Here is a 55,579-nt window from a genome sequence, read left to right on the forward strand (position 1 = left end):
TTGGTGGCGGCGCCTTCGCCGCGCGCGGAGATCACGCCGACGGTGAGGGTGTCGCCCTTGGGGAAGACCCAGCCGTAACTGCCCGGCATGGGGCCCCAGTCGATGAGGACCCGTCCCGCCCAGTCCTCCGCGACGGTCGCGGGCACCGGGATCTCGGCCTCCAGGCCCAGGTCGACCTGGTCGAGCTTGACCCCGACGTGCGCTCCTATGCGGCTGGCGCTGCCGTCGGCGCCGACCACGGCGCGGGTGAGGAGGGTCTCGCCGCCCTGGAGCACGACGGCGACGGTCCGCCGGTCGGGCACCTCGGGGCCGTGCTGCTCCACCCGCGCGACGGTGACGCCGGTACGCAGCTCGGCGCCCGCCTTCTGCGCGTGCTCGACGAGCTGCTGGTCGAACTCCGGGCGGTTGATGAGCCCGAAGAGCATCTGCCGGGAGCGGCGGGTGCGGGTGAACTTGCCGTCCAGGGAGAACGTCACCGCGTGCACCCGGTCCCGCAAGGGCAGCTCGAAGCCGGGCGGCAGGGCGTCGCGGGAGGGGCCGATGATGCCGCCGCCACACGTCTTGTAACGGGGCAGTTCGGCTTTCTCCAGCAGCAGCACGCTGCGTCCCGCGACGGCTGCCGCGTAGGCCGCCGAGGCCCCCGCGGGGCCGGCTCCGACCACGACGACGTCCCACACGTAACCGGCGTCGTCCGCTGAGTTCTCGCTGCTCACGTTGGTCTACCGCTCCTGATCCCGCTGTTGGCCGCGCTTTCCCCAGGCATCCTACGGCGGAGGTCCCGGGGGCCCTCCTGTGGGAGGATCACATGCACCCACATCTACAACGTCGCACCCACGAGGAGCGTGCCCATGTCGCCGCATCCGATCGCCGAGACCGTCGCCGCACTGATGCCGAGGGCGAAGGCGGAACTCACCGAACTGGTGGCGTTCAAGTCGGTGGCGGACTTCACGCAGTTCCCGAAGAGCGAGAGCGAGGCCGCCGCGAACTGGGTGGCGGACGCGCTGCGCGCCGAGGGCTTCCAGGACGTCGCGCTGCTCGACACCCCGGACGGGACGCAGTCGGTGTACGGCTTCCTGCCGGGCCCCGAGGGCGCGCCGACCGTCCTGCTGTACGCGCACTACGACGTGCAGCCGCCGCTCGACGAGGCCGCGTGGGCGACCCCGCCGTTCGAGCTGACCGAGCGCGACGGCCGCTGGTACGGGCGGGGCAGCGCCGACTGCAAGGGCGGCGTCATCATGCACCTGGTCGCGCTGCGCGCCCTCAAGGCGAACGGCGGCGTCCCGGTGAGCGTCAAGGTGATCGCGGAGGGTTCGGAGGAGCAGGGCACGGGCGGCCTCGAGCGGTACGCGGAGGCACACCCCGAGCTGCTCACGGCCGACACGATCGTCATCGGTGACGCGGGCAACTTCCGGGTCGGCCTGCCGACGGTGACGTCGACGCTGCGCGGCATGACCCTCGTACGCGTCAGTGTCGAGACTCTTGAGGGGAACCTCCACTCGGGGCAGTTCGGCGGCGCCGCCCCGGACGCGCTCGCGGCGCTGGTGCGCGTCCTCGACTCGCTGCGCGCCGAGGACGGCTCGACGACGGTCGACGGGCTCACGGGCGACGCCGTGTGGGACGGGCTTCAGTACGAAGAGGACGCCTTCCGCAAGGACGCCAAGGTGCTCGACGGTGTGCGGCTGATCGGCGAGGGCACGGTCGCCGACCGGATCTGGGCGCGCCCCGCCGTCACCGTGCTCGGCATCGACTGCCCGCCGGTGGTCGGCGCGACGCCGTCCGTGCAGGCGGCCGCGCGGGCGCTGATCAGCCTGCGGGTGCCGCCGGGCGTGGACGCCGTCGAGGCGACGAGGCTGCTCCGGGCCCACCTGGAGGCGCACACGCCGTGGGGCGCGCGGGTGAGCACGGAGCAGATCGGGCAGGGCCAGCCGTTCCGCGCGGACACCGCCAGCCCGGCGTACGCGGCGATGGCCGAGGCGATGGGCGAGGCCTTCCCCGGCCAGGAGATGCAGTACGCGGGCCACGGCGGCTCGATCCCGCTGTGCAACACCCTCGCGTCGCTCTACCCGAAGGCGGAGATCCTGCTGATCGGCCTGAGCGAGCCCGAGGCGCAGATCCACGCGGTGAACGAGAGCGTGTCGCCCGAGGAGCTGGAGCGCCTCTCGGTCGCCGAGGCGCTCTTCCTCCAGAAGTACGCCGCGAGCTGACGGCACGGGCGGGCGCCCGCGCGGGACGACGGTCAGCCGTCGAGCGGGACGCCCGCCTCCAGGTAGAGGGCGGCGCCGCGCTCGCGTGCGCGCAGGGCCCAGCGCAGCCGTTCGTAGCGCACCGAGGGCAGCAGGTCGGCGGCTTCCTGTTCGGTGACGAAGCGCCAGTCGCGCAGTTCGGGGCCGGGCAGCAGCACGCGGCGGGCCTCGGCGCTGTCGAGTCTGCCGCCGTCGAAGAGGAACCGCATCCCTCCGTAGCCCGGCGGTTTCGGCGGCTCCCAGTCGGCGACCAGCAGGCGCAGTTCGTCGGCGAGCTGGATGCCGGTCTCCTCGGCGACCTCGCGTACGCCCGCGCGGGCGGGGGCCTCGCCGGGTTCGACGACGCCGCCGGGGAACTCCCAGCCGGCCTTGTAGGTCGGGTCGACGAGCAGCACCCGGTCCTGTTCGTCGAAGAGCAGCACCCCTGCGGCGAGGGTCTCCGCGGTGGGTTCCGGCGTCTGCACGATGTCGCAGGCCGGGGCGGACCCCGTGCGCACGGCGTCGGCGAGCAGCTCGGCGGTCCGCCGGGGGGTCAGCGCGGTGGTGTCGACGCGGTGGGCGTCGGCACCGAGCCAGCCTGCTAGGGCCGCGCGGTACGGCTCGATGTGGTCGCACGACCACTGGCGAACGCGCTGGTCGGCGTCGGGCAGGTCCGGCGGTGCCTCGCGGCCGGCTATGCGCTCACGCAGGATCGTTTCGTCAGGGGTGAGCACGATGTGCCGCACGGGGATTCTGCGCGAGGCGAGGCCTCCGAAGATCTCGTCGCGGTACTCCTGGCGCAGCAGCGTCATCGGCACCACGAGGACACCGCCCAGCTCGGCGAGGAGCGCGGCCGCCGTGTCGACGACGAGACGGCGCCAGACCGGCAGGTCCTGGTAGTCGCTCACCTCGGTGAGACGCTTGGGCGGCAGCAGGTGGGGCAGTGCGCCGCCGATGACTTCGGGGTCGAAAAGCGTGCTGTTCGGGATCAGCTCGATCAGTTCCCGTGCGGCACTGGTCTTGCCCGCACCGAACGCGCCGTTGATCCAGACGATCACGGTTCCCCCTCTTCCGTCGGCCCCCTGTGGCTTGCCCGCAACACCCTGCCATGGAAACCAGGCGCTGATGGGTGAGCCGTTCGCGCCACAAACCCCTCTTCCCCGCGCGCCCGTGGAGGCGGCCGTGTGCACGCCGTGGTCACGCAACGCGACGCTTGGGCGAGCGCGTTCCGCCTCCTCGTCTTACGTTGACCGGGTAGGCCCCCGAATCGAGGAGCAGTCATGGGTGACAAAGGCGGCATGGACAAGCTGAAGGGCAAGGCGAAGGAGATGGCCGGCAAGGCCACGGGCGACAAGCGCCGCCAGGCCGAGGGCCGCACGGACCGGACCAAGGGCGAGGCCAAGGGCGCGATGCAGTCCGCCCGCGACAAGGCCCAGGGCATGAAGGACTCGCTGAAGCGGGACGATTCCTGAGGCGTCGTCCTTGTCCTCTCCGGCCTTTGGGGACGCCGTGCCCTCGCCGCCCCCCTGGAGCCCCTGGAGCCCCTGGAGCCCCTGGAGCCCCTGGAGCCCCTGGAGCCCCTCGCGTCCTTCGCGCCCCTCGCTCTGAGCGGGGGGCGCTGCCGTGGTCGGTGCTGCGGCCCGGCTTCCAGGTGTGGAAAAGCCCTCCCGGTGGCGCCGCTTCGCGCATACGATCACCGCTGGCCTCCAGGGGGGAGGCCGTCGCCATGAAGGAGGGGACCATGTCCGGAGTTTCCAGACGCGCTCTGCTGGGTTACTCAGGTTCGGCAGCGGCCGGTGCCGTCATCGCGTCGTCCGGTACGGCGCAGGCCGCCGAGGGCCATACCGCCGAACACCAGGCCGCCGGGGCCGGGGCGGCGGGTGCGGAGCAGGCTGCCGAGGTCGAGTGGCCGATGGGGGGCGAGTTCTCGGGACACAGCAGTCTCGCCGCGGCCGACGCCTCGATGACGGTGAGGTTCAGCCTGGAGATCGAGCACGCGCCGTCCGGCCAGAACATCACGCCGCTGGACATCGCCGACGCGATCAACGAGATGGCCGAGGCGCGCGGCTGGCCTCGGATTCAGTTCCACGGCATGGTGCGGACCCCGCTGAACTGAAGCGCCCCGCCCGGATGACCTGAAGCCCTGATGACCTGACCTGCCCGCGATGCCCCCGCCCCGTACCGAGGGCGGGGGCATCGTGCTGCCCGCTCGCACCGAGCCGTGCCAGTCGCTCGTACGCGGGTCTCCCCGGCCATCAGCCCTTCACGACACGCGACGCTTCGTGACACGCGAGGCCTCATGCCACGCGAGGCTTAACCTTCCGCGAGTACGGAGGAAGGTAACGATGCGTCATATGCCACCCCCCACCATCCGCCGCAGAGTGGTCGGACCGCTCTCCGCTGTCCTGCTGTGCGCCGCAGGACTCACCGCTCCGGTCGCCGCGCGCGACGCCGGGGAGCGGCCCGCCCCCGGGCGTTCCGCCGCCGGGCCCGCCGTGCGGCTTCCCGACGGCTTGGCGCTCACCCCGCCCATGGGGTTCAACAACTGGAACGCCACGCACTGCCGGGCCGAGTTCAACGAGGCGATGGTCAAGGCAATCGCCGACATCTTCGTCGAGAAGGGCCTCAAGGAAGCCGGTTACCAGTACGTCAACCTCGACGACTGCTGGGCGCTCCCGCGGCGCGACGCCAAGGGCAAGCTGGTGCCCGACCCCAAGCGCTTCCCCCATGGGATCAAGGCGGTCGCGGACTACGTCCACGCCAAGGGCCTCAAGTTCGGCATCTACACCAGTGCCGGGACGAAGACCTGCAACGTCGCCGGGTTCCCCGGCGCGCTCGGCCATGAGCGCAGCGACGCGCGGCAGTTCGCTCAGTGGGGCGTGGACTACCTCAAGTACGACAACTGCAACAACCAGGGCGTGGACGCCAAGAAGCGGTACACCGCGATGCGTGACGCGCTGAGGGCCGCCTCCCGGACCACCGGCAGGCCCATCGTCCACAGCATCTGCGAGTGGGGCGAGAACAAGCCGTGGAAGTGGGCCGCGGACGTCGGCCACCTTTGGCGCACCACCGGGGACATCAGCGACAACTGGTCCTCCATGCTCTCGATCATGAAGCGGAACCTGCCGCTCGACGCGTACGCGGGACCGGGGCACTGGAACGACCCGGACATGCTGGAGGTCGGCAACGGCGGCATGACCGGCACCGAGTACCGCACGCACTTCTCGATGTGGTCGATCATGGCCGCGCCGCTGCTCATCGGGTCCGACCTGCGCAAGGCCACCCCGGAGACCTTCGAGATCCTCGGCAACAAGGAGGTCATCGCGGTCGACCAGGACCCGCTGGGCAGGCAGGGCAAGGTCCTCTCGTCCGGGAACGGCCGCTGGGTCGTCGCCAAGGAGATGAAGGACGGCAGCCGCGCCGTCGCCCTCTTCAACGAGACCGGGAGCGCGCGGACCATCTCCACGACGGCGAAGACGGTCGGCCTGCCCGGCGCCACCGCGTACACGCTGCGCGACCTGTGGCGGCACAAGAGCCGCCCATCGGCGGGCAGGATCGCGGCGACCGTCCCCGCGCACGGCACCGTGCTGCTGCGGGTATCGGCCGACGGCAGGCGGGCCGAGCACCCGCCCGCCGTGCGGAACTCGGCCTGAGCGGCGGCGGCGACCTCCACGGGCCGGTAAGCCGCTCACCACCGCGGTCACCAACCTGGGCCGCGTACCGACAGGCACGTGGCGGCTCGGCCGAGGCACCCGGTGGTCGGCGGTCGGCGGTCGGCGGACCAAGGCGACCTCATCGCCCACCGCGCGGTCGCTGCCCCCGGGACGTACGACGTGAAGGTCGCGGCGGCCTACCGCTCCCCCACGGGCACACGGGCCGACTGCGTCCTGCCGCGCACGCCACAGAGTGGGTCCGCCACCGCAACCGGCGCCCCGGAAGACCCCCTCAGCCCCCCACCACCGACCGCAACCCCACCGCCCCGTTCGACGCGGTGGCGCCGCCGAGCGCCGCGGCCGCCGCGCCGACCAGGCCCGCGTCGGTGCCGGTCACCGCGGGTGTCACGGTCAGGTCGCGTACGAAGGAGAGCGTGGCGTAGTTCGCCAGGGCGCGGCGCAGCGGCGTGAAGAGGAGGTCACCCGCCTTCGCCACTCCCCCGCCGATCACCGCGATGTCGATCTCGACGAGGGTGGCCGTGGCGGCGATCCCGGCGGCCAGGGCCTGGGCGGCGCGTTCGAAGGAGGCGACGGCGACGGGGTCCCCGGCGCGGGCGGCGCTCGCGACGGCCGCGGCCGAGGTGTCGCCGTCGGGGCCCGGCAGCCAGCCGTTCTCCACGGCGCGGCGCGCGATGTTCGGGCCGCTCGCCATGCGCTCGACGCAGCCGCGCCCGCCACATGGGCAGGGGTCGCCGTCGAGGTCCACGCTGATGTGACCGATGTGACCCGCGTTGCCCGTGGGGCCGGGGTGGAGCTTGCCTCCGAGGACGAGGCCGCCGCCGACGCCCGTCGAGACGACCATGCACAGCGCGTTGTCGTGGCCGCGGGCCGCGCCCTGCCAGTGCTCGGCCGCGGTCATCGCCACGCCGTCGCCGACCAGTTCGACGGGGAGCCCGCCGGTCACCGCGCGGACCCGCTCCACCAGGGGGTAGCCGCGCCAGCCGGGGACGTTGACCGGGCTGACCGTGCCGGCCGACGCGTCCACCGGACCCGCGCTGCCGATGCCGACGGCGGTGACCCGGCCCCACAGCTCGCCCGCGGTCAGCTCGCCGAGGACCGCCTCCACCGCCCGCATCACCGTGTCGCCGTCCTCACGCGCGGGTGTGGGCCGCTGGGCGCGCAGCAGGATGCGCCCCCGCCCGTCCACCAGGGCGCCGGCGATCTTGGTGCCGCCGATGTCGAGTGCGGCGACGAGGTCCATGTGCATCGGTGTCGGATCTCCTGTGTCAGGGCAGGCCGGAGAGTGCGAAGGTAAGTCTCCCCTGCATCTGACAACGTTGTCCAGGCCCTATGCTCGACGCCACGGCTCCACCGCCCCGCTTCGAGCCCGCCCCACCGAGGCCCCCCTCACCATCCGGACGACAGGACAGGACAGCGCACCGTGGCCGAGACCGCCGCCCGACGACCCGCCAACCGCTACGGCAACCGTCCGACCATGAAGGACGTCGCGGCCCGCGCGGGAGTCGGCCTGAAGACGGTGTCACGGGTCGTGAACGGCGAGCCGGGCGTCACCCCCGACACCGAACGCCGCGTGCAGGAGGCCATCGACGCCCTGGGCTTCCGCCGCAACGACAGCGCGCGCGTCCTGCGCAAGGGCCGCACCGCCAGCATCGGCCTCGTCCTGGAGGATCTCGCGGACCCCTTCTACGGCCCGCTGAGCCGCGCCGTCGAGGAGGTCGCCCGGGCGCACGGCGCGCTGCTGATCAACGGTTCGAGCGCCGAGGACCCGGACCGGGAGCAGGAGTTGGTGCTCGCCCTGTGCGCGCGCCGGGTCGACGGGCTCGTCATCATCCCGGCCGGTGACGACCACCGCTATCTGGAGCCCGAGATCGCCGCCGGGGTCGCGACCGTCTTCGTGGACCGCCCGGCCGGGAAGATCGACGCCGACGTGGTGCTCTCCGACAGCTTCAGCGGCGCCCGGGACGGCGTCGCCCACCTCATCGCGCACGGCCACCGCCGCATCGGGTTCATCGGCGACCAGCCGCGCATCCACACCGCCATAGAGCGGCTGCGCGGCTACCGCGCCGCGATGGAGGACGCCGGCATCCCGGTCGACGAGGCCTGGATGTCGCTGGGCGTCACCGACCCGGGGCGGGTCCGCGCGGCCGCCGAGGCGATGCTCCGCGGCCCCGAGCCGGTCACGGCGGTCTTCGCGGGCAACAACCGCGTGACCGTCACGGTCGTCCGGGTCCTCGCCGCCCTCGACCGGCCCGTGGCCCTGGTGGGCTTCGACGACATCGAGCTGGCGGACCTGCTGGACCCCGGCGTGACCGTCGTCGCGCAGGACGCGGCGCAGCTGGGCAGGACGGCCGCCGAGCGGCTCTTCCGGCAGCTCGACGGCGCGTCCGCGGCTCCGGAGCGGGTCGAGCTGCCGACGCGCCTCATCACGCGCGGGTCGGGCGAACTGCCGCCTGCCGACTGATCGGCCCCCGGCCGCCCTGGGAGCCGCCCTCAGGGCAGGAAGCTCTCGGCGCCAGGGCCCTCAGGGCCAGAAGGCGACCGCGAGGGCGATCAGCGTGCCGAGGGCCACAAGGCCGCCGACGGCACCTGCGACGAGTGCGCCCTTCTGGGCGGCGGGCTTCTGTTCCCGCCAGCCCAGCTCCTCGGTCACCCCCCGGATCAACCGGTGCCCGTCGGCGGAGGAGAAGGAGTGCCGCTCGGAGCCGTCCAGGGAGCGGCTCCACGTGCGGTACCGCGCCCGGCCGGTCTCCACGGTCCTCCGTGTGGTTCCGAACGGTCCGCGCTCGTGGGTGCGGACCACGTCCGTCAGCGTGAACGTCCGCTCGGCCGGCAGCAGCACGACGCGGTAGGTGTGCACGCGGCGCCCGCCCGGCAGCGGGACGTCCACGACGAGGTCGAACCCCCGCTCCGTCCAGCGGTATCGGTAGGGCGTGCCGGTGGTCGCCGCCTCGACGCGGGCGCGCAGTTCGTCGGCGGCGTGCGCGCCGGAGGGTTCGTTCATGGCTTCAGCGGGGTCATGGCTTCAGCAGGTGGGCAGGCCGGGCAGCGGCTTGTCGTTGTCGCCGCCCTTGATGTAGACGTCGCTGACGAAGACGTTGGTGTTGCCGCTGTCGTCGTCCGTCTTCGCCCACCAGACGTTCGTCCACTCGCCGTGCGTCTCGCGGCGGCCCAGGTTCTGCTGGCAGTAGAAGTAGTTCGTGCCCGCGTTGAGGGTGCCCGCCTCGGCGCCGGAGGCGGTGTACGACTTCGCGGTGCGCCACACCGAGCAGTTGTACTTGCCGCCGCCGATGGGGTGGCAGACGGGGTCCTCGGCGGAGCCGCCCCCGCCGCCCGGCCTGCTTCCGCCGGTCGGCTTGGACGTGGGGTCGGGGCGCGAGGCGGGCTCGTCCCGGTCCTTGGCCTTGTCCCGGGTGTCCCCGGCGTCTTCGGCCCCGCCCTTGTCGCGGTCCGTGCCGTCGGTGCCGTCCTTGGCACTGCCCTTGGAGCGCTTCGCGTCCGGTTCGCGGGACTTCCCGGCGTCCTGCCCATCAGGCTTGGGACGCTTCGACTCGCCGCCCAGCGGGCCGCTGCTGCCGTCGTCGTGCGCCGAACCGGAACCGTCTGCCGCGGTGTCCTGCCGTGCCTGGCTGCCGGTGTCGTCCTTGCCGTTCAGGAACGCGACGGTCGCTCCGGTCACCGCGAGCACCACGATCACGCCGACCGCCGCGAGCAACGCCCTGCCTCGGCGCGGGCGTTGCGTCGAGCGCGTCTCCCGGCGAGCCGCGGGCACCGAAACGGCGGACGCTCCCGCGTAGGCCCCGGCCGGCGAGGCCTGGGCGGGATGGGACTGGGCCGGGGACGGCTGGATCGAAGGCTGCTGGACCGGAGACGGCTGGACCGGGGACGCCTGTCCCACGGAAGGCGGCGGTCCGAAGCCCGGGGGTGGCGTGCTCGGGATGCTGCGCTCGGTGCCCGGGCGCGGGCCGAACCCGGCCGCGCCCCCCGGCCCCCGCGGCCCCGCCGGCCCCGTCGCCGCGACGCCGTCGAGCAGCTGCCGTGCCGCGTCCGCGTCGGGGCGCGCCTGTGGGTCCTTGTCCATGAGCTGCCGCAGTACGGGGGTCAGCGGGCCCGAGTGGCGCGGCTCGGGCAGCGGGTCGGCGACGATCGCGGTGAGCGTGGACCACGTCGACGTGCGGCGGAAGGGCGAGGAGCCCTCGACGGCGGCGTACAGCGTGGCGCCGAGCGCCCAGACGTCCGAGGCGGGGCCCGGATCGTGGCCCTGGGCGCGCTCGGGCGCCAAGTAGTCCAGGGAGCCGACCAGTTCGCCGCTGCGGGTGAGGTGGGTGGCCGAGCCGTCGCCGGGGTCTTCCATGGTGGCGATGCCGAAGTCGGTCAGGACGACGCGGCCGCCGCTCTCCAGGAGGATGTTCCCCGGCTTCACGTCGCGGTGCAGCACGCCCACGCGGTGGGCGGCGGCCAGCGCTTCCATGACCTTGGCGCCGATGGCCGCTGCCTCGCGGGGGTCCAGGGTGCCGCGCTCGCGCAGCACGTCGTCGAGGGAGGGGCCGTCGACCAGCTCCATGACGATCAGGGGCCGTCCGTCGACCTCCGCCACGTCGTGCACGGCGACGACTCCGGGATGGCGCACGCGGGCGGCCGCGCGGGCCTCGCGCTGCATCCGCAGGCGCAGATCGGCCAGCTCCGGTCCCGCCATGTCCGTATACGTCCGCAGTTCCTTCACCGCGACCTCGCGGTGCAGCACCTCGTCGACCGCGCGCCATACGACGCCCATGCCGCCGCGGCCGAGCTGCGCCACCACGCGATAGCGCCCGGCGAGGAGCCTGCCCGCCTCGCCCGTCTGTTCCTGATCCCCCGAAGACACCGCTGCCCCGTCCGTGTGACACCACTTCTGTGGCGTACAGACTAAGGGGCGGCGGTGACAGTACGAGCCGGGTGTTACTTGCCCGATCCCGTGAGATCGCCCCGGCGCGGGCCCGCGAAGCCCTGGAGGCGGGCCAGGGTCAGGCCGGTGAGCCGGGTGACCTCGCCCGCGTCGAGGGCGCCGCAGTCCAGGCCGCGCAGGAGGTAGCCGGCGAGGGCCTTGGCGGTGGCGGGCTCGTCGGCCACGCCGCCGCCCTCGTGGTGCCCGGCGTACGCGGCCAGGCGCTTGGCGGCGGCCTCGAAGCCCTCTCGGTAGAAGGCGAAGACGGCGGCGTAGCGCGTGGGGATGTGGCCGGGGTGCATGTCCCAGCCCTGGTAGTAGGCGCGGGCGAGGGCGCGGCGGGTGAGGCCGTAGTGCAGCCGCATGGCGTCGTGGACCTGCTCGGTGGTGCCGACCGGCAGGACGTTGGTGGAACCGTCGGAGACGCGGACTCCGGTGCCGGCGGCGGCGACTTGCATGACGGCCTTGGCGTGGTCGGCGGCCGGGTGGTCGCTGGCCTGGTAGGCGGCGCTCACGTGCAGGCAGGCGCTGTAGTCGAAGGTGCCGTAGTGCAGGCCGGTGGCGCGGCCCTCGGCGGCCTGGATCATGCGGGCGACGGTGGCGGTGCCGTCGGTGGCGAGGATGGCCTGGCTGGTCTCGATCTGGATCTCGAAGCCGATGCGGCCCCGCTCCAGGCCGCGCGCCTTCTCGAACTCCTCCAGGAGGCGCACCATCGCGGTGACCTGCTCGGGGTAGGTCACTTTGGGCAGCGTCAGGACGAGCCCGTCGGGGAGGCCGCCCGCCTCCATGAGGCCGGACAGGAAGACGTCGAGGGTGCGGATGCCGCGGTCGCGTACCGCCTCCTCCATGCACTTCATGCGGATGCCCATGTACGGGGCGGCGGTGCCGTTCTTGTACGCCTCGGCGATCAGGCGGGCCGCGCGGGCGGCGTCCTGGTCCTCGTCGGCGCCCTTGTAGCCGTCCTCGAAGTCGACCCGGAGGTCTTCGACCGGCTCGCGCTCCAGCTTGGCGCGTACGCGCGTGTGGACGGCGTCGGCGAGGTCGTCCGACAGGCCGAGGACGGCGGCGAAGGAGGCGGCGTCCGGGGCGTGTTCGTCGAGCATCGCCAGGGCCTTGTCGCCCCAGGTGCGGATGGTGTCGGCGCCGAACTGCTCACCGGGGACGTAGACGGTGTGGACGGGCTGGCGGGTGCCGGGGTCGCCGGGGTAGCGGCGCTCCAGCTCCGCGTCCACGGGGGCGAGGGAAGCGCTGATGCCCTCGCTGACCGCGCCGGCGAGGCTCGTCGCCACCTTCTCTTGCTGACCCATTCCCGCATCCTCCACACAGTCGGTGCCGCGCCCGGCGTTTCCGCTTCACGGAATCAACAATCCGTATAGCGAAGTTATCCGTGACCTCCGTGCTGGTCAACACCCTCCCGTGTCCTGCATACGTAGCCGACCGCGCGGGTTCACGCGTGTCCCGGGCCCTGACGGCGGCCGATGCCGCCAGTCTGTGGCCCACGTCCGCCCCGCGCCCCCGGTGCCCGGCCGCGCCGACCGAATACAAGGAGCTCGTGTGCCCATCGACTCGCCCTTCACGCGCCGTTCCGTCCTGCGGACCGCGCTCGCCGCCGCCGTGGCGCTCCCCCTGTCCGGCACGGTGCTGTCCGGGGGCCGGGCACAGGCCGCCCCGGGGCCCGAAGCGCGCCTGGAGGTCATGTCGTACAACGTCCGCTTCGCGAGCAACCGACCACCGCACACCTGGCCCGAACGGCGCCCGGCCATGAAGGAGATGCTCCTGCGCGCCCAGCCGCACATCATCGGCACCCAGGAGGGCCTCTACTACCAGTTGCAGGACATCGAGACGGATCTCGGCGCGAACTACGACTGGGTCGGCACGGGCGTCGGGGGCGGCAGCCGCGACGAGTTCATGGCCATCTTCTACGACAACCGCCGGCTGTTCCCGCTCGAGTACGAACACTTCTGGCTGTCGGACACCCCGTACACCATCGCTTCGAACACCTGGGGCGCCAACTCGCCCCGCATGGCCTCCTGGGTGCGCTTCCTCGACCTGGTCACCAACACCCAGCTGTACGTCCTGAACACGCACTTCGACCACGTCAGCCAGAACGCGCGCGAGCGTTCGGCGGCCCTCATGGTCGAGCGCATCGCCCTGATGAACACGACGACGCCGCTCATCGTGACGGGCGACTTCAACGCGACGGCGCACGACAGCTCCGTCTACACCACCATGCTGGGCGCCGGCCTCGTCGACACCTGGGACGTCGCGAAGGAACGCGGCCCGGCGTACGGCACGTTCGGCGGGTACAAGCCGCCCGTCGTGGGCGGCGGCCGCATCGACTGGGTCCTGACGCGGCCCTCGGCGACGGTCCACGCGGCGTCGATGAACACGTTCTCGCTCGGCGGGCAGTACCCGAGCGACCACTGGGCGGTGCAGGCGACGCTGACGCTGTGACGCGGCGAGGCCCCCGCCCCGCTGGCGCGGGGCGAGGGCCTCGGACAGGCACGGCAGGCTCAGCCCTTGCGGGACTTGACCTCTTCGGTGAGGGCCGGGACGACCTCGAAGAGGTCACCGACCACGCCGTAGTCGACCAGCTCGAAGATCGGGGCCTCGGCGTCCTTGTTGATGGCGACGATGGTCTTCGAGGTCTGCATGCCCGCGCGGTGCTGGATCGCGCCGGAGATGCCGGAGGCGATGTACAGCTGCGGGGAGACCGACTTGCCGGTCTGGCCCACCTGGTTGGAGTGCGGGTACCAGCCGGCGTCGACCGCGGCGCGCGAGGCGCCGACGGCGGCACCGAGCGAGTCGGCGAGCGCCTCGATGATCGCGAAGTTCTCGGCGCCGTTGACGCCGCGGCCGCCGGAGACCACGATCGCGGCCTCGGTCAGCTCGGGGCGGCCCGTCGACTCGCGCGGGGTGCGCGAGACGACCTTGGTGCCGGTGGCCTGCTCGGAGAAGGAGACGGACAGCGCCTCGACGGTGCCCGCGGCCGGGGCGGCCTCCACGGCGGCCGAGTTCGGCTTGACCGTGATGACCGGGGTGCCCTGCGTGATGCGGGACTTGGTGGTGTACGAAGCGGCGAACGCGGACTGCGTGGCGACCGGGCCCTCGTCGCCGGCCTCCAGGTCGACGGCGTCCGTGATGATGCCGGACTTGAGCCGGACCGCGAGGCGGGCCGCGATCTCCTTGGCCTCGGCGGAGGAGGGCAGCAGCACGGCGGCCGGGGAGACGGCGTCGTACGCGGCCTGGAGCGCGTCCACCTTCGGTACGACGAGGTAGTCGGCGAACTCGGGGGCGTCGGCGGTGAGGACCTTGACCGCGCCGTGCTCGGCGAGCGCGGCGGCGGTGTCGGCGGCGCCGTTGCCCAGCGCGACGGCGACGGGCTCGCCGATGCGGCGGGCCAGGGTCAGCAGCTCAAGGGTGGGCTTGCGGACGGCGCCGTCCACGTGGTCGACGTAGACGAGAACTTCAGCCATGGGACTTCAATCTCCTGCGGGTGCGAAGAATCTGGGGGCGGTGGGAAAGGTGACCGAAGCTCAGATGAACTTCTGGCCCGCGAGGAACTCCGCGAGCTGCTTGCCGCCCTCGCCCTCGTCCTTGACGATCGTCCCGGCGGTGCGCGCCGGACGCTCGGTGGCGGAGTCGACCTTGGTCCAGGCGCCCGCGAGGCCGACCTCGTCGGCGTCGATGTCCAGGTCGTCCAGCTCCAGGGCCTCCACCGGCTTCTTCTTGGCGGCCATGATGCCCTTGAAGGACGGGTAGCGGGCCTCGCCCGACTGGTCCGTCACGGACACGACGGCCGGCAGGGAGGCCTCCAGCTGCTCCGAGGCGGCGTCGCCGTCCCGGCGGCCCTTGACGGTGCCGTTCTCGACGGAGACCTCGGAGAGCAGCGTGACCTGCGGGACGCCGAGGCGCTCGGCGAGGATCGCCGGGAGCACGCCCATGACGCCATCGGTCGACGCCATGCCGCAGATGACCAGGTCGTAACCGGTCTTCTCGATGGCCTTGGCGAGCACCAGCGAGGTGCCCATGACGTCGCTGCCGTGCAGGTCGTCGTCCTCGACGTGGACGGCCTTGTCGGCGCCCATGGAGAGCGCCTTGCGCAGCGCGTCCTTGGCGTCCTCGGGACCGACGGTGAGCACGGTGATCTCCGCGTCGTCCGCCTCGTCGGCGATCTGGAGCGCCTGCTCGACCGCGTACTCATCCAGCTCCGACAGCAGGCCGTCGACGTCGTCGCGGTCGACGGTCAGGTCATCGGCGAAGTGCCGGTCGCCGGTGGCGTCGGGCACGTACTTCACACAGACAACGATCCTCAAGCTCACGCCGGCTCTCCTACTGCATCGTCTTTACTGGGCTGCTGCCTCGGCTTATGGCTACTGCCTTCTTGCAGGCAGCATAGGCGCCTGAAGCGGCGGATCACGGTCGGGGCGGGCCGCGCTCCGAACGAAATATTACTCATGAGTACACCCAGTTCGTTCCCGCTGAGCAAGCGCTTTGAACTGTGACCTTCCCAACGCCCACCCGTCTCCCGCCACCACCCTGCCAGAGGCGCTGCGCGCCGCCCCAGATTTCCGTAATCACCTGAAGTGCCCGCTCACCGGGAACTCTCAGTCGCGCAGCGCGTTGAAGCGTCCCTGGTGGTAGAGGAGCGGGCGGCCCTCGCCCGCGGGGTCCCCGGTGACCACCTCGGCGATCACCAGGCGGTGGTCGCCCGCGGGCACGCGCGTCACCACGCGGCAGACCAGCCAGGCGAGGGCGCCGTCGAGCACGGGCACCCCCTCGGGCCCCTCGCGCCAGCTGGTGGGCGCCCCGAAGCGGTCGGCGCCGCTGCGCGCGAAGGTGGCGGCGAGTTCCTGCTGGTGCTCGCCGAGTATGTGCACGCCGACGTGCGCGGCCTCGGAGACCGCGGGCCAGCTGGAGGCGCCGGTGCCGATGCCGAACGAGATCATCGGCGGCTCGGCGGAGACCGAGGTGAGCGAGGTGGCGGTGAAGCCGACGGGACGTGAGCCGTGCGCCGCGGTGATCACGGCGACTCCGGCGGCATGCCGCCGGAAGACCGAGCGCAGCAGGTCGGAGGTGGCGGGCGGGTGGGTGCCGAGGGCGGGCGAGGCCGTCATGGAGGGGTCCTTCTGCCGGGTTCCGGTGTTACGAGCCAAGGCGTCGGTGCTCAGCAGTGCGGACAGCGGGCACTGGCGTGGCGGGCGAGGTCCACGTGGACGCGCTCGTACAGAAGGAGGTCCCGAGGCATGGGAGAAGGCTCGCGATAGGTGCCGCGTGCAGTCAAGTCTTTCCGCGGTTGTGCAAGACATGTCACGGGCTCGGATACGGGCGCGCTCCGCGCGCGGGCGGCGGTCGCGAGGCGGTGGCCCGTCACACGGCCTCGCCCAGGGCGGCGATCACATCGGCCTTGCGGGGCTGGCCCGCGGCGCGGCGCACCACGTGGCCCCGTGCGTCCAGGACGAGGACGGTCGGCGTCTTGAGGACGCGCAGTTCCCGTACGAGGTCGAGGTGGTCCTCGGCGTCGATCTCCACGTGGGCCACGCCCGGGACCATCGCGGCCACCTCGGCGAGGACTCTGCGGGTGGCTCGGCAGGGCTGGCAGAAGGCGCTGGAGAACTGCACGAGCGTGGCCCGCTCGCCCAGCCCCTGCCCGATGTCCGTCGCGCCGAGCCTGCGCCCGGTGTCGCGTCCTGGCACGTACGTCTCCCGCCCCTCGCCCTCTTCCACTCGCTCCCCGGTTCAGCGCTCACGTACCCGCGAAACATTTCCGACGTGACGAGAATCTCCCGGATTGAGGGCACCAAGGCTGGTCACTCGTCCGTTCTTGGGGCACGATCTGCGCAACGCCGAAAAACCTACGGCTGCGTAACCTCTCGCCGGGAGCCCCCTCCCCAGCCAGAAACGAAGGGCCCTCGCCACCCATGGCCGAGCTTGTCTACCGTCCCGTCATCGGTGCAGCGAAAACGCTGTTCAAGGCATGGGATCTGAAGATCGACTGCAAGGGCTCGGAGAACATCCCGCGCTCCGGCGGCGCGGTCCTGGTCAGCAACCACATCAGCTACCTGGACTTCATCTTCGACGGCCTCGCCGCCCTGCCCCAGAAGCGCCTGGTGCGCTTCATGGCCAAGGAGTCGGTCTTCCGGCACAAGATCTCCGGGCCGCTGATGCGCGGGATGAAGCACATCCCGGTGGACCGCGCCTCGGGCGAGGCGGCCTACGCGCACGCCCTGGACTCGCTGCGCTCCGGAGAGATCATCGGCGTCTTCCCCGAGGCGACGATCTCGCAGTCCTTCACGCTCAAGACCTTCAAGACGGGCGCCGCGCGGCTGGCCCAGGAGGCCGGGGTGCCGCTCATCCCGATGGCCCTGTGGGGCACGCAGCGGCTGTGGACCAAGGGTCACCCGCGCAATTTCAGGCGCAGCCACCTGCCGATCACGATCCGCGTCGGCGAGCCGATCGAGGCGCCCAAGGACCAGTACGCGGGCGCGATCACCCGGCGGCTGCGCGAGCGCTGCCAGGAGCTGCTGGAGGCCGCGCAGCGTGCCTACCCCGTGCGCCCCAAGGGTCCGGACGACACCTGGTGGATGCCGGCGCACCTCGGTGGGACGGCGCCGACCCCCGCCGAGGTGAAGGCCGCCGAGGCCGCCGAGGCCGGCTGACCGCCTGCCTGACCGTCCGCACGCCTAGCGCGGCGCGTGGACGGTGATCCGCGCGCCGGGGCTGAACTTCTCCAGGAGTTCGGCCAGTTCCGTGCCCGCGGCCTCGAGCCCGGCGTCCGGGCCCATGCCCTCCAGCAGGAAGATCGCGTTCACCGACTCCTCGGTGAGGCGGGTGCGCGGTCCCTGGCGCCAGTTCCAGCGGCGGCAGGTGACGCCCTCGTCGTCGCACCACACGACCTCGCCCGCGTCGGGGTGCTCGACGACACGCTCGCCCGCCGATGCGGTCACGAACTCCTCGGTCCCGGTGGCCCGCACCAGGCGCATCCCGCCCTTGATCAGGTCCAGGTCCTCGCCGCCGACCGGGATCAGATGGGCCACGCTGATCGCGTTGTAGACGTCGACGAGGACGTTGATCCGGGGCAGTCCGCCGTCCGCGAGCGCGCGCTTGGCCAGGGCCTCGGCCGAGTTGCGGGTGCGCGAGGGCTTCGCGCCGAAGGCCGTGTAGGCGGCGCGCCAGGCGGCCATGTGCGGGTCCTCGTGCGGGGCGCGGCCGTCGAGTCGTACGGCCAGGCGTCGCGCGGCCTCGTCGAGAAGGGCCGCACTGTCATCGGTGCTGGGGGCGTTGACGAGGCCGTGTGCCTCGATGGCGAGGTGGGTGAAGCCGGGCGCGAGGGCGCGCACCTCGTCGGAGACGGTGAGGGCCAGGGGCGCGTGGGTCATGAGCTGCCTTGCTGCGTCGGGGCTCGTCAGAGCGCGTCGGGAAGGTTCTCCCACAGGTGCGGTCGGTCCGGGGCGTTCTGCAGGGCGCGCAGGACCGCCGGGTGCGGTGCAGCATAGAGTACCGGATAGTCCATCTCATTGGACTTGGCGTCGGGCAGGAAAGCCAGCCGCTCCCCGTCCAGCGAGAACCGCGCGTCCACCCCCGGCTTGTTCCCCCGGCAGTCCTGGCGGTGCCAGCCGCCGCGGAAGCGCACGGCGACCAGGCCGTGGAGACAGTGGCCGCTTCCGGCGTCGTGCGTGAGCCGCTGGTAGCAGAGCGCGGTGGGGATGTCCTCGGCCCGCAGCAGCGCGGCCAGCGCGTGGGCCTTGGCGTGACAGATGCCGGTGCCCTGCTCCAGGACGTCCGAGGCGCGCCAGGTGACGCGCGGGTCGCCGCTGTCGGCGGAGTGCGGAATGGCATCCCGGACGTATTCGTAGGCCGCTTGCGCGTATACGTATGAATCGGCGGCCTTCTCGGCGAGCCGCGCGGCGGTCGCACGCACGAGGGGGTGCCGGTGGTCGATGGCCTCGTCGGCCGCCAAGTACGCGGACAGGTCCGGGTCTTGCTGGATCAGCTGCATGGCACGGGAGCATAGAAACGCGACCGACCGTACGTCAATGACTTTACGGTCGATCGCATATCTATGCAGAGGTTATGCGGTGCGGGTCAGCGCGCCATCTCTTCCTTCAGTGCCGCCAGGAACCCGTCGACGTCCTCCTCGCGGGTGTCGTACGCGCACATCCAGCGCACGTCGCCCGCCGCCTCGTCCCAGAAGTAGAAGCGGTACCGCTTCTGCAGGCGCTCGCTCACGTCGTGCGGCAGGCGCGCGAAGACGGCGTTGGCCTGGACCGGGTAGAGGATCTCCACGCCGTGCACGGAGCGGACGCCCTCGGCCAGGCGCTGCGCCATCTCGTTGGCCTGCCGGGCGTTGCGCAGCCACAGGTCCTTGGCGAGCAGCGCCTCCAGCTGCACGGAGACGAAGCGCATCTTTGACGCCAGCTGCATCGACATCTTGCGCAGGTGCTTCATGTGGCGCACCGCGTCCTGGTTGATGACGACGACGGCCTCGCCGAACAGCGCGCCGTTCTTGGTGCCGCCGAGGGAGAGGATGTCGACGCCGACCGCGTTCGTGAACGTCCGCATGGGCACGTCCAGCGAGGCCGCCGCGTTGGCTATCCGTGCGCCGTCGAGGTGCACTTTCATGCCGAGCTGGTGCGCGTGGTCGCAGATCGCGCGGATCTCGTCGGGCGTGTAGACCGTGCCCAGCTCGGTGTTCTGCGCGAGCGAGACGACCTGCGGCATGGCGCGGTGCTCGTCGTCCCAGCCGAACGCCTGCCTGTCGATCAGCTCGGGGGTCAGCTTGCCGTCGGGCGTGGGCACCGTGAGCAGTTTGATGCCGGCCATGCGCTCGGGGGCGCCGCCCTCGTCGACGTTGATGTGCGCGGACTCGGCGCAGATCACCGCGCCCCAGCGGTCGGTGACCGCCTGGAGCGCGACGACGTTGGCACCCGTGCCGTTGAACACCGGGAACGCCTCGGCGGTCGGACCGAAGTGGCCGCGGATCACCTGCTGGAGGTGGGCCGTGTAGTCGTCCTCGCCGTACGCGATCTGGTGCCCGCCGTTGGCGAGCGCCAGGGCGGCCATGACCTCCGGGTGCGCGCCCGCGTAGTTGTCGCTGGCGAACCCGCGCACGGCCGGGTCGTGATGACGGCGGGCATCGGTCTTCGGCGGGTTCACGGCGTCCTTGGCGGCAGCGGTCACGGCTTCTCGGTCAGCCACAGGCGGTTTCCGTTCACTTCCCCGGCGGGCCGCTCCCAGACGCCGGCGATGGCCTCGGCCAGCTCCTTGACGTCCGTGAAGCCCGCGAACTTCGCGTTGGGCCGCTCCGCGCGCATCGCGTCGTGCACCAGCGCCTTGACCACCAGGATGGCAGCCGCCGCGCGCGGCCCCTCCTCGCCCCCCGCCTTGCGGAAGGCGTCGGCGAGGGCGAGCGTCCAGGCCTCGGCCGCCGCCTTGGCGGCGCCGTACGCCGCGTTGCCCGCGGTCGGCTTGGCCGCGCCCACCGCGCTGACCAGCAGGTAGCGGCCGCGGTCGCTGCGGCGCAGCCCGTCCTCGAAGGCGAGGGAGGTGTGCTGCACGGTGCGGATCAGGAGCTTCTCCAGGAAGTCCCAGTCGGCGAGGTCGGTCTCGGCGAAGCTCTTGCTGCCGCGCCAGCCGCCGACGAGGTGGACCAGGCCGTCGATCCGCCCGAACTCCTTCTCCGTACGCGTCGCCCACTCGCGGGTGGCGTCCAGATCCAGTAGGTCGACCGTGTCCCCTATGACCGTGGCCCCGCCGTGCGCGTACCGCGCGGCGTCCACGGCCTCGTGCAGACTCAGCGGGTCGGCGTCCGACGCCACGACCGTGGCGCCCGCCTCGGCCAGCCTCAGCAGCGCGGCGCGTCCGGCGGCCCCGCCGGCCCCGGCCACCGCGACAACGGCTCCATCAAGTGCGGACATGGTCCTCGCCTCCTCCTGGCGGCCGCTCACGCGGCGACCTTCTCGGCGTCCGCGGAAGCGGTGATCCCCTTGGTGGAGGCGATCACGTTCTTCAGCTTCTTGGAGAGCGCCTCATAGAACATGCTGAGCGGAAACTCGTCCGGAAGCACCTCGTCGACGAGCTTGCGCGGCGGCAGCGAGGTGTCCAGGGCCTCCGGGCCCTTGGCCCAGCGCGAGCCGGGGTGCGGGGCGAGGTAGGTGGAGACCAGGTCGTAGGCGGCGAACCAGTGGACCAGCTTGGGGCGGTCGATGCCGGCCCGGTACAGGTCCTCGATCTCGCCGCACAGCTGGTTGGTGACCTGGGGCGCGCGCTCCCAGTCGATCGTCAGCTTGTTGTCGGTCCAGCGGACCACGTCGTGCTTGTGGAGGTAGGCGAAGAGGAGCTGGCCGCCGAGTCCGTCGTAGTTGCGCGTCCGGTCGCCGGTGACGGGGAAGCGGAACATGCGGTCGAAGAGGACGGCGTACTGCACGTCGCGGCCGTGCCGGTTGCCCTCGGCCTCCAGCTTCACGGCCTCCTTGAAGGCGGTGAGGTCGCAGCGCAGCTCTTCGAGGCCGTACATCCAGAACGGCTGGCGCTGCTTGATCATGAAGGGGTCGAAGGGCAGGTCGCCGTGGCTGTGGGTGCGGTCGTGGACCATGTCCCACAGGACGAACGCCTGCTGGCAGCGGTCCTGGTCGCCGACCATGTCGCGGATGTCGTCGGGCAGTTCGAGCCCGAGGATGTCCACGGCGGCCGCGGTGACGCGGCGGAAGCGGGCCGCCTCGCGGTCGCAGAAGATGCCGCCCCAGGAGAAGCGCTCGGGGGCCTCGCGCACCGCGATGGTCTCGGGGAAGAGGACGGCCGAGTTGGTGTCGTACCCGGCGGTGAAGTCCTCGAAGGTGATGCCGCAGAACAGCGGGTTGTCGTAGCGGGTGCGCTCCAGCTCGGCCAGCCACTCGGGCCAGACCATGCGCAGCACGACCGCTTCGAGGTTGCGGTCGGGGTTGCCGTTCTGCGTGTACATCGGAAAGACGACCAGGTGCTGGAGTCCGTCCCGGCGGTCCGCCGCGGGCTGGAAGGCGAGCAGCGAGTCCAGGAAGTCCGGCACCTGAAAGCCGTCGTCCGCCCAGCGGCGCAGGTCCGCGACGAGCGCGCGGTGGTAGGCGGCGTCGTGCGGCAGCAGCGGGCTGAGCTGCTCGACCGCCGAGATCACGCGGTCCACGGCGAGTTCGGCCGCGGCCTTGGATGGGGCTCCCTCGGCCGCGAAGTCGAGGGAACCGTCCTTCGACTGCCAGGGCCTGATCTCTTCCACGGCCTCCTTGAGCACCGGCCACGCCGGATGGTCCACCACCCGCTCTGCAACGGACGGAACCGCACCCTCCGTACCCGCCTGCACAAGAATTTCCGTCATGTCCCACCTTCCACGGGAGAACCTCGCGTATGGACACCGTATGCGTGCAAGGTTCTCCGCGACAAGAGGAGCCTCGGGAAATTATCCTGCGCCACCCCTACCTTCACCGCTGTTTTTCCTGTCCATCACGGTTGAGGCGATCGCTTCTGCCACATCGTTCAGCGCTTCGTCCGCCTCGGGGAGCAGTGTGGGAGTCAAGCATTGACCGTGGCGGTCGGGGTCGGACGCCCGCGCCGTCTCCCGGTCGTCGAGCACGATCGTCGGGCAGAGCACGGAGAAGTGGTCGTTGACGACGCTCGACACCCGGCGCGCGTCGGTGCGGGCCGCGATCGCGGCGTCGTACGTTTGTCTCATCCCGGCGATCACCTCGGTCCCCGCGAAGCCCATCACCAGTGCGCCGATGCCGAGTTCGGCCGCCTGCGAGAGGGGTCTCGGTCCTGCTGCAGGCGAGGAAGAGCCGGGGGCAATGATGCGCAGGGCCTCTTCGACCTCCTGCTCGGCGCCGCCCCGCCCCCAGGTCGAGCCGCCCGCCGGAGAGCAGGTCCAGCATCGCGGTGCGCTGGGCGACCCGGTCCGGGTGGTGGAAAGTGAACGGCACACAGACCACGCCGTGCCCGACCCTGATGGTGCTGGTGCGTGCGGCGACCCAGGTCAGGAAGATCTCCGGGGCGGAGGATGGCCCGCGCCTCGGGCCCGCGCTCGGGGCAGCCGTCCCCTACTGCTGACGGCCATATGACCCGTCAGGCCACGAGCGGCCAGGCTCCGAGCCACGCGGTTCCGATCGGCCGCCCGCATCAGCCGCGGGGCAGGTCCGCCCGGACGGTCTTGCCCTGTGGGCCCGTGCTCACGTGGACCTCCCGGGCGAGGCTGCGCACCATCGGCCAGCCGAAGCCGCCGGTGCCTCCCGCCAGATCGGGCGTCCGTTCCCGCGGCGGCCGGGGGTCGGCGTCGGTGACGGCGACCGTGACGGCGTCCGGATGCGCCACCAGACGCAGTGAACAGGACCCGCCGCGCGCATGCCGCACGGAATTGGTGATGAGCTCGGAAACGGTGAGTTCGACGCTCGCGGCGGCCTGTTCGTCCAGGGTCGGCCTGAGTCCGTTCAAGAAAGCGCGGGCGAATTCCCGTGCCCGTGGGACAGCTTCCGTCCTTTTGTCGAAGACCGTTCGGTCCAAGGGTTTGACGCTGTGCCGTGAATGGTCCGTCCTCATACGCCCCTCCTCGATCAGGGGTGGACTGTACGAAAGGGTCTCTTGCCCCCGAACCCGACTTCTTAACGTCCGCCCGCCGAGCCGTGTGGTCGGCGTCACGGAACATTCATATGTCGGCAGGGACATGAAGTATTCGAGGAGGGGTAGGCGCTGGCTCACCGGCCCACGGGGGACGAGGGGGTCGGCGGACAGGGAGGTAGACATGACGATGGCCACTGGAGCCCAGACGGACACCGGCGTCACGGAACTGCCGGAAGTGGTGGACCCGCAGGCGGTGAGCCCCAAGGACGCCCGCGCCTTGTCCCAGTTGTTCTTCGATCAGCTCGCGGTATTGGAGGAGGGCACCGCCCAATACCAGTACGTGCGCAACACCCTGATCGAATTGAACATGTCGCTCGTGCGTTACGCGGCAGGCCGTTTCCGCAACCGCGGCGACGAGATGGAGGACATCGTCCAGGTCGGCATGATCGGCCTGATCAAGGCCATCGACCGGTTCGAGCTGTCGCGCGAAGTGCAATTCGCGACGTTCGCGGTGCCTTATATTGTCGGCGAGATCAAGCGTTTCTTCCGTGACACGTCCTGGGCGGTCCACGTGCCGCGCCGCCTCCAGGAGGCCCGGGTCGAACTCGCCAAGGCCACCGAGGAACTCAGCAGCCGGCTGGGCCGCTCCCCCACGGTGGACGAGCTGGCCGCGCTGATGAACCTGGCTCCCGAGGAGGTCATCGAGGCCCGGCTGGCGTCCAACGCCTACAACTCCTCCTCCCTGGACGCCGTCCTGCACGGCGACGCCACCGACGAGACGCCCCTCGCCGACTTCATCGGCGAGGAGGACCCCTCCCTGGAACTCGTCGAGGACTTCCACTCGCTCGCTCCCCTGGTCGCCCGGCTCCCCGAGCGCGACCGGGAGATCCTGCACATGCGCTTCGTGGAGGAGCTGACGCAGTCGCAGATCGGCGAACGTCTCGGCGTCTCCCAGATGCAGATCTCCCGCCTGCTCTCGCGCACCCTGGCGACGCTGCGCAAGGGAATGGTCCCTGCCGACAGCTGAGCCGCACGTCGGCTCACATCCGCATATCGGCTCGCATCCACGCACCGGCTCACATCCGCGCGTCGGCCCACGCATCTGCGTCGGCCGACGCTCTCGTGTGGGCGGCCACGAACCGATCGACCGCCTGCCGGAACACACCGCGTACGCCGCGCCCGGTCACCCCTTGCGGTGCAGAAGCGCCGAGAGGTGGTGCTGCAAGGGCTGCCCCACGGCCGCGAGGTCGTGGACGAAGGCGAGGGTGTCGGGGGCGGTGAGGGTGTAGCGGCGGCGGGTGGCGTCGACCTTCTTCGCGGTCGGCGCCAGGGCGACCTCATGGGTGGAGAGGTCGACCGTGTCACCGCCCGCGTGACCCACCGCGATCTCCGCGACGCCGGTGGGCTGGGTGATCAGCGCCTCCACCCGGCCGTCGGCCTGGAGCCGCCACCAGCCGCTCTCGCGGGCCGAGGGGCGCAGCGGCCGGCCGTCGGCGTCGACCAGCCAGGCGCGGGCCTCGTAGTGCAGGAAGGGCCGCCCGTCGTGGCTGAAGGTGACCTCCTGCGCGTACGCGAAGTCCGCGTCGAGCGTCGGATACTCGCCGCTGCCCCGGCCGTGCCAGGTGCCGAGGAGGCCGAGGACGGGCGCGAGCAGCGCGTGCGGGGCGGGTGCCTCGTCGGGGCGGTGGGCGTCGGGATACGGGTGCTGTGGTGCGGGGTCGGACACGGTGCGTGCTCCTGGGATCGGCGGCGGGCCCGGGCGGGTTCCGGGGTGCAGCCTAGACGCGGGGCGCCCGCGCATCGGCCTCCGCCGCCGAACCCCCGTACACGCGTGTGCCGTTGGGCCGTAGGTTGGGCGGCGAACGGTTCACCCTCCGGCTGAGGCGGCACACGTACCCCATGGACGTACCCATGACCGAAATCGACACATCGGTGCCGCACTCGGCCCGGATCTGGAACTACTGGCTGGGCGGCAAGGACAACTACCCCGTGGACGAGGAGGCGGGCGACGCGTACAGCGCCGTCTTCCCCGGCATCGTCGCCGTCGCCCGCGGCAGCCGCGCCTTCCTGCGCCGGGCCCTCACCCATCTGGTCACCGAGGCGGGCATCCGGCAGTTCCTCGACGTCGGGACGGGTCTGCCGACCGTGGACAACACCCATGAGGTGGCCCAGCGGCTCGCCCCCGAGAGCAGGATCGTGTACGTCGACCACGACCCGATGGTCCTCGCGCACGCCCGGGCCCTGCTCACCTCCACCCCGGAGGGGGCGACCTCCTACGTCGACGCCGACGTGGCCGACCCCGACCGCATCCTGGCCGCGGCGGCCGCGACGCTGGACCTCACCCGGCCCACCGCCCTCATCCTCAGCAACATCCTCGGCCACGTCGCCGACCACGCCCGGGCGCGCTCCGTCGTCACCCACCTGATGGGAGCGCTGCCCTCCGGCAGCTTCCTCTGCCTCAACGACGGTTCGCGGGGCATCGACGCCGCGTACGAACGTGCCCAGGACGCCTACAACGAGTCCGGCGCCGTCCCCTACCACCTGCGCCCGGTCGACGAGATCGCGGCCTTCTTCGACGGCCTCGAACTCCTGGACCCGGGGGTCGTGCCAGTCACCCTCTGGCGGCCGGAGGCGGCCTCCCCCGCCCCGGAGCCGATCGGTGAGCACGGCGGACTCGCCCGCAAGCCCTGACCGGTCCGGGGGTGGGCCGCAGGAGTGACACACGCGACGGCCGGGACGCCGGAACTCCAGTGGGTGAAGAGAGCGCGCTACCTATCGGTACCGGGGGTACACGAGGCAGGGAACCCCCACTGTCCAGCCGAGAAGGAGCACTGTCATGGCGGCCAAGGCGAACGAGGCGGCGTCCAAGGACGTCGTGGAGCTGATCCTCGAAGACCACCGGCGGATGGAGGACCTCTTCCGTGAGATGCGCAGCGTGGAGGGCGACCGGGCGGGGGCCCTGCGCGAGTTCGCGGACCTGCTCATCGCGCACGCGCTCGCCGAGGAGGCGGAGGTCTACCCCGCGCTCAAGCGCTACCGGGACATCGAGAACGACGAGGTCGAACACGGCGTCGAGGAGCACGAGGAGGGCAACGAGGCGCTCCTGGCCCTGCTGGAGGTCGACGAGGTCGGTTCCGACGACTGGGACGAGAAGCTGGAGAAGCTCGTCGAGGCGGTCACCCACCACGCCGACGAGGAGGAGCGCACGATCCTCAACGGCGCGCGCGAGAACGTCGCGATGGAGCGCCGCGAGGAGCTGGGCGAGGCCTTCGCCAAGGAGCGCGCCAAGCAGCTCCAGGCGGACTGCGGAAGCGTGGAGAACGTCCGTCGGATCGTGAAGTCCTGAGCGTGGTGCGCGCCGCGCTCGGGAAGGAGCCCTGAGCGCGGGGCCCCGCCCTTTCACCCCCTTCAGACCTCCGGTTCAGTCCTGGAGGGGTGGCCAGACCGGGCGCTGCGCCTGCGGCAGTTCCGCCAGGGCGTGGCCCACCGTGCGGTGGCTGGGGAGCAGGTGGGCGCTGCCGGTCTGCGCGAGCAGGTCCGTCAGCCGGCGGCCCGCCCCGGCCAGCAGGAGTCTGCCGTCGCGGCGCTCCAGCAGCCACCGCATGGCCAGCAGGCAGTTGAGCCCCCGCGAGTCGCAGAACGACAGGGCGGTGGTGTCCAGGACCAGATGGCGGTGGCCCGCGTCGACGCAAGCGCCGAGGGTGCCCAGGAAGAGTGCCTCGCCGGTCTGGTCGAGTTCGCCGGTGACACGCAGCACCACGCAGTCGTCGCAGCTCGCCAGCTCCGTGATCGTCAGACGATGGATCTGCGTGGACATCGGCGCCTCCATCTCTTCGCGGCGCCACCCTACGCCCGCGTCGCCCGGTGATCGGCACTCTTATGGAGGAGTGTGCCCCGCATCTCGCGGTGCAGCGAAGCGGCACGTGTTTTCTCTCCCGGTCCCCTGAGGCGCGGCATCCCCTGCCGCGGCCTTGCCGACTTTCGGTGGGCCGGGGCCGGTCCGCGGCTACGCTGGTCGGGTCACCACCGCGCGGGCGGGTTCGGTCCGCGGGGCGGAGCGGCCGAGGGAGGGTGCGTGGACGGGGGCACGGTAGGACTGCGGGTCGCGTCGGCGGTGATCGCGCCGCTGCTCAAGCGGTTGCTGCTGCCCGCCCCGAAGGCGCCGGGGGCGTCGTTCCCGGAGCGGCCGGTCCCGGTCAGGCGCCTGATGGCCTTCTCCCGCGAGCACCGCGCCCTCAGCGAGGACGATCTGCACCGGATCGCCCGTGAGCTGGTGCGCCGGGCGGTGCGGGCCGCCGGTCCGTACGATCCGCCGGTCGGCGCCGACGAGAAGGACGCCGTGGCGCTGGCGCTGACCCGTACCCTGCACGCGCTCGGCGACCTCGACATGGACGACGTCCAGGCCTTCGCGCTGGGGCCCGAGGAGCTGGCCGCCGAGCTGTCGCGGCGGGCGGGGCCCGAGACCCGCAGGCTGCTGAGCGACGACGCCGCGCGCTTCCACGACCGGCTCCTGGAGACGGCCTGCGTCCACGTGGTGCGGTTCTTCAGTGAGCAGCCCGGGTTCGCGGCGCGCACGCAGGTCGAGCAGAGCCGCGAGATCCGCGCGCAGAGCGAGCGGCTGGAGCGCATCCTGGAGCGCCTGCCCGACGTCTCCGCGCAGGACGCCCGGTTCGAGGAGGAGTACGCCCGCTACGTCGTCCAGTACCACGGCAGGCTCACCATCCACGGCGTCGACCTGCGCGAGCCCGCCGGCCAGGAATGGCCCCTGGAAGCGGCTTACTTGAGTCTGGAGGCCACTTTGCAGCGCGGGCCGGGGGACGCGGCGCCGATGGCGGACGGCGAGCCGGCCGAGCGGGCGGCGGCGCCGGTGGAGACCGCCCTCGCCACCCATGACCGGGTCCTGCTGCGCGGCGTGGCCGGGACCGGCAAGACGACGCTCGTGCAGTGGCTCGCCCTCACCACGGCGCGCCAGGACCGGGTGCCGGGCGCCCTGTCGCAGCTGCTGGGGCGCGTCCCGTTCGTCCTGCCGCTGCGCGCGCTGGCCCGCAAGGGCGCCGAGCTGCCGATGCCGCAGGACTTCCTGCGGTGGATCGACTGCCCCCTGGTCGGCACCGAGCCGGACGGCTGGGCCACGCGCGTACTGCGGAACGGCCGCGCGGTGATGCTGATCGACGGGGCGGACGAGATCCCGCGGGGCGAGCGCGGCCGGGTCAAGGCGTGGCTCAAGAAGCTCCTCGCGGTCTTCCCCGGCAACCTGTGGCTGCTCACCTCGCGCCCCTCCGCCCTCGAACCGGGCTGGCTGCGGCACGAGGGCTTCCACGAGTACACCCTCAGCGCGATGCGCCCCGCCGACATGCGGCGGTTCATCGAACGCTGGCACGCGGCGGCGGGCGCGCCCGCGCGTCTCGGGGAGTCGCTGACGCTCGCGCTGCGCAGCAGGCCCGAGCTGAGCCGCCTCGCGACCAACCCCCTGATGTGCGGGCTCATCTGCGCCCTGCACCGGGAGCGTCGCGGCTTCCTGCCGCGCGGCCGCGCCTCGCTGTACGAGGCCGCGCTCGCCATGCTCCTGGAGCGGCGCGACGTGGAGCGTGAGGTCTACGGCGGCGTCGGCGGCACACCGCAGCTGGACCAGAAGTCGGCCACCGAGCCGCTGCGGCGTCTCGCGTACTGGCTGATCCGCAACGAACGCACCCAGCTGGACCGGGCGGACGCCGTCGACGTCGTACGCCGTCTGATGCCCTCGGTGGAGCGGCTCGCGGAGATCGGCGAGGCGGAGGACGTCCTCCAGCTGCTCCTGGAGCGGTCCGGGCTGCTGCGCGAACCCGCCCAGGGCGCCGTCGACTTCATCCACCGCACCTTCCAGGACTTCCTGGGCGCCCAGGCGGTCCTGGAGGAGCGGGACATGGGGATGCTGGTGAACAACGCCCACCTGGAGCAGTGGGAGGACGTGGTGCAGATGGTCGTCGCCCAGGCCCGTCATCACGAGCGCGGCGAGCTGCTCACCCGGCTGCGCGAGAGGGGCGAGCGGGAGCGCGACCCGGCCGTCCAGGCGCGGCTGCGGCTGCTCGCGCTCGCCTCCCTGGAGCAGGCCACCAGTGTCGCGCCCGCGGTGCGCGAGGCCATCGAGGCCCAGGCGGCGCGCATGGTGCCGCCGCGCGGTCTGCGCGAGGCCAGGTCCCTGGCGCAGACGGGACCGCTGCTCCTCGGGCTGCTGCCGCGGGCCGCGGAGCTGACGGGCGACGAGGAGCTGGCCACGGTCCACGCGATCTGCCAGATCGGCGGGGACGCCGCCATCCCCCGGCTGCGGGAGTTCCTGCACACGGGCCAGTCCGCCGTACGCGCCCAACTCCTGTACCACTGGGACCGGTTCGATCCGGAGGTGTACGCCGAGGAGATCGTCCGGCCGCTCCTGGAGATCGCGCCCGACGAGACCGTCACCGTCCGCTCGCGCGCCGAGCTGGACCTGCTGCGCACCATGTCCGGGTACCGGCGCGTCAGCCTGTGGGGGGACTTCACCCCGCACGACATCCGCTCGGCGCTGGACGCCGGTCAGGTGCGGGAACTCCAGCTGCGCGACATCCTCGGCCTCGACTCGCTGGACGTGCTGTCCGGCCGGGTCGGCCTGGAGTCGCTCGGGCTGCGCGGCTGCCGCAACGTCCAGGACCCCGGGCCGCTGACCCGGCTCCCCGCGCTGCGGCGGCTCGCGCTGCGGGACCTGCCCCGCTTCGAGCCGCTGCGTGACCTCGCGGGCTGTCCACGGCTCGACACGCTCCTGATCGGCGCCGACGTGCCCTGGCGGGGCCTCGCCGACCTGCCGTGCCCCGAGCGGCTGCGGGTGCTGTCGCTGCCGCCGACCGCCACCCGCCTCTCGGACATCGGCGCCTGTACGAGCCTGACGGAGCTGCGGCTCCAGGAGGCGAGTGAGCGGCTGGCCCCGGACTCCTGGGGAGCGCTCCTCGGCGAACTTCCCGAGCTGCGTACGCTCACGCTGACCTCGGCACAGCTGAGTCTGCTGCTGTTCGCGCCGCGCACCCGCCTGTCGCAGGTCACCCGGCTGAACGTGCACGCGGGGGCGGGGGCCGCGGTGCCGCTGCGGCGGATCTCCCTGCGGCTGCCCGGACTCGAGGAGGTCCATCTCATGGAGGCGGCCGAGGTCGACCTCGGTTCGCTCGCCGCGTTGCACCGGCTGCGCAGGGTCCACCTCGACCATCCGGGTGACGTGAGCGGAGCGGAGGCGCTTGCGGCCGACGTCGAGCTGTCCGTGCACCCGCGGCCCTGATCAACGGGCTGACACCCCACATGTGCTACGGGTAAATTCGGTCACCCCACGCGCAGTTGACAAGGAGCGGCACTACGGAGGCGGGACGCAGTCGGATGGACAGAGCGGAAGACGTGCCGCTGTACGGCAGGGACCCGCTCCTGCGCGCGCTCGTCCCACGGCTGACCGGCCTGAAGTACGACGAACGCGCGCGGACGGCGCGGGAGTTCCAGCGGGACCTGCCCGTCGTGCTGCTGACGGGGCGTCACGGCATGGGCCGCAGCGCGGTGCTGCGGGAGCTGGCGGCGCACTACCGGGGCCGGCTCCCCCTCGCCCACATCCGGATCGCGCCCGCGGGCACCTTCTCCGCGGCCGGTCTACGGGGGTCGCTCCCGGGCGGCACCGACGCCGACGGCCACGTCGTCACCGATCTCGTCGGTGTCCTGGCCGAGCTGGCACGCCAGTTGGCGCCTTCCTACCGGCGCCCCTTTCCCGTCCTGCTGCCCGGCCTGTTCGCCGTCTCCAGCTGGGACCCGGCCGACGGCGCCGAGCGGGACGCGACCTGTCTGCGCCTTGCGCGGCTGCTGATCGCCTGCCGCCTGGCCGAGGGGTCCGAGCAGGACGTGCGCCAGGCGTGGGCCGCGGCGGCCGAGGCCCGAGCCGGAGCGGCGGCCCCAGCGGCCCCACCCGCGCCCGACGCCCCCGACGGCACAGGCAGCAGAGGCGCGAGTATTTCCCGCGCCCTGCTCGGCGAGTACGCGCACCGGTACCGCGCGGGGCAGGAGCGGGACTGGTACCGTGCGCGCTTCCCCCAACTCCCCGCGGGCACGGACCCCTTGGCGGTGCTCAGCGAGTGGTACCACCAGGGCGGGGACTACCGGCGCGCGGTCGAGCGGACCCTCGTGGCGGCGTTCCGCCACGATGTCGCCGGGGCGTACGGCCGACTGCAGCGCTGGAACCGCGAACCATGGCCCCTGGTCCTCCTGGACGACGTGCACCTGCCGGCCGGGCGGCGCTTCCTCGACCTGCTCCTGGAGCACCGGGCGACGCCCGAGTCCCCCGAGCGCGAGGAACTGGTCGTCGTGGCGACCCGCCTCGGTGAACCGCCCGGCAGCGACCTCGGCCCGCTGCGCCGAGAACTGCCCGACCTGGTCCGGGCCAGCGGCTGGGAGCGTCGTGGCACCTCGCCCGCGGCGGGGCTGCTCACCGTGCCTCTCACGCCGCTGAGCCGCGACGACGTCCTGCCGCTGCTCGACGCCGGTTCGGCCGGTGCCCCGCTCCACCCCTACCTCGCCTCCGCCCTGCACGCGCTGACCGGCGGCCATCCCGCCGCCACGGCCATGCTCTGCTCGGCGGTGCGCGCCGCGACCCGGGCGGGCCGCGCCGTGGCGCCCCGGGACCTCCTCGACCTGTCCGCGCCGGACGGCCGCCCGGTGAGCGAGGCGCTGCTGGAGCGGCTGCTGCCGGACCGCCGCCAGCGTGACCGGCTGACCCTCCTCTCCCTGGCCAGGGACAGTGCGGCCGCCGAGGCGCTGGCGGCCCGGCTGCGCCTGGCGGGCCCCGAGCAGCTGCCGGCGAACGCGGTCGCCGACTACCTCGAACAGCAGCACTGGCAGCGCCTGACGCCGCCCGAGAGTCCGCTGGTGACCGATCCGCTGCTCCAGCGGCTCCTGGTGCACGAGGCCCGCCGGCTCTCCCCGGGGCCCGACGACAGCCGGGGCTGGCAGGAGATCCACCGCTTCCTGCAGAACCACCACGCCCAGCGCGGCGACGGGGGCGAGGCGGACGCGCTGCGGCACATGCTGGCCGCCGGGGGCGTGGAGACGGTGGTGGCCTCGCTGGCCGAGGTGTTCCAGTCGGAGCAGGACGAGCGGGGCGCGGGCCACTGGCTGCGGTGCCTGCGGTACGCCGCCACCGCTCCGACCCCGCCCGAGCGCGACTGGCGGGACGACCGGCTGCGGATCGCGCTCGGCGCGCACGACGGCCGCTACCCCCACCTCGACGACACCGAGCGGTGCGTGAACCGGCTGCTGCACGCCCTGTGGTACCTCTCCGAGCCGCACACGGAGCCGGACCCCGACACGTGCACGGCCGTCGAGCAGGAGCTGGCCTATCTCTCCTTGCGTCATCCTTCCTGGCGCGTCGCGCTCGGCCAGGCGGCCCGCAGATGGCCCGCCGCGGCCCGGGACAAGCGCCCCCTCCCCGTACCAGGACAGTGAGGAAGCATGTTCCGTCGCCACCCCCGCGAGTGGGGACCGATCGAGTGGGCCGCGGCCCTGACCCTGGTCCTGGTGGCCGCGGTGGTCGCCGCGCTTCTCACCCTCGGCGCGCGAGGGCCCGGCAGGTGCGGCGACGATCTGCGGGAGATCGGTGGGGACTGCGTCGGGGTGACGGAGTACGCCTTCGAGGCCGATCCGCGGCTGGAGGGCCTCATCGAGGAGGTGGCAAAGGAGAACGCGAAGGTGCGGCGGGACGCCGAGTCCCCCGCCGAGAACAGCGCCCGCATCCCCTATGTGCGGATCGCGCTGATGATGCCGTACACCACGGACGAGTCCAGCGCGATGACCGTCGACATGATCCGCCGCGGTCTGGCCGGGGCGCTGAGCGCGCAGCAGGAGGCCAACAGCGGCAGCGGCCCGCACTACCAGCTGCTGCTGGCGCCCGACGGCCGCAACCTCGACCAGTGGCGTCCCGTCGTCACCCGGCTCGCGGAGCTGGCGCGGGACAAGCGGGCCCCTCTGGTCGGGGTGACCGGCATCCCCAGCAGCACCGCCGACACCCGGCGGGCGATCGCCGCCCTGAGCGAACACGGCCTTCCCACCGTCGGGCCCGTCATCACGGCGGCCGACATGAACGCCGACCACTTCTTCAAGACGTCGCCGAACAACGACCAGTTCGCCCGCGCCCTGAAGCAGTACCTCGAAGAACGGCCGCAGCAGGGCCGGGGGTTCCTGGTCTGGGACAACCGCAGCGAGGACGTGTACTCGCGCAACCTCCGCCGGGTCTTCGAGAAGCACTTCGACGAGCGGTACGACTTCAAGGGGCACAACTCCAACTTCACCGGCTCCTCCGGCCGGGACAAGGGCATCCCGCGGCGGTTCACGGACGCCGTGCAGAAGATCTGCACCGCGCGGTCGGACACCGTCTTCTTCGCCGGGCGCGACCAGGACCTGCCGGCCTTCGTCAAACGCCTCGCGCAGGAGGGCGACTGCGGCCGGGGCACCCGGCTGCGGCTGCTCAAGGTGGGCATCGGGCTCGAACCGACCCTCACCACGGACGAGACCACCCGCTGGCTGAAGGAGGCGCGGGCCACGATCATCGACGCGTCGTCCGTGGACCCGGCCTGGTGGAAGGGGAAGAACGATCCACCGCGCGCGCTCGGCCGCTTCCTCGACCGCTTCGACAAGCTGGACGCCCGGCACGAGCTGGGGGCCGATCCGTTGGACGACGGGTACGCGGTGATGTACCACGACGCGTTCACCCTGCTCGCCGACGCCGTCGACCGCACGTACAGCGAGGTCAACGAGGGCGGGGACAGTCCTCGGGGGAAGGACGGCCCGCTGATCCCGTCGAAGAACGACGTCTACAACACCCTTATCATGCCGAGCATCTCCGCGCACGGCTGCAGCAACTGCCTGCGGGGGGCCGGGGGTTCGTACGGGTTCGAGGGCCCGGGGGCGAACGACCAGTGGGCGGTCTGCAAGCCGGTCCCGATCGTCGAGTACCCGGCCACCCGAAGCGGCCGAACGAAGGGGGAACCTCTGCCCGTCTACCGGACGTTCAGGGGCAAGGGCGACAGGACCTGCCCCGACTGACCACCCCGTACGACGAAGACAGAGGCCCCGCCCGGTGAACGCGCACGAAGAGCACGACATGATCGCCGTCCCGCCGGGCCGGGTGACCCTCTCGGACCGGCGCACGCGGCGCAGTTGGACGGTCGACCTCGCGCCGTACCTGCTCGGGGCGCACCCGGTCACCCAGGGGCTGTACGAACGGGTCACCGGCCTGCGGCCGAGCGCCGCGCGCGGGGAGCGGCTGCCCGTCGAAGGCGTCTGCTGGTGGGACGCGGTCCGGTTCTGCAACGCCCTGTCCGAGCGCGCCGGTCTGGCGCCCGCCTACCGCGTCGGCGCCGACGACGAGAGCGTGGCGTGGGACGCCTCCGCCGACGGCTACCGCCTGCCGACGGAGGCGGAGTGGGAGCACGCCTGCCGCGCGGGCACGACCGGACCGCACTACGGCCCCCTCGACGACATCGCCTGGTACCGCGGGAACTCCGGGGAGCGAGTCCACGACGTGGGCAGCAGACAGGCCAACCCCTGGGGCCTGTACGACATGCTGGGCAATGTCTGGGACTGGTGCTGGGACGTGTACGACGCCGAGGTGTACGGCGGTTACCGCGTGCTGCGCGGTGGCGGCTGGTTCGACGAGCACTGGAGCTGCCGGGCCTCCGCGCGGCGCCGCAGCCATCCCAGTTACCGCGTGGACGACGTGGGGTTCCGCGTGGCGCGTTCCCCGGGGCCGGGCCCTCGCGGGCCCGGCACGCCTCGTCAGGGCACCGTGATGTAGCCCGGTGCGGGCAGCCGCGGCGCGGTGGCGGGCTCGTGGACGTCCGCCAGGGCCATGAACAGCAGGGCCACGGCGAGGGCGCCGGGGTCCGGCACGCCGAGGGCGTGGTCGCCCACGTAGCTGGCGCGGCCGCGGCGGGGCCGCAGCTCCGCGGTGCCGAGGGCGCCGCGGATGGCCGCCTGGGCCGCTTCGGTCAGGGGAGCCTCCGCGGCTGTGTCCCGCGCGGAGGCGGCCAGCGACTGGGCGGCGGGCGCGAGGGCGTCGACCAGCGTGCAGTCCCCCGGGTTCGCGCCGCCCACCCGGTGGATGGCGGCGAAGCCCGCCTCGGCGGCCTCGGCCAGGGCGGCGGCCGACGGCGCCCCGCCGTCCTTCGGCGCCGCGGACGCCAGGTGCTGGAAGAGGAGGCCGAAGAGCGGACCGCTGGTGCCGCCGACGTCGTCGAGGAAGGCCGCGGCGAGGGCCGCCGTGCCGTCCAGGCCGCGCTCGTCGGCCAGCTTCACCGCGCGCCGGACGCCGCCAGCGAGGTTGTCGCCGAAGTCGCCGTCGCCGACGAGCTGGTCGAGCCGGGTCAGGTTGTCGCGCACCTGGGAGACCGTCAGCGCGTAGCGGTCGAGGAGGGCGCGGTCGCCGCCCGGGTGCGGGGTGGCCGCCGGCGCGGTGTCCGCCGGGGAGACGGCCGCCTCCGGCTCGGCCGGCCGCTCCGGGGCCGGGGCGGGGCGCGGCAGGACCAGCGGGGTGCGGGTCGGCGCGGTCCACAGCTCGGCCCACCCCTCTTCGAGCCGCGTCACCGTGAGGGAGAAGCCGGCCATGTCGAGGGCGGCGGTGAAGGTGCCGGGGACGGTGAACACCGGCCGCAGCCCGCGGGCGGTCAGCTCGTCCCCGAGCAGGACGCCGATGGCGTGCAGCTCCAGTTCCGTGGTGGCGCCGAGGCCGTTGACGAGGGCGAGCACGTCACCCGGCCCCTCGGGCAGGGCGTCGAGGAGGTCGTCGGTCATGCGCCGGACGAGGTCGCCGACCGCGGGGCGGGCGATGGTGCGGATGCCGCGCTCGCCGTGGATGCCGACGCCGTAGTCCAGGGTCCCCGCCTCCAGGGTGAAGGCCGGGCCGAGGGTGGTGGGGGAGGTCTGGGCGCGGGCGGCGACCGCGATGCTGCGGGACGCGGCGACGACCCGCCGCCCCAGCTCGGCGAGTTCCTCCAGCGTGGCGCCCCGGTCGGCGGCGGCGCCCAGCAGCTTCTCGACGACCACGGTGGCGGCCGTGCCCCGGCGCCCGGTGGCGCTGTCCGCGCTGTCGGTGGCCAGGTCGTCGTCGACCAGGACCGTGGCGACCGGGATGCCGTCGTGCCGCAGGCGCTCCGCCGCGATCTGGAAGTTGATCACGTCACCGGTGTAGTTCTTGATGATCAGCAGGACGCCGCCGCTCTTCGCGGCGGCCGCGCTCGCCTCGTAGATCTGCCGGTTGTGCGGGGAGGCGAAGATCTCGCCGGGGCAGACGGCGTCCAGGCCGCCGCGTCCCAGGAGCCCGGTGTGCAGGGGCTCGTGCCCGGAGCCGCCGCCCGAGACCAGCGCGACCGTGCGATCGGGGTGCGGGTCGCGCGCCCGCAGGTAGAGGGGGGAGGTGTGCACCTCGATCATCCCGGCGTGGGCGCGGGCCAGACCGCGGGCGGCGGTCAGCACGGGGTGGGACTCCGGCAGGAAGTAGCTCATCGGTGAGTTTCTCCGTACGTGTGCGGGGTCTGCGGCGGGTGTGCGGTGCCGCAGGGGGGTGCGGCCCGTGGTCGCGGCGCTCACCATGGACCTCCGTCCGCCGCGAAGAACGGCACGGACGGCTACCGGTACCCGGGAGTTCCGGCCCGGGCGCCGCTGTGCGACGCTGTCAACCCGCACCGGCCGGGGCGAGCGGACGCGCGGGCCACGCGGTGCCTGCCACCCGCCCGACCCATCTTTGCGAGGTCTTTACCCTTGCCGGACGCACGACGCGAGGACCTCGGCCGGATGCTGCGCGCCTGGCGGACGGCGCGCGATCCGCGCCTGCTGCCCGGGCCCGTCCCGTTCCGCGGCCACCGCAGCTATCTCACGCAGCTCGACATGGCCCTGCTGCTCGGCGTCTCCGAGCGCTGGTACCGCGCGCTGGAGCGGGGCGAGGACCGCGGCTATGCACCGGAGATGATCGACGGGGTGGCCCGTGTCCTCGGCCTCTCCCCCGCGCAGACGGACGCCCTGCACCGGGGCACCGGGCACCGCCCGCCGCCCCGCGCGGCACACGACGCGCGGCCCGACGAGGCGATGCTCGACCTGCTGCACCAGCAGCGCCGGGTGAGCTGGATCTGTGACCAGGCATGGGACGTGGTCGCGGCCAACGCCGTGGCCGCGCGCCACTGCCCGTGGCTGGTCCGCCCGGGTGCGAACGTCATGACCTGGGCGTTCTCCCCGGAGGCCCGCTATCAGCTGCGCGAGTGGGAAACACACTGGGCCAGGCCGCTGCTGGCCGGGCTGCGGCTGGCCTGGCAGCGCCGACCGGACGACGAACGTTTGGACGAGGTGGTGCGCGCGGTGCGGCGCGAGCCGGGCGTCGCCGCGCTGTGGGACGCCACCGCCGACGTCCCGGAACCCGGCGACGCGCGGGCCCGCCCGATGTACTTCCCGCTGGTCGCGCCCGACCCCGTCGACGTACACGTGCGGACCTACGGCCGTTACGACGACGCCTCCCTGCGCTGGCTCGTCCTGACCCCGGTGGACACGGCCGTCACCTTCCCCTGAGGGCGGCCGGGCGGCGCCGGGTCAGTCGCACGTCGGGCGGTAGACGGTGAGCGCCTCGGGGAGCTTGTCGATCAGGAGCGCGGCCGGGGCGTCCGCCACCTCGCCGTCGTACGCCATCTGCGTCCCCTCGGGCAGCGCGGAGATGACCAGCCGCTGAGGGCGGGCGGCGGCGTAGACGCGGGTCCTGGTCAGCTGGCCCGCCAGCGCCGCGGCGAGCAGCCTGCTGCGGGCGAAGCGGCCGCCGTGGGCGATGCGGACGTCCAGCAGGCCGTCGGCGAGGTCGTGCCGGCGCACCGGGGCGATGCCCACGCTGCGGTAGGCGCCGTTGCCCGCGAAGAGCAGCCATATCGAGCGGCGGCGGCCGTTCACCACTGCCCGCAGCGGGCGGCCCGTGCGCAGGATCTGCAGGACGCCGAGCAGGGTGGCGGGCGGGCCGCCGATCCTCGGGGACCAGTGTTCCCTGCTGCGGACCAGGTCGGGGTAGCTGCCGAGGCTGAAGGTGTTGAGGAAGTAGGAGGGCTCGGCGAGGGTCCTGCCCGCCGGGCCGATCCCGGCCAGCGGCTTGACGCGGCCGACGTCGACGCGCACCGCGCTGCCCTGGGTCACGGCCGCGCAGGCGTCCGCGACCGTGTCGACGCCGAGGTCGGCGGCGAAGTGGTTGAACGTCCCGCCGGGCAGCACCATCAGCGGCACGTTGAACCGCAGGGCGGGCGCCACGGCGGCGTTGATCGTGCCGTCTCCCCCGCACACCCCGAGGACGCCGCCGCGCCGGGCGGCGTCCCGCGCCGCCTCCTCCAGGACCTTGGGCAGGGCGCCGGCCTCCTGCTCGTACAGCACCACCTCGGCGCGCGGCAGGGCGGCCTTGAGCTGCCGTACCGGGTCCGCGAGTTGGGGCTGTGCGCCGGAGGAGGGGTTGACCACCACGACCAGGCCCTCGCCCTCCGGCAGGGCGGGCGCGTCGACCCGGGGCCGTGCGGGCGGCGGCAGTTGGGCCCGCGTGGGCACCATCCCGCGCACCGCGTAGGCGGCGCCCACGCCGAGGGCCGCGCCGACCAGGACGTCCCTCGGGGCGCGCCCGCCGCGGACCCGGGAGTACGCCACCGTGGCCGCGACCGGGGCGAGGGCCGCGCCCCAGCCCGCCGACTCCAGCGCGGCGCCGGTCGCGAAGGCGGCGGCGGAGGCGGCGTGAGCGGACGGGTAGGGCCCGGTGAGGGGCTTGCGCGGCAGGCGGCGCAGCAGCGGCGCCGCCTCCTGGGCCGGGCGTGACTCGCCGACGGCGTGCCGGCCGAGGGCGTTGACGGTGGCCGAGGCCAGGGCCAGGGAGGTGACGCCGCGCACCGCCGCACGCCGTCCCCGCACCCCGCCGAACCCCCACATCCCGGCGGCGATCCCGCAGAAGAGCAGTCGGTGGTCGGCGCCGAGCAGTCGGCGGGCCCTGTGCCTCAAAAGATCCTTCATGCCCTCCCGTATACCCCGGTTGCCGCCCGCGAGGCCAGCACGGCGGGCCAGGAGATCAGCAGGTCGTCGACCGCGGCGGCGGGCAGTCCACCGGACATGCCCGCCGTCCCCGTCGACCTCCTCGAACTACGGCACCCGGACGCGCCGTACGGCCTGAACGGCGTCGGCCATCGCCAACGCCCTGCGCGCGGCCACCGGCCTGGCGCTGCCCCGGAAGGCGGAGATGGCCGAGCAGCTTCCCGGAGGTCACCGCGCTGCGCCCCTCCCGCCCCGGCCAGCGCGGCAGGTCAGGCCGGCGCTGCTCGGCTGGGGCCCGGACTTCGACGGCGTACGCATCCATCTGGAGCCCGAGCGGCCGGCGGGCGCGCGGCGGCTCCTCGACGGGCCGCCGTCTCCCCGGCCGTGACGGAGCGGCTCACGCCCGCCGGGACGTCAGCACGTCCGCCAGGACCGTCGCGTGGCTGTGCGGCAGGTCCTTGGTCGCCGTGAGCAGGGTCAGGCGGCCGGTGCGGGCGCGGTCGCGGAGGCGGTCCAGTGCCGCCCGGCCGTCGGCGGTCGTGAGTTCCTGGCGGTAGCGGTCGGCGAACTCCTCGAAGCGGGCGGGGTCGTGGCCGTACCAGCGGCGCAGTTCGTCCGAGGGCGCCGGTTCCTTGTCCCATGCGTCGAGGCCGGCCCGGTCCTTGGCGAGACCCCGTGGCCAGAGCCGGTCGACGAGGACACGGGTGCCGTCGGCCGGCTCCGGGTCGTCGTAGAGGCGCTTGACCTGTACGTCGAGGGCACGGTTGGTCGTCATGGCGGCATTGTCCGCCGGGCCGACCTGACCCGCGCGCGTGACCCGTTCGGGCGAGCAGCGCGGGCCGTGGCCGCCGCGTGCTGGTGCAGTGAGGCCATGACGGGACGCATCGGCAGGATCGACCGGCGGCTGTTCGCACGGGTGGCGGCGGCGCGGCTGCCCGGCGCCGAACAGGTGCTGCCGCCGCTCAGCTCCGCCGCGAACCACGGGCGGCTGTGGTTCGGCGCGGCGGCGGTGCTCGCGGCCGTCGGCGGGCCCGCGGCCCGGCGTGCGGCGCGCCGCGGGGTGGGCGCCCTGGCGCTGGCCTCGCTGACGACCAACGCGGTCGCGAAGTACGCCGTGCGGCGCGGCCGTCCCGTGCACGACGCGGTGCCGCTGGTGCGGCGCCTGCCGAAGGCGCCGTGGACGCCGTCGTTCCCGTCCGGGCACGCGGCGTCGGCCGCGGCGTTCGCCACGGGGGTGGCCCTGGAGTCGCCCGGCTACGGTGCAGTCGTCGCGCCCGTCGCCGCGGCCGTGGCGTTCTCCCGCGTGTACGTGGGGGTGCACTACCCCGGTGACGTGCTCGCGGGCATCGCGCTCGGTGCGGCCGCCGCCGCGGTCACCTGCTACTGGTGGCCGCCGCGTCCCGCGCCCGCACGGTTCGGGCGCACGCGGGTGGCGGCGCCGGTGCTGCCGGACGGCGAGGGGCTGGTCGTGGTGGTCAACTCCGGTTCCGGCAGGGGCGTTCCGGGCCGACCGCCCGCCCGGCAGTACGTGGAGCTGCTGCTGCCGAAGGCCGAGATCATCCCGTGCGAGCCGGGTGAGGACCTGGGCAAGGCGCTGGACAAGGCGGTCGCGCGGGCCGCCGAGTCGGGCGGTGCGCTCGGGGTCTGCGGCGGCGACGGCACGGTCAACGCCGCGGCCCGCCGCGCGGTGGCGGCCGGGGTCGCGCTGGCGGTCTTCCCCGGCGGCACCCTCAACCACTTCGCGCTGGACGCGGGCACGGCCACCTTCGAGGACACCGCGCACGCCGTGCGGCGCGGTGAGGCGGTGCGTGTGGACCTGGCGCGGGTCCGCGACGGCGCGGGCGCGGACGTCACGGGCTTCGTGAACACCTTCAGCATCGGGCTCTACCCGGAACTGGTGCGCCGCCGGGAGAAGTTGGAGGGCCGGATCGGGAAGTGGCCCGCGGCCGCCGTGTCGCTGCTGGGGGTGATGCGCGACGCGACGCCGCTGCGGGTCCGCCTCGACGGGCACGACCGCCTCCTGTGGCTGCTCTTCGCGGGCAACGGCCGCTATCTGCCGGAGGGCCTCGCCCCCTCGCACCGGCCCCTGCTGGACGAGGGGCTGCTCGACGTCCGTACGGTCGACGCCGAGGCGCCGCTGGCCCGCACCCGGCTCGTCGTCTCCGCGCTGGCCGGCGCGCTGCGGCGCTCGCGGGTCTACCGGGCCGAGCGAGTCGAGGAGCTGCGGATCGGCGGGCTGGACGACGAGGGCGGGCTGGCGTACGACGGTGAACACGCGGCCGCGCCGGAGACCCTGCTCCTCGACAAGCTGCGGGGCGCGCTGACGGTCTACAGCCCGGCCGCTCCGGAGGACGAGATCACCCAGCTGGCCCGGACGGCGTCGCTGGCGGCGGCCGCGCGGAGCCGCCCGGCGTGACGGTGCGCGGCCGCACGGCGCGAGCCCGCCACACGCCTCTTGCGCCTGGCGCGCGCCGTTCACTGCAACGCGGCGTATGGCAGGCCGCGGAAGGTGGAGCCGGCGAAGGCGATGCTCGACGACCTGGAGCACTGGGCGCCGACGGCATCGGAGCCGGCGTCGGAGCCGCCGGGTCAACGCGTGGCGGACTCGCCCACCTGCGGGTGACGCGGCTCGCGGCGGCGGCCCCTCCGCCGGTAGGACGGGCGGAGTCAGCCGTCCCCTCCGCAGGGAGCAGCGCACCCGTGAGCACCCGTGCCGTCCTTGTCGCCGCCCTCGTCACCGGACTGGTCCTCGGCATCGTGGGAACCAGAGCGGAAGGTTCCGTTCACCCCCGTCCGGCCGGTTCGGTCACCGAGGCGGGCCGTTAGGCTGCGACATTGCCGCGTGGCTCTCCGTCCTCGCCGCGCGGCCGCCGAGCCGCCGTCGACGGAAGCGAGTGGGCCTTGAACTTCCTCACCATCGGTCATCGCGGGGTCATGGGCGTCGAGCCCGAGAACACCCTCCGTTCCTTCATCGCCGCGCAAGCCGCCGGCCTCGATCTCATCGAGCTCGATCTGCATCTGAGCAAGGACGGCGCCCTCGTCGTCATGCACGACGCCGACGTGGCCCGTACGACCGACGGCAAGGGGCCCATCGCCGAGAAGACCCTCGCCGAGCTGCGGGAGCTCGACGCGGGCCGCGGCGAGCGCGTCCCCGTCTTCGAAGAGGTCCTGGACGCCGTGCGGGCGCCCCTCCAGGCCGAGATCAAGGACGTGGCGGCCGCGCGCGCCCTCGCCGAGGTCATGCACCGCCGCGACCTGGTCTCGCGCGTGGAGGTGATCTCCTTCCACGACGAGGCGATCGCGGAGATCGCCCGCCTGGTGCCGGGCGTACGCACCGCGCTCGTCGCCAGCCGCTACGGCACCGACGTCGTGGAGCGGGCGACGGCGGTCGGCGCCACCACGCTCGTCCTCAACATCCGGCGTCTCACGCTGGAGATCGTGGAGCACGCCAAGAAGGCCGGCCTGCGGATCATCGGCTGGGTCGTGAACACGCAGGACGATCTGCGGCTCGTGCGGGCGCTCCAGTTGGACGGCGCGACCACGGACTACCCGGACATCAAGCGGACGGGCCGCTTCACGGCCTGAGGCCGGCGTTCACGGCCGACGGTCCTCGGCGTTCACGGCGTCAGCTCCTTGACGAGGAGTTCGAACTCCAGGTCCGCGCGCTGCGGGATGCCGAAGCGTTCGTTGCCGTACGGGAAGGGCGTCATCTTTCCCGTACGGCGGTAGCCGCGCCGCTCGTACCAGGCGATGAGGTCGTCGCGTACGGAGATCACGGTCATGTGCATCTCGTCGGCGCCCCACTCCTCGCGGGCGACGCGCTCCGCCTCGGCGATGATCAGCTTGCCGAGGCCCGCGCCCTGTTCGGCCGGACTGACCGCGAACATCCCGAAGTAGGCGTGTTCCCCACGGTGTTCGAGCTGGCAGCAGGCGACGAGCGCGCCGTCCCGCTCCACGGCCAGCAGCCGGGCGGCCGGTGACTCGATGACCTCGGCGACGCCCTGCGGGTCGGTGCGCTGCCCCTGGAGGATGTCCGCCTCGGTGGTCCACCCGGCGCGGCTCGCGTCCCCGCGGTACGCCGACTCGATGAGCGCGACGAGCGCGTCGACATCGGCGGGACCGGCGTCGCGGAAGGTGACCTCACCGGTGAGGGAGCGCGGGGCGGTGTCCATCGACGGGTTTCTCCGATCTGTGCGCGGCTTCTTGATCCGCCGAGCCTAACGCGGCACTAGGGTGCGGCCCCATGGTGCATGTACTGAGCAGCAGGACCCTTCTCCACCCCACCGACCCGGAGCGTTCCCGCGCGTTCTACGGCGAGGCGCTCGGCCTCGACGTCTACCGCGAGTTCGGCACCGGCCCCGAGCGGGGCACCGTCTACTTCCTCGGCGGCGGCTTCCTCGAACTCTCCGGCCGCTCCGACACCCCGCCCTCACCCGGCCTGCGGCTGTGGCTCCAGGTGCCGGACGTCCACGCGGCCCACGACGACCTCGTCGCACGCGGCGTCGAGGTGGTGCGGCCACCGGTCAAGGAGCCCTGGGGCCTGATCGAGATGTGGATCGCGGACCCGGACGGCCTGCGGATCGTCCTGGTCGAGGTGCCGCACGACCATCCCATCCGCTACCGGCCGGAGATCTGATCCAAAGGCCCCGGGACCGCCCCGGCGGGTGTGAAGCACGTCACACGATTAATCCATTCGGGATGCAGGGGTACACGGCCACGGGTACGGTCCGCAGAAGATCCAGAACGATCCTCTGTCGGCCTCGGCGGCGGCCCCGACAGCCGTGACACAGCACTGAAGACGATCTCCCAGAGTCTTGGAGTGACATCACATGGCAGCTCCCCGGATCCTCATCGTGGGCGGCGGTTTCGCCGGCATGGAGTGCGCGCACAAGCTGGAGAAGAAACTCGGGCCCCATGAGGCGGAGCTGCGGCTGATCAGTCCGACGGACCACCAGCTCTACCTGCCGCTCCTGCCGCACGTCGCCTCCGGCGTGCTCACCCCGCAGGCGGTCGCGGTCCCGCTGCGCCGGATGCTGCGCCGCACGGCGATCGTGCCGGGCGGCGCCATCGGGATCGACCCCGAGGCGAAGGCCGTGATCGTGAAGAAGATCAACGGCGAGGAGGTCGTGGAGCGCTACGACCACCTGGTCCTGACGCCCGGCAGCGTCACACGGCAGTTCGACATCCCCGGCGTCGACAAGTACGCGGTGGGCGTCAAGACGCTCGCCGAGGCCGCCTGGATTCGCGACCACGTCATCTCCCAGCTGGACCTGGCCGCGGCCAGCTCGCACCGCGAGGAGCGGGAGCAGCGCCTGACGTTCGTCGTGGTCGGCGGCGGGTACGCGGGCGTGGAGACGGCCGCCTATCTGCAACGCCTGACCTGCGCCGCCGTCAAGCGCTACCCGGGTCTGGACGTCTCGCAGATCAAGTGGCACCTCGTGGACATCGCTCCCAAGCTGATGCCGGAGCTGGGCGAGCGGCTCGGCGAGAAGGCGATGGCGATCATGCAGCGCCGGGGCGTGAACGTCTCCCTGGGGGTCTCCGTCGCCAAGGTGACCGAGAACACCGTCACGCTCACCGACGACCGCGTCCTGCCCTGCCGCACGCTGATCTGGACCGCGGGGGTCGCCCCCAGCCCGCTCATCGCGACGCTCGGCGCCGAGACCAACAAGGGCCGCCTCGTCGTCCGGCCGGACCTGACGGTGCCGGGTCTGGACGGTGTCTTCGCGCTCGGCGACGCGGCGGCCGTGCCGGACGTCGTCAAGGGCGGCGACGCCATCTGCCCGCCGACCGCGCAGCACGCCATGCGCCAGGGCTGGGCGGCGGCGGACAACGTCGCCGCGGCCCTGCGCGGCCTGCCGCTCTCCGACTACCGGCACAAGGACATGGGCCTGGTGGTGGACCTCGGCGGCATCCAGGCGGTGTCGAAGCCGCTGGGCGTGCAGCTGACCGGGCTGCCCGCGCAGGTGGTGGCGCGCGGCTACCACCTGGGGGCGCTGCGCACGCTGACCGCCCGCTTCCGTACGGCCGCCAACTGGGGGCTGAACGCGGTCGCGGGCGACGACTACGTCCGCACCGGCTTCCAGGCTCAGCGACCCGCCACCCTCAAGGACTTCGAGATGACGGACGCCTACCTGTCGCGGGAGGAGATCGGCGAGCGGGTCGCGTCAGCCGGACTGTGACCGTTCCGCCTGCCGTTCCCCCGGCCGCCTCGCGTGGCCGGGGGTCGGGCCGGGCGCCAGCCAGGTGACCGCCACCGTCACCGCGAGGTTGGCCGCGAGGGCGATGATGCCGCCGTTGACCCCGTGGTACGGATCGTTGTCGGTGCCCCACAGCCCCAGGACCACCGCGAGGCCGACGAGCATCCCCGTGACGGCGGCGCGAGCCGTCAACCGCCGCCAGAACAGGGCGAGCAGCACGACGGGCACCAGCTGCGCGAGCCCCTCGTACGACAGGACGGACAGCTCCACCAGGGTGCTGGGGTGGAAGAGGCTGCCCGTGAGCGCCACGAGCCCGGCGAGGACGCACACCGCCTGGGAGAGCCGCTTGGTCCGGATGTCGCGTGCCTCGGCCGGGGCGCCGGGGGCGCGGCGTGGGCCGCGCGGGTCGGCGCCGTTGCCGCCGCCGAGGATCGTGCGTCCCCACAGCGTGCCGATGGAGAGCATGAAGACGCTCATCGGCACGATGGCCGACAGGGCGCCTGCCACCCCGATGACGGCGACCACGGGTGCGGGCAGTGAGTCCGTGACGAGGGCGAACAGCGCGAGGTCCGGGTTGCCGAGGGTCGGCATGACGAAGAGCGCGGTGGCGCCGACGACCATCGGCACGAACAGCAGCAGCTGGTACCACGGCAGCAGCAGGGCGTTGCGGCGCAGGGCGTTGGGGCTCTTGGCGCTGAGGTAGCCGGCGACGGTGGTGGGGAAGATGGTGATGGTCACGGCGTTGAGGGCGACCGTGCTGAGGAACCACACCGAGTCCCGCCCGCCCGACGCGTGTCCGGGGAAGGTCAGCCACGCGGGCCTCTCCGTCACCATGCGCTGCATGAGGTCGCCGAGGCCGCCGAGGTAGTGCACAGGGATGTACACGGCGAGGAAGACGACGACGAGGATCACCAGGACGTCCTTGAAGGCGCTCACCCACGCCGACCCCCGCAGCCCGGACACGAGGATGAAGACCTCCGCCACCACGAAGGAGATGACGGCGGCCACCTTCAGGTCGATTCCGCCGTACGTCATGGCGTTCACGACGACACCCATGCCCTGGATCTGCACCTGGATGTAGGGAACGATGAACACGGTCGCGACGACCGCCACGAGGATGCCCACCGGCCGTGACCTGAAGCGGAATTCGGCGATGTCGGCGATCGAGATAAGGCTGTGCCGGGAGGCGTACGTCCACAGGGCGGGGCCCACGACGTAGGCGACGGCGAAGCCGACGGTGAGGTACGCGACGAGGTAGAGGATCGGCGCGCCGAAGGAGTACGACCAGCCGGCCGTGCCGAGGAACGAGAAGCTGGTGTACGTCTCGCCCGCCATCAGCAGCCAGATGAACAGCACGCCGAGGCCGCGGCTGGAGACGGACCACTCGGCGAGGCCCTTGGACCGGCCGCGCGCGCTGAGCACGCCGATGGCGATGGTGGCGGCCATGGCGAGCGCGAAGACGGTGGTCGCGATCGCGGCGGACCCGCTCATCGGCCGCCCTCCCGGGGGCCGTCGTCGGCGGGGATCGGCTCGACGGCGTTCAGCCGGTACGCCGGGTCGAGGCGGGCCACGAGCCAGATCACCAGGGGGCTGACGACCGTCGCGGCGATCATCCAGGCGAGGAGGAAGGGGACGCCGAGGACGCGCGGCTCGATGCGGTTGGCGACCAGCGGCGCGGCGCCGTAGAGCACGACGGGCACGAGCAGCAGCCACAGGGAGGGCCGAGCGGCACCGCGCAGGGAGGGCAGCCCGTCCAGGGGGTCCGGCGGGCGCGGCGGTTCGGGGGTGGCCGGGCGGTGGTCCGGGCGGGGCATCGGGCTCCTTCGCGGTCGTACGTGGAGAGGCAGGGGGCGTCGCACCGAAGGGGCGTCACACCGAGGGGTCGTAGCGCCCGTCGACAGCTGTCCAGCCGCCGTCGACGGTGAGGACGCTGCCGGTGACATAGGTGGCCGCGTCCGACACGAGGTAGGCGACGGCTCCGGCGATCTCCTCGGGTTGCGCCCAGCGCTTGAGCGCGTTGGCCTCGGCGTACGCCCGGTACCACTGCGGGTCGGCGGCGATCTGATCGGTCAGCGGGGTTCGGACGACGCCGGGCGCGACGGCGTTGAAGCGCACCCCGCGCGGGCCCCACTCGGCGGCGGCGGTGCGCAGGAGCTGGATGAGCCCGGCCTTCGACGCGGCGTACGCGCCCTGCCCTGGCTCCACCTGGAAGGCCCGCATGGACGCGATCCCGACGACGCTGCCGCGCCCGCGCTCGGCCATGGCGGGGGCGGCGGCCTGGATGAGCGTGAGGTAGGCGCGCAGGTTGAGCCCGATGACCTGGTCGAACTCCTGGAGGCTGTAGTCGGCGATGCGCTTGCGGACGTTGACCCCGACGGTGACGACCAGCCCGTCCAGGGGCCCCCACGCGGCGACGGCGTCCCGCACGGCTTCGGGGACCAGCACGTCGAGGGTGTGGGGGGTGGCGGTGCCGGAGGCGGCCGTGCCCTCGGCACCGGCCAGGGCCAGCCGCGCCGTCTCGGCGGCTCCCGCCCCGTCGCGGTCCGCCACGATGACCTCGGCGCCCTGGGCGGTCAGGGCGCGCGCCGCCTCGCGGCCGATGCCGCTCGCGCCGCCGACGACCGCGACGCGGCGTCCGTCCAGCCGGAACAGGCGGGTGTAGTGGGCGTGGTCCATGTGTCTCGCTGCCTTTCTCCCTCGGCGGGATCGCGGTCCGCCGGCTCAGGGCCGGACGACCGCCATCCGCGTCACCGTCAGTTCCCCGATCGCGAAGCGCGGGCCCTCGCGGCCGATGCCCGAGTCCTTGACGCCGCCGTAGGGCGCGAGGTCGCTGCGGTAACCGGGGACTTCGTTGATCACGACGCCGCCCGTCTCCAGCTCTTCCACCGCGCGGAAGGCGGCGCCCAGGTCGCGGGTGAAGACCGCCGCGTGCAGGCCGTAGCGGCTCGCGTTGACGACGTCGTACGCGGTCTCCAGGTCCGGCACCGCGCGCAGGCAGACCACCGGGCCGAAGATCTCCTCGTCCCAGGCGGGCTGGCCGTCCGGCACGTCCGCGAGCAGCGTCGGGGTCAGGCACCGGCCCTCGCGGTCTCCCCCGGCGACCAGCCTGGCGCCCGCGGCACGTGCCCGGTGGACCCAGTCGGTGACCCGCTCGGTGGCCGCCTCGTCGATGAGGGCGGAGACCCGGGTCGCCGGGTCGCGGGGGTCGCCGACGGCCACCGTCCGCAGCCGTCGCGTGATCTTCTCCTCCAGGGTGGCGGCGACCGCCGCGACGGCGACGACCCGCTGGACGGAGATGCAGGCCTGCCCGGACGCGTAGTACCCGCCGCGCACCACCGCGTCCGCGGCGGCGTCGAGATCGGCGTCGGCGGCCACGACGAGCGCGGCGTTGGAGCCGAGTTCCAGGATGACCTTGCGGGGCGCGGCGTCGCGTGCGATGCGGTGGCCGACGGCCGCCGAGCCGGTGAAGGAGACCGCGGCGACCTCGGGGTGCGTGGTGAGGGCGCGGCCCACCTCCTCGCCCCCGGTGACGAGTTGGACCGCCCCGGCGGGGGCGCCCGCGGCGGCGAGGCGCTCCCGGACGAGCTGGACGAGGCGCAGGGTGGCCAGCGGTGTCGCGGGCGCGGGCTTGATGATCACCGGGCAGCCCGCGGCGAGCGCCGGGGCGATCTTGTGGGAGGCCAGCAGGACGGGGTAGTTGAAGCCCGCGATGCCGACGACGACGCCGACGGGCCGCCGGGTCCAGAACCCGAAGAGCCCCTCCCCGGAGGGCTGGAGGTCCAGCGGCACGGTCTCGCCGTGGAGGTGGGCCACCTCGTCGGCGGCGGCTTGCCAGGTGGCGACGGTCCGCAGCATCTCGATGTCGCAGTCCACGCGCGGCTTGCCGGTCTCCAGGACCAGCAGCTCCACGAGTTCGGGCAGCGCGTCCGCGAGCGCCGCCGCCACCTCGCCCAACACGTGGCGCCGGGTGTGCGCGGGCAGCGCGCCGACCCGCTTGCGCAGCCCGGCCGCGTGTTCGACGGCCTGCCGGGCCAGCACGTCGTCGCCCACGGGCGCCTGGGCGATCTCGCTGCCGTCGTACGGGAAGACGACGGCGCGGCGGCCGGGCGCCGGGAGCCAGGTGTCGCCGACGGGGAGCCCGTCGGGGTGGCGCGGGTACGCGGAGGGCGGGTTCGCGGTGGGCCGGTTCGCGGGGGGCGGAGACGTCGTCACCGTACGCCTCCGTTCAGGAAGGCGTGCGCGGCGGCCGCGTACACGCGCGTGTATTCGCCGATCTCGCGCACCTCGACGTACTCGTCCTTCTGGTGCGCGATCCATTTGCCGCCGGGGCCGTAGACGACCGTGGGCAGGCCGGCGTCGCGGGTGAGGATGGTGCCGTCCGTGGTGCCGGGGACGGCGCCGAAGGGGGGTGCCTCGCCGTGGACGAGCCGGTGTCCTGCCACCAGCGCGCTCACCACCGGATGGTCCTCGGCGATCTGGACGGCCGGCCGGTCGTCGACCACGCTGAGCGTGACGTCGACGCCGGTACCGGCGGCCGCCGCGCACGCCGAGTCCCGTACGCGGCCGATGAGTTCGGCGTGGTCGGTGCCGGGGATGGTGCGTACGTCGACGCCCACGACGCCGTGTGCGGGGATGACGTTGAGCTGGTCGGGGTCGCCGCCGAGGAGCACGGTCGGGGTGACGGTCACGCGGCCCGCGTGCGGGTGCGTGCCGTAGCGCTCCTCGGCCCAGCTCTGCACGCCGGCGAGCGCCTGGACGATCCGGGCCCCGGCCACGATGGGGCTCCTGGCCTCCTGGGGCATCGCGCCGTGCGCCATCACGCCGTGCAGGTCGAGCCGCAGGCGGATGCCGCCGCGGGCGGAGGTGCACACCTCGTACCCCTCGGGTTCGCACACGATGACGGCGTCCACGGTCCGCGCGAGCGGGGTGGCGGCGAACGCCTTGGCGCCGAGCATCAGCCCTTCCTCGTCGCACAGCACACCGACGACGATCCGGCCGGGGAAGGGCCCGGCGAGCTGGAGGGCGCGCACGGCATAGATCATGGCGGCGACACCGGACTTCATGTCGGCGGCGCCGCGCCCCCAGAGCCTGCCGTCGCGGATCAGCGCCCCGTACGGGTCGACGCTCCAGTCGGCCGGATCGCCTTCGGTGACGACGTCGATGTGCCCCTCGAACATCAGGGTCGGCCCGTCACCGCCCCCGCCCTCGACGACGGCCACGGTGTTGGGCCGCCCGTGGGCGACCTCCACGACCTCGTACGGCCATCCGAACGCGGCGAAGAGGCGTTGGACGAGGAGCGCGGCCGGCTGCTCGACCTCGGTGGCTCCGGTGGCGTTGACGGTGCGCAGCCGCACCAGGTCCTGGGTGAGGGCGACCGCGGCGTCGGTGTCGACGGCGGGGACGGTCGGGGGTGCGGTGGCCATGAAGAACCTCCAAGTCGTCCGGCCGACCGCGGACCGCGCGGCCGACCGTCGGCGCCGGGAGGGGAGCGCGCGGCGAGCGGTCCGCTGGTCAGACCAGTTGAATTCCCGTACTCTGCCGCCACGTTCAGCCCCGGGTCAACCAGCAGTCCTTGGTCGGCTCGCACCGACCAGCCACCGTGGAGGGGGCCATGGCCGCCGACGACGATCTCTTCCGGCCCGTACGGCCCGTGCGCGCCTACCAGCGCGTGGCGGAGCAGATCGAGGAGCGCATCCTGAGCGGTGAACTGCCGCCGGGCGCACGGCTTCCCGGGGAGCGTGAACTCGTCCAGCGGTTCGGGGTCGGGCGCTCCACGGTCCGCGAGGCGCTGCGGGTGCTCCAGTCGACGGGCTTGATCCGCTCCCGTCCCGGTGACCCGCTGGGCGCCGAGGTGCTCGGCGTCTCGCCCGACAACCTCAGCCAGGCGCTCGGCCGCCTCACCCGCTCCCGCGTCGCCTCGCTCGGCGAACTGGTGCACTTCCGCATGGTGTTGGACGCCGAGAGCAACCGCCTCGCCGCGCGCCTGCACACCGAGGAGGACCTCCGGCGGATGCGGGAGCAGATCACCCGCATGGAGGTGCTCGGCGCGTCGCCCTCGGGGCTGCGCGCGTTCAGCGAGGCCGACGCGCTGTTCCACCGCGCGATAGCGGAGGCGAGCCGCAACGCACTGCTGGGGCTGTGTGCCCGCGCGGTGCATGAGGCGGTCGTCGAGGTCATCGAGAAGAAGATCGCGGCGGTGGCGGACCCGGCGGCCTGGATGAGCCGCTCGATCAACCATCACCGCGAGGTCCTCACCGCGATCGAGGCGGGCGACAGCGCCCGTGCGGCCCGGCTGGGCCGTACGGCGCTGCACGAGTACTACGCGGACCATGTGGAACCGGAGACGAGGGAACTGCTGGCGGCGGCGGTCGCGGACGACGCGGTTCCGGCGCGGCCCGGCACGGGACAAGGCGGCGGCTGACGGGCGGCCGGGGCGCGTTTTCGCTGCCCGAGGTCACCGGGACCTGACCTCCGCTCCGCACCCCGGCCGGCCTCACCCCCTCCGTACCCCGAGCCGCCCCTCCAGCTGGGCCAGCAACTCGCCCAGCAGGCCGCTCAGTTGGCCCTGTACGTCCCCGTCGAGGACGGAGAGCACCACCGTCTCGTAGGCGAGCTGTTCCGGCAGGATCGCGTCGACCAGTTCCCGCCCGGCGTCGGTGAGGCGGACGTGCGCGACCCGGCGGTCGCGGGCGTCGGCCCGGCGGTCGACCAGCTGCCGTTCCTGGAGCTGCTTGAGCCGCTTGGTGACCGCGGCCCCCGAGGAGAACGTCTCGCGGGCCAGTTCGCCGGGGGTCAGCTCGTGGCCGGTGCGGCGCAGGGCGCCCAGCAGGTCGAACTCGGCGCGGGTCAGGCCCGCCCTGCGCAGCGGCGCGTCCTCGGCCTGCTGGAGGAGGGCCGCGCAGCGGTTGATGCGGCCGATCACCTCCATCGGCCCGGTGTCGATGTCGGGGCGCACGGCCTGCCACTGCCGCACCACCGCGGCCACGGTGTCCCCACCGGGGCCCGTCACCGGACCGTTCTCTGCTCTCATGCTGGTGCGCCCTCCCAGGCGTCGGCGACCTCGTCGCGCGGCCGCATCCCCCGACCGCCGCCGCCGCTCTGAAGTCGGACTGTCGCCGCGAGCGTACGGTGTCCGGCGCGCTCGGCCGCGATCACCCGCTGTTCGGGCAGGGCGCGCTGCCACCATTCACCGGCCGCCGCGTCGGCGGCGGCGCGCAGGTCGACGAGGGCGGCGGTCAGCCGGCGCCGCGCGGAGACGGCCGTGAGGTCGGCCTCGGCCGCCTCCCGGGCCCGCTCGACGGCCTCCACGGCCTGCTCGATCTGGTCGGCGGCGCGCCGGTTGGTGACGAGGACGGCGGCCGCGACGCCCAGCACCGCGCCGACGAGGGTGTCCACGACGCGGTCGAGGATCAGCTCACCCGGCCGCTGGAACCGCGCGAACTCCGTCACGAGCAGCGCCATCGGCGTCACGCACACGCTGCCCAGCCAGTAGTTCCGGCTGATCAGGGCCTCCGCGCCGAAGGCGAGGGCGAGGCAGCTGACGATGAGTTCCGCGTGGCCGAGGTGGGCGAACGGCGCGATGGCGGCGAAGGCGAGCACCCCGACGAGGTTGCCGACCACGCGCTGCACGCCCCGGTTCCAGGTGAGCGTCACGTTGGCCTGGTAGAGCGAGGCGGCGGTGACCAGCGCCCAGTAGGGGCGGCCGATGCCGAGCGCGAGCGATCCGTACCCGGCGAGCGCGCAGCCGACCGCGGTGCGCAGCGCGATGGGCAGCAGCGGGGAGCCGGGCGTGAGCCGACGCCACAGCGGCATCCTGGGCCCGGCGAGTGCGGCGGCGAGGCCGAGGAGTTCGTCGCGTTCACCGGGGCGTACGTCGCCGGGGCGCGGAACGGCACCCGTGCCGCGCAGTCCGGCCGCCCAGGAGCGCAGGGCGGCGGGGTCCGCGGCGGCGGGGTGGGCGAGGGCCTCTTCGGCGCGGACGACGAGGCGGGCCAGGGCGCGCCGAGCCTCGACGCTGCGGGCCCCGCTGCCGCGGGCCCCGGCGCTCCAGGTCCCGGTGGCCAGCAGTGACTGCCACGCGGCGTGCACGGCACCGGCCGCGGCGGCGCGGGCCCGCTCGGCGGCGGCCCCGGACTCCTTACCCCCGGCGTCTTCCGCGGCGTCGGCGTACGCGGCGGCAGCCCGGAGGGCGCGGGCGGTGGCCCTGCGCTCGGGGCCGTGCGGGCGCAGCAGGGCGGGCGCCATGCCGACCAGCCAGGCCACGGCTCCTCCGGCGAGGGTGAGCGCGAGGTGGCCGGGGACCTGGCCGGGGGTCTGCGGGGCGAAGAGGGTGGCCGAGCTGATGAAGGTGAAGATCAGGTGCCCGGGCGGTCCGATGCGGGTCGCGTCGCACAGGGTCTTCTGCGCGGCGGCGAGGACCGCGCCGACGGCGACGAGGACCGCGGCGGAGCTGGTCAGCGAGGCCGTGACCAGGGCCGCGGCCACCCCGGCGGTCATCCCCGCGACGACCCAGGCCAGGGCGCGCGCCCTGGCCGCGTACGGGAGGTGGTGGGCGTACAGGGCGCAGAACGAACCGGCCATCGTGTACATCACGAGGTCGAGCCGCCCGAGGGCGAGGAGCGTCAGGTTCGGTATCGCGTTGGCCACGACCACACTGCACGCGGGCTTGAACCAGATGTCGGACGGCCGACCCGGGCGCAGCACCCCGGCGAGCGGAAGCCTGCGCGGGCGTGCGGGGCGGCGGGCGGGGTGCGGGGACGGCGGAGTGCTGCTCATACCTAAAACATTAGCAAGTGTTTTACTCGGAAAAGATTTGCCCTCGAAGTGTGGCGCTCCCCCTGTGCTCCCCCCATGCACCCCCGTGCGCTCGCGTACGGCCGCACGGGCCCGGGCATCGACCCGACGACGACCCGGCAACACCGTCGACTGGGGGAGGTACGCGGTGCACGGACCGGTGCAGGCCGCCTGGCTGCTCGTCGCCCTGTGCGCGGTGAGCGGTTCCTACTGTCTGCTGCGGATGCGCAGCCGGATCGAGGAACAGCGCCGCACCGCGGGCGGCGAGGCGCTCATGGGCTTCGGGATGGCGGTGATGGCCGTGCCCGCGGCGGTCGTCGCCCTGCCGCGCTGGGCCTGGCTGGGCTACGCGGTGGTGTTCGGCGCGGCGACGCTGCACGCGCTCTGGGCGGCGCGCGCGAGCCGCCACCACCTCCACCACCTCATCGGCGCGTTCGCCATGGTCTACATGTCGGCGGCGATGATCACGGCGCCGGGCGCGCACGCGGGCCACGGGGGCGCGGGCCTGCCCCCGTTGACCGGCGCCCTCCTGCTCTACTTCGCCGGGTACGTCCTGTGGTCCGGCGCCCGGCTCGTTCCCGCGGGGCCGGTCGCGACCGGCCGGGGCGGCGGCTCGGCGGTCATCGGCTGGGGGGACCGGCCGGAGCTGGCGCTGGCGTGCAGGCTGTCGATGGGCATCGGCATGCTGGCCATGCTGCTGACGCTCTAGCCGACCCCGGCCGGCCGCGGCCGACGCGGCGTCAGCGGGCGATCAGCGCGGCCAGCACGGTGAGGTTGTCGATCTGCCAGTCCGCCGCCTCGGCCACGGCCGGATCATCCGCCCACAGGTGGCCCCACGGGCCGCGGCGGATGTGCGCCGTGCGCAGTCCGGCCTGTTTCGCGGGGAAGACGTCGTGCGCGGGGTGGTCGCCGACGTACAGCGTCTCGCGCGGCCCGGCCTGGGCCACTTCGAGCACCCGCGTGAAGAAGGCGGGGTCCGGCTTCGCCACGCCCCAGTCGCCCGCGGTGACGATGAGGTCGGCGGGCAGGTCGAGGTCGCGCAGGAGTTCGGCGGCGCGAGCGGATTCGTTGCCCGCGATGACGACACGGACGCCGAGCTTGTGGAGGCCGCCGAGCGCGGGCCGCACATCG

54 protein-coding genes (2 of these 54 running past the window's edge) are annotated in these 55,579 nt (G+C 73.2%); 23 read left to right on the forward strand and 31 right to left on the reverse strand.

Annotation, left to right across the window (positions count from 1 at the left end; genetic code table 11):
- Positions 1-713 carry the 5' portion of a geranylgeranyl reductase family protein gene (locus J2N69_RS04035; RefSeq protein WP_230899496.1) on the reverse strand. 490 nt of this gene lie to the left of the window's left edge, so the window shows 713 of its 1,203 coding nt (coding positions 1-713); it begins with the start codon at positions 711-713; the stop codon falls past the left edge of the window.
- Between the two features lie 135 nt (positions 714-848).
- Here J2N69_RS04035 and J2N69_RS04040 point away from each other — a divergent pair, with 135 nt between their 5' ends.
- Complete coding sequence (locus tag J2N69_RS04040) at positions 849-2,204, forward strand: dipeptidase (protein ID WP_230899497.1); 1,356 nt, start codon at positions 849-851, stop codon at positions 2,202-2,204.
- 32 nt (positions 2,205-2,236) lie between these two features.
- Here the strand turns inward: J2N69_RS04040 and J2N69_RS04045 are convergent, their stop codons facing one another.
- On the reverse strand, positions 2,237-3,280 hold the full coding sequence (locus tag J2N69_RS04045) for an NUDIX hydrolase (RefSeq protein ID WP_230899498.1): 1,044 nt from the start codon (positions 3,278-3,280) through the stop codon (positions 2,237-2,239).
- Positions 3,281-3,502: 222 nt separating this feature from the next.
- On the opposite strand from J2N69_RS04045, the gene J2N69_RS04050 reads away from it, so the two are divergent.
- The 3 genes from J2N69_RS04050 to J2N69_RS04060 all read left to right on the forward strand — a co-directional run bounded on the left by J2N69_RS04050 (position 3,503) and on the right by J2N69_RS04060 (position 5,875).
- Positions 3,503-3,694, forward strand: a complete 192-nt coding sequence (locus J2N69_RS04050; protein ID WP_230899499.1) for a CsbD family protein — start codon at positions 3,503-3,505, stop codon at positions 3,692-3,694.
- A 269-nt stretch (positions 3,695-3,963) separates the two neighbouring features.
- On the forward strand, positions 3,964-4,338 hold the full coding sequence (locus J2N69_RS04055) for a hypothetical protein (protein ID WP_230899500.1): 375 nt from the start codon (positions 3,964-3,966) through the stop codon (positions 4,336-4,338).
- A 238-nt stretch (positions 4,339-4,576) separates the two neighbouring features.
- Positions 4,577-5,875, forward strand: coding sequence for a glycoside hydrolase family 27 protein (locus J2N69_RS04060; RefSeq protein WP_230899501.1), 1,299 nt, complete (start codon positions 4,577-4,579; stop codon positions 5,873-5,875).
- A gap of 292 nt (positions 5,876-6,167) precedes the next feature.
- Here J2N69_RS04060 and J2N69_RS04065 read toward each other — a convergent pair whose 3' ends face one another.
- The gene (locus J2N69_RS04065) at positions 6,168-7,142 is read right to left on the reverse strand and encodes an ROK family protein (protein ID WP_230899502.1); all 975 of its coding nucleotides are present in this window, start codon (positions 7,140-7,142) and stop codon (positions 6,168-6,170) included.
- Between the two features lie 174 nt (positions 7,143-7,316).
- Between J2N69_RS04065 and J2N69_RS04070 the strand changes: the two genes are divergently transcribed.
- Positions 7,317-8,357 carry a LacI family DNA-binding transcriptional regulator gene (locus J2N69_RS04070; protein WP_230899503.1) on the forward strand — a complete coding sequence of 347 codons (1,041 nt, stop codon included), beginning with the start codon at positions 7,317-7,319 and terminating at the stop codon, positions 8,355-8,357.
- Between the two features lie 60 nt (positions 8,358-8,417).
- Here J2N69_RS04070 and J2N69_RS04075 read toward each other — a convergent pair whose 3' ends face one another.
- The 3 genes from J2N69_RS04075 to J2N69_RS04085 form a co-directional block, all read right to left on the reverse strand.
- Positions 8,418-8,897: a hypothetical protein gene (locus J2N69_RS04075; protein WP_230899504.1), complete on the reverse strand. Its 480-nt coding sequence runs from the start codon at positions 8,895-8,897 to the stop codon at positions 8,418-8,420.
- A gap of 21 nt (positions 8,898-8,918) precedes the next feature.
- Positions 8,919-10,757, reverse strand: a complete 1,839-nt coding sequence (locus J2N69_RS04080; protein ID WP_230899505.1) for a serine/threonine-protein kinase — start codon at positions 10,755-10,757, stop codon at positions 8,919-8,921.
- A 74-nt stretch (positions 10,758-10,831) separates the two neighbouring features.
- The gene (locus J2N69_RS04085; protein WP_230899506.1) at positions 10,832-12,124 is read right to left on the reverse strand and encodes a DUF6986 family protein; all 1,293 of its coding nucleotides are present in this window, start codon (positions 12,122-12,124) and stop codon (positions 10,832-10,834) included.
- Positions 12,125-12,371: 247 nt separating this feature from the next.
- On the opposite strand from J2N69_RS04085, the gene J2N69_RS04090 reads away from it, so the two are divergent.
- The gene (locus tag J2N69_RS04090; RefSeq protein WP_230899507.1) at positions 12,372-13,271 is read left to right on the forward strand and encodes an endonuclease/exonuclease/phosphatase family protein; all 900 of its coding nucleotides are present in this window, start codon (positions 12,372-12,374) and stop codon (positions 13,269-13,271) included.
- 59 nt (positions 13,272-13,330) lie between these two features.
- On the opposite strand, the gene J2N69_RS04095 is transcribed toward J2N69_RS04090, so the two are convergent.
- The 4 genes from J2N69_RS04095 to J2N69_RS04110 form a co-directional block, all read right to left on the reverse strand.
- A complete protein-coding gene (locus tag J2N69_RS04095; protein WP_127910026.1) occupies positions 13,331-14,293 on the reverse strand; it encodes an electron transfer flavoprotein subunit alpha/FixB family protein in 963 nt (320 codons plus the stop codon).
- A 60-nt stretch (positions 14,294-14,353) separates the two neighbouring features.
- The gene (locus tag J2N69_RS04100) at positions 14,354-15,139 is read right to left on the reverse strand and encodes an electron transfer flavoprotein subunit beta/FixA family protein (RefSeq protein WP_127910027.1); all 786 of its coding nucleotides are present in this window, start codon (positions 15,137-15,139) and stop codon (positions 14,354-14,356) included.
- A gap of 285 nt (positions 15,140-15,424) precedes the next feature.
- The gene (locus tag J2N69_RS04105; protein WP_230899508.1) at positions 15,425-15,934 is read right to left on the reverse strand and encodes a flavin reductase family protein; all 510 of its coding nucleotides are present in this window, start codon (positions 15,932-15,934) and stop codon (positions 15,425-15,427) included.
- Between the two features lie 253 nt (positions 15,935-16,187).
- On the reverse strand, positions 16,188-16,514 hold the full coding sequence (locus J2N69_RS04110; protein ID WP_330166791.1) for a thioredoxin family protein: 327 nt from the start codon (positions 16,512-16,514) through the stop codon (positions 16,188-16,190).
- A gap of 224 nt (positions 16,515-16,738) precedes the next feature.
- On the opposite strand from J2N69_RS04110, the gene J2N69_RS04115 reads away from it, so the two are divergent.
- Positions 16,739-17,476, forward strand: coding sequence for a lysophospholipid acyltransferase family protein (locus J2N69_RS04115; RefSeq protein ID WP_230899510.1), 738 nt, complete (start codon positions 16,739-16,741; stop codon positions 17,474-17,476).
- Positions 17,477-17,500: 24 nt separating this feature from the next.
- On the opposite strand, the gene J2N69_RS04120 is transcribed toward J2N69_RS04115, so the two are convergent.
- The 6 genes from J2N69_RS04120 to J2N69_RS04145 all read right to left on the reverse strand — a co-directional run bounded on the left by J2N69_RS04120 (position 17,501) and on the right by J2N69_RS04145 (position 22,789).
- A complete protein-coding gene (locus tag J2N69_RS04120; protein WP_230899511.1) occupies positions 17,501-18,196 on the reverse strand; it encodes a B3/B4 domain-containing protein in 696 nt (231 codons plus the stop codon).
- A gap of 26 nt (positions 18,197-18,222) precedes the next feature.
- The gene (locus tag J2N69_RS04125) at positions 18,223-18,816 is read right to left on the reverse strand and encodes a transglutaminase domain-containing protein (RefSeq protein WP_230899512.1); all 594 of its coding nucleotides are present in this window, start codon (positions 18,814-18,816) and stop codon (positions 18,223-18,225) included.
- A gap of 86 nt (positions 18,817-18,902) precedes the next feature.
- Entirely contained in the window at positions 18,903-19,973 is a 1,071-nt protein-coding gene (locus J2N69_RS04130) for a threonine aldolase family protein (RefSeq protein ID WP_230904568.1), read from the reverse strand.
- Positions 19,974-19,993: 20 nt separating this feature from the next.
- Positions 19,994-20,734 (reverse strand): SDR family NAD(P)-dependent oxidoreductase, encoded by a 741-nt coding sequence (locus tag J2N69_RS04135; protein ID WP_230899513.1) that lies wholly within the window; start codon positions 20,732-20,734, stop codon positions 19,994-19,996.
- Between the two features lie 26 nt (positions 20,735-20,760).
- Positions 20,761-22,164 (reverse strand): DUF6421 family protein, encoded by a 1,404-nt coding sequence (locus tag J2N69_RS04140; protein ID WP_230899514.1) that lies wholly within the window; start codon positions 22,162-22,164, stop codon positions 20,761-20,763.
- A gap of 103 nt (positions 22,165-22,267) precedes the next feature.
- Complete coding sequence (locus J2N69_RS04145) at positions 22,268-22,789, reverse strand: hypothetical protein (RefSeq protein ID WP_330166853.1); 522 nt, start codon at positions 22,787-22,789, stop codon at positions 22,268-22,270.
- Between J2N69_RS04145 and J2N69_RS36495 the strand changes: the two genes are divergently transcribed.
- Positions 22,752-22,889 (forward strand): hypothetical protein, encoded by a 138-nt coding sequence (locus J2N69_RS36495; protein WP_330166792.1) that lies wholly within the window; start codon positions 22,752-22,754, stop codon positions 22,887-22,889. The genes J2N69_RS04145 and J2N69_RS36495 overlap by 38 nt on opposite strands.
- A 69-nt stretch (positions 22,890-22,958) precedes the next feature.
- On the opposite strand, the gene J2N69_RS04150 is transcribed toward J2N69_RS36495, so the two are convergent.
- Positions 22,959-23,579 carry an ATP-binding protein gene (locus tag J2N69_RS04150; RefSeq protein WP_330166793.1) on the reverse strand — a complete coding sequence of 207 codons (621 nt, stop codon included), beginning with the start codon at positions 23,577-23,579 and terminating at the stop codon, positions 22,959-22,961.
- Between J2N69_RS04150 and J2N69_RS04155 the strand changes: the two genes are divergently transcribed.
- A complete protein-coding gene (locus J2N69_RS04155) occupies positions 23,578-24,423 on the forward strand; it encodes an RNA polymerase sigma factor SigF (protein ID WP_230899515.1) in 846 nt (281 codons plus the stop codon). The two genes, J2N69_RS04150 and J2N69_RS04155, sit on opposite strands and share 2 nt — an antisense overlap.
- A gap of 156 nt (positions 24,424-24,579) precedes the next feature.
- On the opposite strand, the gene J2N69_RS04160 is transcribed toward J2N69_RS04155, so the two are convergent.
- Complete coding sequence (locus J2N69_RS04160) at positions 24,580-25,122, reverse strand: heme-binding beta-barrel domain-containing protein (protein ID WP_230899516.1); 543 nt, start codon at positions 25,120-25,122, stop codon at positions 24,580-24,582.
- 185 nt (positions 25,123-25,307) lie between these two features.
- Between J2N69_RS04160 and J2N69_RS04165 the strand changes: the two genes are divergently transcribed.
- Together J2N69_RS04165 and J2N69_RS04170 are read left to right on the forward strand one after the other, a co-directional pair.
- Complete coding sequence (locus J2N69_RS04165; protein WP_230899517.1) at positions 25,308-26,087, forward strand: SAM-dependent methyltransferase; 780 nt, start codon at positions 25,308-25,310, stop codon at positions 26,085-26,087.
- Between the two features lie 145 nt (positions 26,088-26,232).
- The gene (locus J2N69_RS04170; RefSeq protein WP_269075592.1) at positions 26,233-26,742 is read left to right on the forward strand and encodes a hemerythrin domain-containing protein; all 510 of its coding nucleotides are present in this window, start codon (positions 26,233-26,235) and stop codon (positions 26,740-26,742) included.
- A gap of 75 nt (positions 26,743-26,817) precedes the next feature.
- On the opposite strand, the gene J2N69_RS04175 is transcribed toward J2N69_RS04170, so the two are convergent.
- Positions 26,818-27,213: an STAS domain-containing protein gene (locus tag J2N69_RS04175; protein ID WP_230899518.1), complete on the reverse strand. Its 396-nt coding sequence runs from the start codon at positions 27,211-27,213 to the stop codon at positions 26,818-26,820.
- 258 nt (positions 27,214-27,471) lie between these two features.
- Between J2N69_RS04175 and J2N69_RS04180 the strand changes: the two genes are divergently transcribed.
- The 4 genes from J2N69_RS04180 (at position 27,472) to J2N69_RS04195 (ending at position 35,220) form a co-directional block, all read left to right on the forward strand.
- Positions 27,472-30,675, forward strand: coding sequence for an NACHT domain-containing protein (locus J2N69_RS04180; protein ID WP_230899519.1), 3,204 nt, complete (start codon positions 27,472-27,474; stop codon positions 30,673-30,675).
- Between the two features lie 95 nt (positions 30,676-30,770).
- A complete protein-coding gene (locus J2N69_RS04185) occupies positions 30,771-32,873 on the forward strand; it encodes an ATP-binding protein (RefSeq protein WP_230899520.1) in 2,103 nt (700 codons plus the stop codon).
- A 6-nt stretch (positions 32,874-32,879) separates the two neighbouring features.
- Entirely contained in the window at positions 32,880-34,469 is a 1,590-nt protein-coding gene (locus tag J2N69_RS04190) for an ABC transporter substrate-binding protein (RefSeq protein ID WP_230899521.1), read from the forward strand.
- A gap of 58 nt (positions 34,470-34,527) precedes the next feature.
- The gene (locus J2N69_RS04195) at positions 34,528-35,220 is read left to right on the forward strand and encodes a formylglycine-generating enzyme family protein (RefSeq protein ID WP_230904571.1); all 693 of its coding nucleotides are present in this window, start codon (positions 34,528-34,530) and stop codon (positions 35,218-35,220) included.
- On the opposite strand, the gene J2N69_RS04200 is transcribed toward J2N69_RS04195, so the two are convergent.
- Complete coding sequence (locus J2N69_RS04200) at positions 35,202-36,926, reverse strand: dihydroxyacetone kinase family protein (protein WP_230899522.1); 1,725 nt, start codon at positions 36,924-36,926, stop codon at positions 35,202-35,204. The genes J2N69_RS04195 and J2N69_RS04200 overlap by 19 nt on opposite strands.
- A gap of 255 nt (positions 36,927-37,181) precedes the next feature.
- On the opposite strand from J2N69_RS04200, the gene J2N69_RS04205 reads away from it, so the two are divergent.
- Positions 37,182-37,979, forward strand: coding sequence for a helix-turn-helix domain-containing protein (locus J2N69_RS04205; RefSeq protein ID WP_230899523.1), 798 nt, complete (start codon positions 37,182-37,184; stop codon positions 37,977-37,979).
- A gap of 21 nt (positions 37,980-38,000) precedes the next feature.
- Here the strand turns inward: J2N69_RS04205 and J2N69_RS04210 are convergent, their stop codons facing one another.
- The gene (locus J2N69_RS04210) at positions 38,001-39,437 is read right to left on the reverse strand and encodes a bifunctional phosphatase PAP2/diacylglycerol kinase family protein (protein WP_230899524.1); all 1,437 of its coding nucleotides are present in this window, start codon (positions 39,435-39,437) and stop codon (positions 38,001-38,003) included.
- A 415-nt stretch (positions 39,438-39,852) separates the two neighbouring features.
- Positions 39,853-40,230, reverse strand: coding sequence for a DUF488 domain-containing protein (locus tag J2N69_RS04215; RefSeq protein ID WP_230899525.1), 378 nt, complete (start codon positions 40,228-40,230; stop codon positions 39,853-39,855).
- Between the two features lie 96 nt (positions 40,231-40,326).
- Between J2N69_RS04215 and J2N69_RS04220 the strand changes: the two genes are divergently transcribed.
- The 3 genes from J2N69_RS04220 to J2N69_RS04225 all read left to right on the forward strand — a co-directional run bounded on the left by J2N69_RS04220 (position 40,327) and on the right by J2N69_RS04225 (position 43,040).
- Positions 40,327-41,871: a bifunctional phosphatase PAP2/diacylglycerol kinase family protein gene (locus J2N69_RS04220; protein ID WP_230899526.1), complete on the forward strand. Its 1,545-nt coding sequence runs from the start codon at positions 40,327-40,329 to the stop codon at positions 41,869-41,871.
- 284 nt (positions 41,872-42,155) lie between these two features.
- Positions 42,156-42,281 (forward strand): hypothetical protein, encoded by a 126-nt coding sequence (locus J2N69_RS36385; RefSeq protein WP_269075593.1) that lies wholly within the window; start codon positions 42,156-42,158, stop codon positions 42,279-42,281.
- Between the two features lie 75 nt (positions 42,282-42,356).
- Entirely contained in the window at positions 42,357-43,040 is a 684-nt protein-coding gene (locus J2N69_RS04225) for a glycerophosphodiester phosphodiesterase (protein ID WP_230899527.1), read from the forward strand.
- A 32-nt stretch (positions 43,041-43,072) separates the two neighbouring features.
- Here J2N69_RS04225 and J2N69_RS04230 read toward each other — a convergent pair whose 3' ends face one another.
- Positions 43,073-43,627 carry a GNAT family N-acetyltransferase gene (locus J2N69_RS04230; RefSeq protein WP_230899528.1) on the reverse strand — a complete coding sequence of 185 codons (555 nt, stop codon included), beginning with the start codon at positions 43,625-43,627 and terminating at the stop codon, positions 43,073-43,075.
- 71 nt (positions 43,628-43,698) lie between these two features.
- On the opposite strand from J2N69_RS04230, the gene J2N69_RS04235 reads away from it, so the two are divergent.
- Together J2N69_RS04235 and J2N69_RS04240 are read left to right on the forward strand one after the other, a co-directional pair.
- Positions 43,699-44,091: a VOC family protein gene (locus J2N69_RS04235; RefSeq protein WP_230899529.1), complete on the forward strand. Its 393-nt coding sequence runs from the start codon at positions 43,699-43,701 to the stop codon at positions 44,089-44,091.
- Between the two features lie 193 nt (positions 44,092-44,284).
- A complete protein-coding gene (locus J2N69_RS04240) occupies positions 44,285-45,637 on the forward strand; it encodes an NAD(P)/FAD-dependent oxidoreductase (protein WP_230899530.1) in 1,353 nt (450 codons plus the stop codon).
- Here the strand turns inward: J2N69_RS04240 and J2N69_RS04245 are convergent.
- From J2N69_RS04245 to J2N69_RS04265, 5 genes are read right to left on the reverse strand one after another with little or no spacing between them, the layout of a single operon-like run.
- Complete coding sequence (locus J2N69_RS04245) at positions 45,623-47,146, reverse strand: sodium:solute symporter family protein (protein WP_230899531.1); 1,524 nt, start codon at positions 47,144-47,146, stop codon at positions 45,623-45,625. The two genes, J2N69_RS04240 and J2N69_RS04245, sit on opposite strands and share 15 nt — an antisense overlap.
- Positions 47,143-47,469, reverse strand: coding sequence for a DUF3311 domain-containing protein (locus J2N69_RS04250; protein WP_330166794.1), 327 nt, complete (start codon positions 47,467-47,469; stop codon positions 47,143-47,145). Before J2N69_RS04250 ends, J2N69_RS04245 begins: the two co-directional genes overlap by 4 nt.
- Before the next feature lie 55 nt (positions 47,470-47,524).
- Entirely contained in the window at positions 47,525-48,331 is an 807-nt protein-coding gene (locus tag J2N69_RS04255) for an SDR family NAD(P)-dependent oxidoreductase (protein ID WP_230899532.1), read from the reverse strand.
- Positions 48,332-48,376: 45 nt separating this feature from the next.
- Positions 48,377-49,867, reverse strand: a complete 1,491-nt coding sequence (locus tag J2N69_RS04260; protein ID WP_230899533.1) for an aldehyde dehydrogenase family protein — start codon at positions 49,865-49,867, stop codon at positions 48,377-48,379.
- A complete protein-coding gene (locus J2N69_RS04265; RefSeq protein WP_230899534.1) occupies positions 49,864-51,078 on the reverse strand; it encodes a M20 family metallopeptidase in 1,215 nt (404 codons plus the stop codon). Before J2N69_RS04265 ends, J2N69_RS04260 begins: the two co-directional genes overlap by 4 nt.
- 188 nt (positions 51,079-51,266) lie before the next feature.
- On the opposite strand from J2N69_RS04265, the gene J2N69_RS04270 reads away from it, so the two are divergent.
- Positions 51,267-52,076, forward strand: a complete 810-nt coding sequence (locus J2N69_RS04270; RefSeq protein ID WP_230899535.1) for a FadR/GntR family transcriptional regulator — start codon at positions 51,267-51,269, stop codon at positions 52,074-52,076.
- Between the two features lie 72 nt (positions 52,077-52,148).
- On the opposite strand, the gene J2N69_RS04275 is transcribed toward J2N69_RS04270, so the two are convergent.
- The gene (locus J2N69_RS04275; protein ID WP_230899536.1) at positions 52,149-52,685 is read right to left on the reverse strand and encodes a MarR family winged helix-turn-helix transcriptional regulator; all 537 of its coding nucleotides are present in this window, start codon (positions 52,683-52,685) and stop codon (positions 52,149-52,151) included.
- Positions 52,682-54,430 (reverse strand): FUSC family protein, encoded by a 1,749-nt coding sequence (locus tag J2N69_RS04280; protein ID WP_230899537.1) that lies wholly within the window; start codon positions 54,428-54,430, stop codon positions 52,682-52,684. Before J2N69_RS04280 ends, J2N69_RS04275 begins: the two co-directional genes overlap by 4 nt.
- Positions 54,431-54,596: 166 nt before the next feature.
- On the opposite strand from J2N69_RS04280, the gene J2N69_RS04285 reads away from it, so the two are divergent.
- Positions 54,597-55,157, forward strand: a complete 561-nt coding sequence (locus J2N69_RS04285; RefSeq protein WP_230899538.1) for a DUF5134 domain-containing protein — start codon at positions 54,597-54,599, stop codon at positions 55,155-55,157.
- Positions 55,158-55,188: 31 nt separating this feature from the next.
- Here J2N69_RS04285 and J2N69_RS04290 read toward each other — a convergent pair whose 3' ends face one another.
- Positions 55,189-55,579 carry the 3' portion of an HAD family hydrolase gene (locus J2N69_RS04290; RefSeq protein WP_230899539.1) on the reverse strand. It continues 251 nt past the right edge of the window, so 391 of the gene's 642 nt are visible here — the last part of the coding sequence; its start codon lies off the right edge, out of view; its stop codon occupies positions 55,189-55,191.

It is taken from the genome of Streptomyces huasconensis, from assembly GCF_021028635.1.
Classification (GTDB): domain Bacteria; phylum Actinomycetota; class Actinomycetes; order Streptomycetales; family Streptomycetaceae; genus Streptomyces; species Streptomyces huasconensis.

Bases quoted from the DNA above. Each gene is read 5' to 3' on its own strand.
- J2N69_RS04135 (WP_230899513.1), bottom strand. From the start codon at position 20,734: ATGTCCGCACTTGATGGAGCCGTTGTCGCGGTGGCCGGGGCCGGCGGG.
- J2N69_RS04275 (WP_230899536.1), bottom strand. From the start codon at position 52,685: ATGAGAGCAGAGAACGGTCCGGTGACGGGCCCCGGTGGGGACACCGTG.
- J2N69_RS04280 (WP_230899537.1), bottom strand. From the start codon at position 54,430: ATGAGCAGCACTCCGCCGTCCCCGCACCCCGCCCGCCGCCCCGCACGC.
- J2N69_RS04065 (WP_230899502.1), bottom strand. From the start codon at position 7,142: ATGCACATGGACCTCGTCGCCGCACTCGACATCGGCGGCACCAAGATC.
- J2N69_RS04060 (WP_230899501.1), top strand. From the start codon at position 4,577: ATGCCACCCCCCACCATCCGCCGCAGAGTGGTCGGACCGCTCTCCGCT.
- J2N69_RS04250 (WP_330166794.1), bottom strand. From the start codon at position 47,469: ATGCCCCGCCCGGACCACCGCCCGGCCACCCCCGAACCGCCGCGCCCG.
- J2N69_RS04085 (WP_230899506.1), bottom strand. From the start codon at position 12,124: ATGGGTCAGCAAGAGAAGGTGGCGACGAGCCTCGCCGGCGCGGTCAGC.
- J2N69_RS04220 (WP_230899526.1), top strand. From the start codon at position 40,327: ATGACGGGACGCATCGGCAGGATCGACCGGCGGCTGTTCGCACGGGTG.
- J2N69_RS04185 (WP_230899520.1), top strand. From the start codon at position 30,771: ATGGACAGAGCGGAAGACGTGCCGCTGTACGGCAGGGACCCGCTCCTG.
- J2N69_RS04230 (WP_230899528.1), bottom strand. From the start codon at position 43,627: ATGGACACCGCCCCGCGCTCCCTCACCGGTGAGGTCACCTTCCGCGAC.
- J2N69_RS04155 (WP_230899515.1), top strand. From the start codon at position 23,578: ATGACGATGGCCACTGGAGCCCAGACGGACACCGGCGTCACGGAACTG.
- J2N69_RS04190 (WP_230899521.1), top strand. From the start codon at position 32,880: ATGTTCCGTCGCCACCCCCGCGAGTGGGGACCGATCGAGTGGGCCGCG.
- J2N69_RS04120 (WP_230899511.1), bottom strand. From the start codon at position 18,196: ATGACCCACGCGCCCCTGGCCCTCACCGTCTCCGACGAGGTGCGCGCC.
- J2N69_RS04255 (WP_230899532.1), bottom strand. From the start codon at position 48,331: ATGGACCACGCCCACTACACCCGCCTGTTCCGGCTGGACGGACGCCGC.
- J2N69_RS04210 (WP_230899524.1), bottom strand. From the start codon at position 39,437: ATGAAGGATCTTTTGAGGCACAGGGCCCGCCGACTGCTCGGCGCCGAC.
- J2N69_RS04165 (WP_230899517.1), top strand. From the start codon at position 25,308: ATGACCGAAATCGACACATCGGTGCCGCACTCGGCCCGGATCTGGAAC.
- J2N69_RS04240 (WP_230899530.1), top strand. From the start codon at position 44,285: ATGGCAGCTCCCCGGATCCTCATCGTGGGCGGCGGTTTCGCCGGCATG.
- J2N69_RS04105 (WP_230899508.1), bottom strand. From the start codon at position 15,934: ATGACGGCCTCGCCCGCCCTCGGCACCCACCCGCCCGCCACCTCCGAC.
- J2N69_RS04270 (WP_230899535.1), top strand. From the start codon at position 51,267: ATGGCCGCCGACGACGATCTCTTCCGGCCCGTACGGCCCGTGCGCGCC.
- J2N69_RS04245 (WP_230899531.1), bottom strand. From the start codon at position 47,146: ATGAGCGGGTCCGCCGCGATCGCGACCACCGTCTTCGCGCTCGCCATG.
- J2N69_RS04215 (WP_230899525.1), bottom strand. From the start codon at position 40,230: ATGACGACCAACCGTGCCCTCGACGTACAGGTCAAGCGCCTCTACGAC.
- J2N69_RS04235 (WP_230899529.1), top strand. From the start codon at position 43,699: ATGGTGCATGTACTGAGCAGCAGGACCCTTCTCCACCCCACCGACCCG.
- J2N69_RS04125 (WP_230899512.1), bottom strand. From the start codon at position 18,816: ATGCAGCTGATCCAGCAAGACCCGGACCTGTCCGCGTACTTGGCGGCC.
- J2N69_RS04055 (WP_230899500.1), top strand. From the start codon at position 3,964: ATGTCCGGAGTTTCCAGACGCGCTCTGCTGGGTTACTCAGGTTCGGCA.
- J2N69_RS04265 (WP_230899534.1), bottom strand. From the start codon at position 51,078: ATGGCCACCGCACCCCCGACCGTCCCCGCCGTCGACACCGACGCCGCG.
- J2N69_RS04040 (WP_230899497.1), top strand. From the start codon at position 849: ATGTCGCCGCATCCGATCGCCGAGACCGTCGCCGCACTGATGCCGAGG.
- J2N69_RS04175 (WP_230899518.1), bottom strand. From the start codon at position 27,213: ATGTCCACGCAGATCCATCGTCTGACGATCACGGAGCTGGCGAGCTGC.
- J2N69_RS04140 (WP_230899514.1), bottom strand. From the start codon at position 22,164: ATGACGGAAATTCTTGTGCAGGCGGGTACGGAGGGTGCGGTTCCGTCC.
- J2N69_RS04115 (WP_230899510.1), top strand. From the start codon at position 16,739: ATGGCCGAGCTTGTCTACCGTCCCGTCATCGGTGCAGCGAAAACGCTG.
- J2N69_RS04095 (WP_127910026.1), bottom strand. From the start codon at position 14,293: ATGGCTGAAGTTCTCGTCTACGTCGACCACGTGGACGGCGCCGTCCGC.
- J2N69_RS04170 (WP_269075592.1), top strand. From the start codon at position 26,233: ATGGCGGCCAAGGCGAACGAGGCGGCGTCCAAGGACGTCGTGGAGCTG.
- J2N69_RS04195 (WP_230904571.1), top strand. From the start codon at position 34,528: ATGATCGCCGTCCCGCCGGGCCGGGTGACCCTCTCGGACCGGCGCACG.
- J2N69_RS04150 (WP_330166793.1), bottom strand. From the start codon at position 23,579: ATGTCTACCTCCCTGTCCGCCGACCCCCTCGTCCCCCGTGGGCCGGTG.
- J2N69_RS04200 (WP_230899522.1), bottom strand. From the start codon at position 36,926: ATGAGCTACTTCCTGCCGGAGTCCCACCCCGTGCTGACCGCCGCCCGC.
- J2N69_RS04075 (WP_230899504.1), bottom strand. From the start codon at position 8,897: ATGAACGAACCCTCCGGCGCGCACGCCGCCGACGAACTGCGCGCCCGC.
- J2N69_RS04050 (WP_230899499.1), top strand. From the start codon at position 3,503: ATGGGTGACAAAGGCGGCATGGACAAGCTGAAGGGCAAGGCGAAGGAG.